63 protein-coding genes (2 of these 63 cut by a window edge) are annotated in these 57,671 nt (G+C 30.0%); 59 read left to right on the plus strand and 4 right to left on the minus strand.

Translation table 11 applies throughout. From position 1 onward, the window contains the following. From TY07_RS04115 to TY07_RS04310, 43 genes are all read left to right on the plus strand, one after another. A protein-coding gene (locus tag TY07_RS04115) for a DUF2800 domain-containing protein (protein ID WP_042395762.1) crosses the window boundary here: on the plus strand, positions 1–203 show its end. 931 nt of this gene lie to the left of the window's left edge; 203 of the gene's 1,134 nt are visible here — the last part of the coding sequence; its start codon lies beyond the left edge, outside the window; it ends in the stop codon at positions 201–203. Further along, positions 204–740 (plus strand): DUF2815 family protein, encoded by a 537-nt coding sequence (locus TY07_RS04120; protein ID WP_042395765.1) that lies wholly within the window; start codon positions 204–206, stop codon positions 738–740. 13 nt (positions 741–753) lie between these two features. Next, entirely contained in the window at positions 754–2,694 is a 1,941-nt protein-coding gene (locus tag TY07_RS04125) for a DNA polymerase (RefSeq protein ID WP_042395768.1), read from the plus strand. 6 nt (positions 2,695–2,700) lie between these two features. Further along, positions 2,701–2,877, plus strand: a complete 177-nt coding sequence (locus tag TY07_RS18305; RefSeq protein ID WP_198133974.1) for a hypothetical protein — start codon at positions 2,701–2,703, stop codon at positions 2,875–2,877. Further along, positions 2,858–5,224, plus strand: coding sequence for a virulence-associated E family protein (locus tag TY07_RS04130; RefSeq protein WP_042395771.1), 2,367 nt, complete (start codon positions 2,858–2,860; stop codon positions 5,222–5,224). Before TY07_RS18305 ends, TY07_RS04130 begins: the two co-directional genes overlap by 20 nt. 254 nt (positions 5,225–5,478) lie before the next feature. Further along, entirely contained in the window at positions 5,479–5,760 is a 282-nt protein-coding gene (locus TY07_RS04135; RefSeq protein ID WP_040418844.1) for a VRR-NUC domain-containing protein, read from the plus strand. Next, the gene (locus TY07_RS04140) at positions 5,741–7,099 is read left to right on the plus strand and encodes a DEAD/DEAH box helicase (protein WP_042395777.1); all 1,359 of its coding nucleotides are present in this window, start codon (positions 5,741–5,743) and stop codon (positions 7,097–7,099) included. The genes TY07_RS04135 and TY07_RS04140 overlap by 20 nt, the downstream gene beginning before the upstream one ends. Beyond that, positions 7,086–7,442, plus strand: coding sequence for a type II toxin-antitoxin system PemK/MazF family toxin (locus tag TY07_RS04145; protein WP_005211562.1), 357 nt, complete (start codon positions 7,086–7,088; stop codon positions 7,440–7,442). The genes TY07_RS04140 and TY07_RS04145 overlap by 14 nt, the downstream gene beginning before the upstream one ends. A 20-nt stretch (positions 7,443–7,462) precedes the next feature. Continuing rightward, positions 7,463–7,699 carry a hypothetical protein gene (locus tag TY07_RS04150; protein ID WP_005211561.1) on the plus strand — a complete coding sequence of 79 codons (237 nt, stop codon included), beginning with the start codon at positions 7,463–7,465 and terminating at the stop codon, positions 7,697–7,699. Beyond that, the gene (locus TY07_RS04155; protein WP_005211560.1) at positions 7,696–8,124 is read left to right on the plus strand and encodes a DUF1492 domain-containing protein; all 429 of its coding nucleotides are present in this window, start codon (positions 7,696–7,698) and stop codon (positions 8,122–8,124) included. The genes TY07_RS04150 and TY07_RS04155 overlap by 4 nt, the downstream gene beginning before the upstream one ends. A 124-nt stretch (positions 8,125–8,248) precedes the next feature. Beyond that, positions 8,249–9,130 (plus strand): Abi family protein, encoded by an 882-nt coding sequence (locus TY07_RS04160; RefSeq protein ID WP_005211559.1) that lies wholly within the window; start codon positions 8,249–8,251, stop codon positions 9,128–9,130. 248 nt (positions 9,131–9,378) lie between these two features. Beyond that, on the plus strand, positions 9,379–9,732 hold the full coding sequence (locus TY07_RS04165) for an HNH endonuclease (protein WP_040418842.1): 354 nt from the start codon (positions 9,379–9,381) through the stop codon (positions 9,730–9,732). A gap of 266 nt (positions 9,733–9,998) precedes the next feature. Beyond that, positions 9,999–10,454 (plus strand): RNA polymerase subunit sigma-70, encoded by a 456-nt coding sequence (locus TY07_RS04170; RefSeq protein ID WP_242833230.1) that lies wholly within the window; start codon positions 9,999–10,001, stop codon positions 10,452–10,454. Beyond that, positions 10,444–11,679 (plus strand): site-specific DNA-methyltransferase, encoded by a 1,236-nt coding sequence (locus tag TY07_RS04175; protein ID WP_042395786.1) that lies wholly within the window; start codon positions 10,444–10,446, stop codon positions 11,677–11,679. Before TY07_RS04170 ends, TY07_RS04175 begins: the two co-directional genes overlap by 11 nt. Positions 11,680–11,828: 149 nt before the next feature. Further along, the gene (locus TY07_RS04180) at positions 11,829–12,737 is read left to right on the plus strand and encodes an amidoligase family protein (protein ID WP_042395789.1); all 909 of its coding nucleotides are present in this window, start codon (positions 11,829–11,831) and stop codon (positions 12,735–12,737) included. A 62-nt stretch (positions 12,738–12,799) separates the two neighbouring features. After that, positions 12,800–13,252 (plus strand): gamma-glutamylcyclotransferase family protein, encoded by a 453-nt coding sequence (locus TY07_RS04185; RefSeq protein WP_042395792.1) that lies wholly within the window; start codon positions 12,800–12,802, stop codon positions 13,250–13,252. A gap of 76 nt (positions 13,253–13,328) precedes the next feature. After that, the gene (locus TY07_RS04190; RefSeq protein ID WP_042395797.1) at positions 13,329–13,805 is read left to right on the plus strand and encodes a phage terminase small subunit P27 family; all 477 of its coding nucleotides are present in this window, start codon (positions 13,329–13,331) and stop codon (positions 13,803–13,805) included. Beyond that, the gene (locus TY07_RS04195) at positions 13,805–15,352 is read left to right on the plus strand and encodes a terminase large subunit (RefSeq protein WP_042395800.1); all 1,548 of its coding nucleotides are present in this window, start codon (positions 13,805–13,807) and stop codon (positions 15,350–15,352) included. Before TY07_RS04190 ends, TY07_RS04195 begins: the two co-directional genes overlap by 1 nt. A gap of 67 nt (positions 15,353–15,419) precedes the next feature. Next, positions 15,420–16,034, plus strand: coding sequence for a type II toxin-antitoxin system PemK/MazF family toxin (locus TY07_RS04200; RefSeq protein WP_042395802.1), 615 nt, complete (start codon positions 15,420–15,422; stop codon positions 16,032–16,034). A 282-nt stretch (positions 16,035–16,316) separates the two neighbouring features. Continuing rightward, on the plus strand, positions 16,317–17,558 hold the full coding sequence (locus tag TY07_RS04205; RefSeq protein ID WP_423752208.1) for a phage portal protein: 1,242 nt from the start codon (positions 16,317–16,319) through the stop codon (positions 17,556–17,558). After that, positions 17,551–18,246 (plus strand): head maturation protease, ClpP-related, encoded by a 696-nt coding sequence (locus tag TY07_RS04210; protein ID WP_042395806.1) that lies wholly within the window; start codon positions 17,551–17,553, stop codon positions 18,244–18,246. Before TY07_RS04205 ends, TY07_RS04210 begins: the two co-directional genes overlap by 8 nt. Before the next feature lie 16 nt (positions 18,247–18,262). Then, positions 18,263–19,462 carry a phage major capsid protein gene (locus TY07_RS04215; protein ID WP_042395809.1) on the plus strand — a complete coding sequence of 400 codons (1,200 nt, stop codon included), beginning with the start codon at positions 18,263–18,265 and terminating at the stop codon, positions 19,460–19,462. 21 nt (positions 19,463–19,483) lie between these two features. Beyond that, positions 19,484–19,759, plus strand: coding sequence for a head-tail connector protein (locus tag TY07_RS04220; RefSeq protein WP_042395812.1), 276 nt, complete (start codon positions 19,484–19,486; stop codon positions 19,757–19,759). Next, the gene (locus TY07_RS04225; protein ID WP_078061289.1) at positions 19,759–20,094 is read left to right on the plus strand and encodes a phage head closure protein; all 336 of its coding nucleotides are present in this window, start codon (positions 19,759–19,761) and stop codon (positions 20,092–20,094) included. The genes TY07_RS04220 and TY07_RS04225 overlap by 1 nt, the downstream gene beginning before the upstream one ends. Then, the gene (locus tag TY07_RS04230) at positions 20,075–20,476 is read left to right on the plus strand and encodes an HK97-gp10 family putative phage morphogenesis protein (RefSeq protein ID WP_042395820.1); all 402 of its coding nucleotides are present in this window, start codon (positions 20,075–20,077) and stop codon (positions 20,474–20,476) included. Before TY07_RS04225 ends, TY07_RS04230 begins: the two co-directional genes overlap by 20 nt. Further along, positions 20,460–20,810 carry a hypothetical protein gene (locus tag TY07_RS04235; RefSeq protein ID WP_198133975.1) on the plus strand — a complete coding sequence of 117 codons (351 nt, stop codon included), beginning with the start codon at positions 20,460–20,462 and terminating at the stop codon, positions 20,808–20,810. Before TY07_RS04230 ends, TY07_RS04235 begins: the two co-directional genes overlap by 17 nt. Beyond that, positions 20,803–21,372, plus strand: coding sequence for a major tail protein (locus TY07_RS04240; RefSeq protein WP_042395823.1), 570 nt, complete (start codon positions 20,803–20,805; stop codon positions 21,370–21,372). The genes TY07_RS04235 and TY07_RS04240 overlap by 8 nt, the downstream gene beginning before the upstream one ends. A 56-nt stretch (positions 21,373–21,428) precedes the next feature. Continuing rightward, positions 21,429–22,532 carry a ParB/Srx family N-terminal domain-containing protein gene (locus tag TY07_RS04245; RefSeq protein ID WP_042395826.1) on the plus strand — a complete coding sequence of 368 codons (1,104 nt, stop codon included), beginning with the start codon at positions 21,429–21,431 and terminating at the stop codon, positions 22,530–22,532. A gap of 2 nt (positions 22,533–22,534) precedes the next feature. Further along, positions 22,535–23,251 (plus strand): restriction endonuclease, encoded by a 717-nt coding sequence (locus TY07_RS04250; RefSeq protein ID WP_042395829.1) that lies wholly within the window; start codon positions 22,535–22,537, stop codon positions 23,249–23,251. 79 nt (positions 23,252–23,330) lie between these two features. Next, entirely contained in the window at positions 23,331–23,654 is a 324-nt protein-coding gene (locus tag TY07_RS04255; RefSeq protein WP_042395833.1) for a hypothetical protein, read from the plus strand. 47 nt (positions 23,655–23,701) lie between these two features. Further along, positions 23,702–23,848, plus strand: a complete 147-nt coding sequence (locus TY07_RS17980) for a hypothetical protein (RefSeq protein WP_157029135.1) — start codon at positions 23,702–23,704, stop codon at positions 23,846–23,848. A gap of 18 nt (positions 23,849–23,866) precedes the next feature. Next, complete coding sequence (locus TY07_RS04260; RefSeq protein WP_042395836.1) at positions 23,867–26,776, plus strand: phage tail tape measure protein; 2,910 nt, start codon at positions 23,867–23,869, stop codon at positions 26,774–26,776. Continuing rightward, on the plus strand, positions 26,777–27,478 hold the full coding sequence (locus TY07_RS04265; protein ID WP_042395840.1) for a distal tail protein Dit: 702 nt from the start codon (positions 26,777–26,779) through the stop codon (positions 27,476–27,478). It abuts the gene before it with no gap. Beyond that, the gene (locus TY07_RS04270) at positions 27,479–29,143 is read left to right on the plus strand and encodes a phage tail spike protein (protein WP_042395843.1); all 1,665 of its coding nucleotides are present in this window, start codon (positions 27,479–27,481) and stop codon (positions 29,141–29,143) included. Between the two features lie 14 nt (positions 29,144–29,157). After that, positions 29,158–30,540, plus strand: a complete 1,383-nt coding sequence (locus tag TY07_RS04275) for a YncE family protein (RefSeq protein ID WP_042395846.1) — start codon at positions 29,158–29,160, stop codon at positions 30,538–30,540. A 26-nt stretch (positions 30,541–30,566) separates the two neighbouring features. Next, positions 30,567–30,977: a phage holin family protein gene (locus TY07_RS04280; protein WP_042395848.1), complete on the plus strand. Its 411-nt coding sequence runs from the start codon at positions 30,567–30,569 to the stop codon at positions 30,975–30,977. Then, positions 30,970–31,650 (plus strand): N-acetylmuramoyl-L-alanine amidase, encoded by a 681-nt coding sequence (locus tag TY07_RS04285; RefSeq protein ID WP_042395852.1) that lies wholly within the window; start codon positions 30,970–30,972, stop codon positions 31,648–31,650. The genes TY07_RS04280 and TY07_RS04285 overlap by 8 nt, the downstream gene beginning before the upstream one ends. 85 nt (positions 31,651–31,735) lie before the next feature. Continuing rightward, entirely contained in the window at positions 31,736–32,161 is a 426-nt protein-coding gene (locus TY07_RS04290) for a helix-turn-helix domain-containing protein (protein WP_042395854.1), read from the plus strand. Then, positions 32,154–32,309 carry an SHOCT domain-containing protein gene (locus tag TY07_RS18310; protein ID WP_198133976.1) on the plus strand — a complete coding sequence of 52 codons (156 nt, stop codon included), beginning with the start codon at positions 32,154–32,156 and terminating at the stop codon, positions 32,307–32,309. The genes TY07_RS04290 and TY07_RS18310 overlap by 8 nt, the downstream gene beginning before the upstream one ends. Positions 32,310–32,363: 54 nt before the next feature. Next, positions 32,364–33,584 (plus strand): recombinase family protein, encoded by a 1,221-nt coding sequence (locus TY07_RS04295; protein WP_042395857.1) that lies wholly within the window; start codon positions 32,364–32,366, stop codon positions 33,582–33,584. Then, complete coding sequence (locus tag TY07_RS04300) at positions 33,585–35,183, plus strand: recombinase family protein (protein ID WP_005211508.1); 1,599 nt, start codon at positions 33,585–33,587, stop codon at positions 35,181–35,183. 141 nt (positions 35,184–35,324) lie between these two features. After that, positions 35,325–36,221: an ATP-binding protein gene (locus tag TY07_RS04305; RefSeq protein WP_005211507.1), complete on the plus strand. Its 897-nt coding sequence runs from the start codon at positions 35,325–35,327 to the stop codon at positions 36,219–36,221. An 11-nt stretch (positions 36,222–36,232) separates the two neighbouring features. Then, the gene (locus TY07_RS04310) at positions 36,233–36,529 is read left to right on the plus strand and encodes an STAS-like domain-containing protein (protein ID WP_040418830.1); all 297 of its coding nucleotides are present in this window, start codon (positions 36,233–36,235) and stop codon (positions 36,527–36,529) included. A 110-nt stretch (positions 36,530–36,639) separates the two neighbouring features. On the opposite strand, the gene TY07_RS18805 is transcribed toward TY07_RS04310, so the two are convergent. Both TY07_RS18805 and TY07_RS18810 read right to left on the minus strand, forming a co-directional pair. Continuing rightward, a complete protein-coding gene (locus TY07_RS18805; RefSeq protein ID WP_316320599.1) occupies positions 36,640–36,888 on the minus strand; it encodes a hypothetical protein in 249 nt (82 codons plus the stop codon). After that, positions 36,866–37,054 carry a hypothetical protein gene (locus TY07_RS18810; protein ID WP_311776461.1) on the minus strand — a complete coding sequence of 63 codons (189 nt, stop codon included), beginning with the start codon at positions 37,052–37,054 and terminating at the stop codon, positions 36,866–36,868. The genes TY07_RS18805 and TY07_RS18810 overlap by 23 nt, the downstream gene beginning before the upstream one ends. 755 nt (positions 37,055–37,809) lie before the next feature. On the opposite strand from TY07_RS18810, the gene pflB reads away from it, so the two are divergent. The 7 genes from pflB to TY07_RS04350 all read left to right on the plus strand — a co-directional run bounded on the left by pflB (position 37,810) and on the right by TY07_RS04350 (position 48,208). After that, entirely contained in the window at positions 37,810–40,062 is a 2,253-nt protein-coding gene (pflB, locus tag TY07_RS04320; RefSeq protein WP_042395864.1) for a formate C-acetyltransferase, read from the plus strand. Beyond that, on the plus strand, positions 40,028–40,822 hold the full coding sequence (gene pflA, locus TY07_RS04325) for a pyruvate formate-lyase-activating protein (RefSeq protein WP_042395867.1): 795 nt from the start codon (positions 40,028–40,030) through the stop codon (positions 40,820–40,822). The genes pflB and pflA overlap by 35 nt, the downstream gene beginning before the upstream one ends. Positions 40,823–41,018: 196 nt before the next feature. Beyond that, on the plus strand, positions 41,019–41,972 hold the full coding sequence (locus TY07_RS04330) for a glycoside hydrolase family 53 protein (RefSeq protein WP_042395870.1): 954 nt from the start codon (positions 41,019–41,021) through the stop codon (positions 41,970–41,972). Between the two features lie 261 nt (positions 41,973–42,233). Beyond that, complete coding sequence (locus TY07_RS04335) at positions 42,234–43,214, plus strand: LacI family DNA-binding transcriptional regulator (RefSeq protein ID WP_042395873.1); 981 nt, start codon at positions 42,234–42,236, stop codon at positions 43,212–43,214. Between the two features lie 215 nt (positions 43,215–43,429). Continuing rightward, positions 43,430–44,887 carry a sucrose-specific PTS transporter subunit IIBC gene (locus TY07_RS04340; RefSeq protein ID WP_042395876.1) on the plus strand — a complete coding sequence of 486 codons (1,458 nt, stop codon included), beginning with the start codon at positions 43,430–43,432 and terminating at the stop codon, positions 44,885–44,887. A 96-nt stretch (positions 44,888–44,983) separates the two neighbouring features. Continuing rightward, entirely contained in the window at positions 44,984–46,465 is a 1,482-nt protein-coding gene (locus tag TY07_RS04345; protein WP_042395879.1) for a glycoside hydrolase family 32 protein, read from the plus strand. A 546-nt stretch (positions 46,466–47,011) separates the two neighbouring features. Beyond that, positions 47,012–48,208, plus strand: coding sequence for an MFS transporter (locus TY07_RS04350; RefSeq protein ID WP_042395881.1), 1,197 nt, complete (start codon positions 47,012–47,014; stop codon positions 48,206–48,208). A 157-nt stretch (positions 48,209–48,365) separates the two neighbouring features. Here the strand turns inward: TY07_RS04350 and TY07_RS04355 are convergent, their stop codons facing one another. Then, entirely contained in the window at positions 48,366–48,725 is a 360-nt protein-coding gene (locus TY07_RS04355) for a metal-dependent transcriptional regulator (RefSeq protein ID WP_042395883.1), read from the minus strand. Positions 48,726–48,743: 18 nt separating this feature from the next. Then, the gene (locus TY07_RS04360; protein ID WP_042395885.1) at positions 48,744–49,538 is read right to left on the minus strand and encodes an AraC family transcriptional regulator; all 795 of its coding nucleotides are present in this window, start codon (positions 49,536–49,538) and stop codon (positions 48,744–48,746) included. 199 nt (positions 49,539–49,737) lie between these two features. On the opposite strand from TY07_RS04360, the gene TY07_RS04365 reads away from it, so the two are divergent. From TY07_RS04365 to TY07_RS04405, 9 genes are all read left to right on the plus strand, one after another. After that, positions 49,738–50,832 (plus strand): FecCD family ABC transporter permease, encoded by a 1,095-nt coding sequence (locus TY07_RS04365; protein ID WP_042395888.1) that lies wholly within the window; start codon positions 49,738–49,740, stop codon positions 50,830–50,832. Positions 50,833–50,850: 18 nt separating this feature from the next. After that, positions 50,851–51,624: an ABC transporter ATP-binding protein gene (locus TY07_RS04370; RefSeq protein WP_042395891.1), complete on the plus strand. Its 774-nt coding sequence runs from the start codon at positions 50,851–50,853 to the stop codon at positions 51,622–51,624. A 25-nt stretch (positions 51,625–51,649) separates the two neighbouring features. Continuing rightward, entirely contained in the window at positions 51,650–52,678 is a 1,029-nt protein-coding gene (locus TY07_RS04375; RefSeq protein ID WP_042395894.1) for an ABC transporter substrate-binding protein, read from the plus strand. Positions 52,679–52,702: 24 nt separating this feature from the next. Further along, positions 52,703–53,440: an alpha/beta hydrolase gene (locus TY07_RS04380; RefSeq protein WP_052330610.1), complete on the plus strand. Its 738-nt coding sequence runs from the start codon at positions 52,703–52,705 to the stop codon at positions 53,438–53,440. A 255-nt stretch (positions 53,441–53,695) separates the two neighbouring features. After that, on the plus strand, positions 53,696–54,517 hold the full coding sequence (locus tag TY07_RS04385) for an N-acyl homoserine lactonase family protein (protein WP_042395898.1): 822 nt from the start codon (positions 53,696–53,698) through the stop codon (positions 54,515–54,517). Positions 54,518–54,546: 29 nt separating this feature from the next. Beyond that, on the plus strand, positions 54,547–54,939 hold the full coding sequence (locus TY07_RS04390; protein ID WP_042395901.1) for an ArsR/SmtB family transcription factor: 393 nt from the start codon (positions 54,547–54,549) through the stop codon (positions 54,937–54,939). A gap of 12 nt (positions 54,940–54,951) precedes the next feature. Beyond that, the gene (locus TY07_RS04395) at positions 54,952–55,632 is read left to right on the plus strand and encodes a nitroreductase family protein (RefSeq protein WP_042395903.1); all 681 of its coding nucleotides are present in this window, start codon (positions 54,952–54,954) and stop codon (positions 55,630–55,632) included. Between the two features lie 193 nt (positions 55,633–55,825). Then, a complete protein-coding gene (locus TY07_RS04400) occupies positions 55,826–57,136 on the plus strand; it encodes an MATE family efflux transporter (protein ID WP_042395906.1) in 1,311 nt (436 codons plus the stop codon). A gap of 17 nt (positions 57,137–57,153) precedes the next feature. Continuing rightward, positions 57,154–57,671, plus strand: partial view of a MerR family transcriptional regulator gene (locus TY07_RS04405; protein ID WP_042395909.1) — the 5' portion only. The gene runs 298 nt beyond the window's last position; 518 of the gene's 816 nt are visible here — the first part of the coding sequence; it begins with the start codon at positions 57,154–57,156; its stop codon lies beyond the right edge, outside the window.

Raw genomic sequence — 57,671 nt, forward strand, 5'->3', positions numbered from 1 at the left:
ATGGTATAAGTGATATTTATTCTAAGTCACTTTTGGGTATAACAGCCATGGAGAAGTTAATAGGCAAAAAGAAGTTTAATGAAATTCTAGGAACATTAATAGAAAGACCAGAAGGTAAGCCAACATTAGTTCCTAGTTCAGATAAAAGAAAAGAAATAAAAATAAATAATACAGCAGTAGCTGATTTTAAGGAGGAAATATAGATGGAAAACAATACGAAGGTTATAACAGGTAAGGTAAGATTCTCATATGCAAATGTGTGGGAGCCAAAATCAATTAATGGTGGAGATGAAAAGTATTCTGTTTCATTAATAATACCAAAGGCAGATACAAAGACAGTTAATGAAGTTAAAGCTGCTATAGAAGCTGCAAAGCAAGAAGGGAAAGCTAAGTTTGGTGGAAGAGTACCAGCTAATCTAAAAACACCATTACGTGATGGAGATGTTGATAGACCTGATGACGAAGCTTATAAGAACAGTTACTTTATAAATGCAAATAGTAAGGACAAGCCTCAAATAGTAGATAAAAATGTTAAACCTATTTTAGACCAAAGTGAAGTTTACAGTGGGTGTTATGGAAGAGCAAGTATAACTTTTTATGCATTTAATTCAAACGGTAATAAAGGAATTGCTTGTGGACTTGGAAATCTACAAAAGTTAGCTGATGGAGATGCATTAAGTGGACGTACTAAAGCAGAAAATGAGTTTTCAACTTTTGAAGATGAAGATTTCTTAAGCTAAGAAGGTATAGTGTATGAAGAGAACATTAGCTATAGATATAGAAACTTACTCGGATGTTGATTTAGTTAGAAGTGGTGTTTATGCATACACCACTTCACCTAAGTTTGAAATTTTATTATTTGCTTATTCGTTTGATGATGATGAAGTAAAGGTTATAGATTTAGCAACAGGGGAAACTTTACCTAATGAAATTATTTTAGCTCTTGAAGATGAAAAAATTATTAAAACTGCATTTAATGCAAATTTTGAAAGAGTATGTTTATCAAAATATCTTAATAAAAAATTATCTGCAAAGTCATGGAGATGTACAGCAGTTCAAGCTGCAAGCTTAGGATTACCTTTATCTTTAGATGGAGTTGCACAAGTTTTAGGATTGCAAAAGCAAAAAATGAAGGAAGGTAAAGAGTTAATTAAATATTTTTCAGTACCTTGTAAACCAACAAAATCTAATGGAGAAAGAAATAGAAATTATCCACATCATTCATTAGAAAGATGGGAAGTTTTCAAGAAATACTGTGCACAAGATGTTGAAGTTGAAAAGGCAATACGTAAAAGGCTTGAGAGGTATCCAATTATAACTAGTGAGCAAGAGATTTATGTTCTTGACCAAGAAATTAATGATAGAGGGATTCTTATAGATACTAAATTAGTGGAAAAATCTATAGAGTGTGAGAATATTCATAAAGAAGATATTTATGCAGAAGCACAAAAACTTACTGGACTTGAAAATCCAAATTCAGTGATACAGCTAAAACAATGGCTTTTAGAAAATGGAGTAGAAGTAGAATCATTATCTAAAAAGACAGTAGCAGATTTGGCTAAAGATGCAGAAGAAGATGTACAAAGATTACTTAATTTAAGATCTCAACTTTCAAAGACTTCTGTTAAAAAATATGAAGCTATAGAAAGAGTATTATGTGCAGATAAAAGAGTACGAGGGTTACTTCAATTCTACGGTGCTAATAGAACAGGGCGCTGGGCTGGTAGATTAGTACAGGTTCAGAACTTGCCACAAAATCATATTAAAGATTTAACTTTAGCTCGTGACTTGGTTAAGAATGGAGAATTCGAGACTTTAGATATGTTATTTGATAATGTATCGCAGGTTCTATCAGAGCTTATTAGAACAGCTTTTATACCTAAAGAAAACCATAGATTTATAGTAGCTGATTTTAGTGCTATTGAAGCTAGAGTTATTGCTTGGCTTGCAGAAGAGAAGTGGAGGCTTGATGTTTTTAATTCTCATGGAAAGATATATGAAGCTAGTGCAAGTCAGATGTTTAAAATACCTATTGAAGAAATAACTAAAACTTCACCGCTAAGACAGAAGGGTAAGATTTCAGAGTTAGCTTTAGGTTATGGTGGTTCAGTTGGGGCACTTGCAGCTATGGGAGCCTTAGATATGGGAGTTAAAGAAGAGGAGCTTCAGGGCTTAGTTAGTAAATGGAGACAAGCTAATCCTAATATCACAAAGTTATGGTGGGATATAGATAAAGCTGCAATTAAAGTTGTAAAGGAAAAGTCATTTGAAGTAGTAGGTAAAATTAAGATCTTCTATGAAAAAGGAATAATGTTTATTACTTTACCTTCAGGAAGAAATTTATCTTATATAAAACCAAGATTAGAAACTAATAAGTTTGGTAGGAAAGGAATTACTTATGAAGGGATAGGTGCAACTAAGAAGTGGGAGCGTATAGAAACTTATGGCCCAAAGTTAGTAGAGAATATAGTTCAAGCTACTGCAAGAGATTTATTAGCAGAAGCTATGATTAATGTAGATAAAAAAGGTTATGAAATAGTTATGCATGTGCATGATGAAATTATAGTAGAAACGCCAATAGGTAAAGGTTCACTAAAGGAAGTTTGTGATGTTATGGCTATAGCTCCAGAATGGGCAAAGGGGTTACCACTTAGAGCAGATGGATTTGAGTGTGAATATTACAGGAAGGATTGATGAGAGGTGCAGGTATTTATAAAAGAACTAGGAAAGTATAAAGGTTATTTACCTAGACAAATAATAAAAACATTAAGAGGTCAGGCGTTATCAGGAGATTTAGTTGGAGCAAAAAAGGGATTAGAGAAAATTAAATTAAGATTAGAGAGAGGTGATGGTAAGTATGAAAATTGCAGTAGCTAATTCAAGAAAAGATACAGTGTGGAAGAACATAGACATTACCTGGGATAAGTTTTTAGTAATGGTAAGTAGTACAAAGGTAACTACTGAAACTATGGAGGAGTTTAGAAAGTTACCTAAAAACAAGCAAGATGAAGTTAAAGATATAGGTGGATTTGTAGCGGGAGAATTACGGGATGGAAAACGTAAAAGAGGATTTGTAGAATACAGGTCAATGCTTACTTTAGATTTAGATTATGCAAGTCCTAATCTATGGGATGATATTACTATGTTTTATGGATTTAGATGTTGCATATATTCCACACATAAACACACTTCAGAAAAGCCACGACTTAGATTAATCATACCTTTATCTAGAAATGTAAGTTCAGATGAGTACACAGCAGTTTCGAGGTTAATAGCTTCAGATATTGGAATAGACCAATTTGATGATACTACTTATGAAGCTACAAGACTTATGTATTGGCCCTCAACTTCTTGTGATGGAGAGTTTGTGTTTGAACAGCAAGATGGAGAATTATTAGACCCAGACAAGGTGCTTTCAAGATATAAAAATTGGAGAGATAGTAGCGAATGGCCAGTATCTTCAAGACAACATAAAGTTATAAAAAACAATATTTCAAAGCAAGCAGATCCTTTGGGGAAGGAAGGTATGATAGGTGCTTTCTGTAGGACCTATACCATTGAAGCAGCTATTGATAAATTTTTAAGTGATGTTTATAAGCCAAGCTTAATAGATGGAAGATACGATTATATTCCAGCAGACTCATCAGCAGGAGTAGTTGTTTATGATAATAAATTTTCTTTTTCACATCATGCTAGTGATAAAGCTTGCAATAAATTATGTAATGCTTTTGACTTAGTTAGAATTCATAAGTTTAGCGATTTAGATGGCGAGTGTGAAGAAGGAACTACACCAAATAAACTTCCATCCTTTAAAGCTATGCAGGAGTTTTGCATGAAGGATGAAGAGGTTAAAAAACAATTAATAAATGAGAAAATGGAGAAGGCAAAATCAGAGTTTGATGTAGTAGAAGATGGGCAATGGCAACAAAAACTTACTGTAGACAAGAATGGAAATATAAAACCAGAGCTACAGAACCTAGTACTTATTATGAAAAATGATGAGATGTTAAAGGGTATAGCTTACAACCAGCATAGAGATGGGATTGATGTGAAAGAAGAGTTACCTTGGAAGCAAATTAAAGTAGGTTGGAATGATTCTGATATGGCAGCTTTAAAAGTATATTTTGATAGAAGTTATGGTATATGGTCACCTGCTAAATTAAAGGAAGCATTAATATCAGTTGCAGCTGAAAGAGCATATCATCCTGTAAAAGAATATCTAAATAATTTAGAAGAGTGGGATGGGATTAAAAGAGTAGATATGCTTTTAATAGAGTATTTAGGAGCAGATGATAATGAATACTCTAAAGCTGTTATTAGAAAAACTTTAGTGGCAGCTGTAGCTAGAATTTATGAGCCAGGTACTAAGTTTGATAGTGTATTAATTTTAAATGGACCACAAGGTATAGGGAAAAGTACTTTCTTTTCAAGGTTAGGTAAAGGGTGGTTTTCTGATAGTTTAACTTTAGGTGATATGCGTGATAAGGCAGCAGCAGAAAAGCTACAGGGTTATTGGCTTTTAGAGCTTGGAGAGCTTGCAGGTATAAAGAAAACTGATGTTGAAACAGTTAAATCTTTTGTTTCAAGAACAGATGATAAATATAGGGCAAGCTATGGAGTTAATGTGGAAAGTCATCCAAGGCAGTGTGTTATTGTAGGGACAACAAATAGTGAAACAGGATTCTTAAGAGATATCACAGGAAATAGAAGGTTCTGGCCCGTTAGAGTAAGCGGAGACAGTTCAAAGAAAGCATGGGATTTAACAGAGGTAGATCAAGTATGGGCAGAAGTATTATTTATATATAAGCAAGGCGAGGATTTATTCTTAAAAGGAGATGAAGCTCAAATTGCTATAGCACAGCAGGCAGATGCTATGGAAAGTGATGATAGAGAAGGATTAGTTAGAGAATATCTTGAAAAGTTATTACCAGATAATTGGGATACTATGAGTCTTTATGAAAGAAGAAATTTCTTAAGTGCTAATGACTTTGGTGCAGCTTTAGTAGGTACTAAAAAGAGAGAACTTGTTTGTAGTATGGAAATTTGGTGTGAATGTTTTGGTAAAGATTCTGCAAGTTTAAAGAAAGCAGATTCTTATGAAATAACATCAATAATGTCTAGATTAGAAAATTGGAAACCATACAACGGGACTAAAAGTGGCACTACAAGATTTCCTATTTATAATAAGCAAAGAGCTTTTATGAGAGTTGAAAATGGAAAATAAGAAATATTGTGTTCCAAAATTAAAAGGAACAGTGGGTATATGCGTTAGCTTGTACTAAGGTAGTGTTTCAGTAAAGAAGTTAGTATTTTAAAGGGTTAAGCAAGGGTATAGGAACAGTGGAACAAGAAAATCTCCTATGAGATAAATAATATATATATAAGTAATAATAGTACATGTTACGTATATATACACGCGTAAGGGTTTTTTAGACCATTGTTCCCTTAATTGTTCCACCTAATATGAAAGGGGTATTTATGAGAGAAAGGGAAGTTGAAAAAGCTTTAACTAAGGAAGTTAAGAAACGTGGAGGGATAGCATTTAAGTTTGTATCACCAGGAATGGCAGGTGTGCCAGATAGGCTAGTTTTAATGAAAGATGGAAAACTTGCTTTTGTAGAACTTAAAGCACCAGGAAAAGAAATGAGACCTTTTCAAATATTGAGAAAAAGACAATTAGAATCATTAGGATTTTTAGTGTATTGCATAGATAGTAAAGAAAAGATTGGAGGTGTACTTGATGAAATATGTACCTCATGAATATCAAAAGTATGCACAAGATTTTATTATAAATAATTCAGCATGTGCATTACTTCTTGATATGGGTTTAGGAAAAACAGTAATAACTTTAACGAGTCTATGGATTTTACTATTTGATTATTTTGAAGTAAGTAAAATATTAGTTATAGCTCCATTGAGAGTAGCTCAAGATACTTGGAGTAAAGAGTGTGAAAAATGGGATCATCTTAAAGGGCTTAAAATTTCAAAGGTTTTAGGTTCAGAAAAAGAAAGAAGAATGGCTCTATTTGATAAAGCTGATATCTACATAATAAATCGTGAAAATGTAGAATGGCTTTGTAATAATTATGACTTTGATTTTGACATGATAGTCATTGATGAACTTTCAAGTTTTAAATCCTATTCTTCAAAAAGATTTAAAGCTCTTAGAAAAATTAGATCAAAGGTAAAAAGAATAGTCGGCCTTACAGGAACTCCAGCACCAAATACTTTAATGGATTTATGGAGTCAAATAAACTTAATTGATATGGGGCAAAGGTTAGGAAGATTTATTAGTAATTATAGAAATGACTTTTTTATTCCTGATAAAAGAAATGCTCAAGTAATATTTAGTTATAAACCTAGAGAAGGTGCTGAAGAAGAAATTTATAAAAGAATAGCTGATATTTGTGTCAGTATGAAGGCTTGTGATTATTTAGATATGCCAGAAAGAATAGATAATGTAGTTCATGTGAAAATGTCAGAAGAGGAAAAGAAACTTTATAAAAGATTAGAAAAAGATATGATTTTACCGTTAGCTGATGGAGACATAGATGCAGTTAATGCAGCAGCACTATCTAATAAATTACTTCAAATGGCAAATGGAGCAGTTTATGATGAGCTGAAGGAAACAAAGATAATTCATAATAAAAAGTTAGAAGGTTTAGAAGATTTAATTGAGGCAGCTAATGGAAAACCAGTATTAGTATTTTATGCTTATAAACATGATAAAGAAAGAATATCTAAAAAATTTAAGGTTACAGAAATTTCAACTAGTAAAGATATATCAAAATGGAATGAAGGTAAAATTCAAATAGCGATAGCACATCCAGCAGCAACAGGACATGGGTTAAATCTTCAAGCTGGAGGTTCAACAATTATATGGTTTGGACTAACTTGGAGTTTAGAGCTTTACCAACAAGCTAATGCAAGACTATGGAGACAGGGACAGAAAGATACAGTAGTTATTCATCACATTGTTTCTAAAGGAACTATAGATGAAGAAGTAATGAAAGCTCTTCAAAGAAAACAATGTGGACAAGAAAATTTAATTAATGCCGTTAAAGCAAGAATCGGGGGTATAAAAGATGGAGATTTATAGAGATAGTATTATAATGGTGGACTTTGGCCAAAACCAAGGATGTGTTCAAAGTGGAAGAAGGCCAGCAGTGGTTATTCAAAATGATGTAGGTAATAAGTTTTCTACCACAACAATAGTAGTTCCTATAACAGGAAAACATAAAAAGGAACTTCCTACACATCATGAATTATATAAAAAAGATTATAGTTGCTTAAAATATGATAGCACAATATTAGCAGAGCAGGTTTTAACAATATGTAAGGGGCAAATATTAAATGTTATAGGTCAGCTTAAAGAAGAAGACAGTACAAAACTTAATGAAATACTTTCTGTAAGTATTAATTTAAATAAAAAAGTATGCTAAATTAAGTAGGTATAGAAGGTATGGAATTAAGAGATATATGTGTAAATAAAGTTAGAAAGAATAAATGCAAAAGATTAGTAGTTGATATTTGTTTAGGTGATGAATGTCCTTTTAAACAAACAAGTAAACAACAAGAAGAAGCTCAAAGAAGTGTATTTAAAAGATTAAGTAGTTTAGATGGACAATTACAACTTTATATATCAGATAAATATTATAATGGTTCAATGCCTTGGCAAAAAGGAGGTAGAAGGATATGACAACTAAAGAGTACTTAGCTCAAGCTTATAGAATAGATCAAAGAATAAATAGTAAGCTTGAACAAATAGTGTCTTTAAGAGAATTAGCAACTAAAGCAACATCTACATTAAGTGATACACCTCCAAGTGGAAGTCGTAATGTTCATTCTATGGAAGGAATAATAGTAAAGATGATGGAATTAGAGAATGAAATTAATGCTGATATAGATGTACTTGTAGATTTGAAGAAAGAAATAATGTCTATAATAAAAAAGATTAATAATCCAGAACAGCAAACATTGTTGGAGTTGAGATACCTTTGTTTTAAAACTTGGGAGCAAATAGCTGTTGATATGGGATATAGTATTCAAAATGCATATAAGGTGCATGATAGAGCTTTAGAAAATATAATTGTTCAAAATGATAAAATTTTAATAAAAAAGTAAATTAATTATTGAGAAGATAAAATTCTTGTGATATAATTTAATCAATCGATCCCACCAAGCCTATGTGATATTTTTTTTATATCACATGCGTAACATGGTGGGCCTTTTGTTTTAGGAGAAATTTATGGGAAAACCTTTTAAAAGTATAGAAGAACAAATAGAAATTTTGAAAGAGCGAGGTATGGTAATTAAAGATAATGACTATGCTTCTAGAGTTTTATCTCATGTTAATTATTACAGATTAAGTGGGTATACATTAACATTAAGGAGAGATAATGTTTTTTATAATAATGTAAAGTTAGAACAAGTAATGGAAATATATAATTTTGATGCAGAGTTAAGAGTTGCATTATTATATTTACTAGAATATATTGAGGTGGAGTTTAGAACTCATTTTGGATATTATCATTCAAAAGAATATGGGCCGTTAGGATATTTAGATAAAGAAAGCTTTGATGATGAGTGGAGATATGAAAAATTCATGAAAAACATAACTCAACTTATAGAAGAAAATGAAAAGAATGAAATATTCGTTAAACATCATAATGAAAAATATGATGGAGAGTTTCCATGTTGGGTAGTAGTAGAGTTAATGTCCTTTGGTTGTTTATCAAGAGGATTTAAAAATTTACATGCTGAAATTAAAGAAGAAATTTGTAAAGATCATTATGCATCTATACCATATAATTATATAGAAAACTGGTTGCAAGGTTTTGTTATACTTCGTAATATATGTGCTCATAGAGGAAGATTATATAACAGGTACATAACATTTGCACCTAAGCTGTCAAAAAAAGATAAGAATTTATTTAAAAATAATTCTTTAGATTTAAATAAAAATACAAAACAAGTATTTGCGTATATTTATATCATGAATAAATTAATAGATGATATTAATGTTAAAGAGAACTTTATTAATAGGTTAGAAACATTAATTAGTAAATACTCATTTGTTAATTTAAAGCATTATGGATTTCCAGAAACGTGGAGAGAAATTTTAAAATAAGTGTATTTAAAATTAAATTAAGAACATACTATATACTAATAGATCCTGCAAAGCCTATCAAAGAAGCGTAACAATGCAGGCCAGACCTTGGAGCAATCCAAGGTTAAAATTTATTAATAACTTAAAAAGTAGAGTAAAGTTGATAGAAGTAGAGTACAAACTTCTGATATTATTATAATAGAGAAAATAAATTAAGAGTCATTACAGCAAAAGTTGTAGTGGCTTTTTTCTTTAATGAGGTGATTTTAATGCCCAAGAAACCATTGAAACCGTGTAAATATTTGGGGTGTGCTAAGTTAACAGAAGATAATTATTGTGATGAACATAAAGATTTTAGGGTAAAAGAAAGAGCTACTGCTACTGAACGTGGTTATGATAGTAAGTGGAGAACTGCTAGGAATATATTCTTAAAAGTTAATCCTTTATGTGTTAGATGTAAAGAGGAAGGTAGATTAGTTAAAGCTACTGTAGTTGATCATATTAAACCTCATAGAGGAGATAAGAAGTTGTTCTGGGATGAAAGTAACTGGCAAGCTCTTTGTAAGAAGTGTCATGATAAGAAAACTATGACTGAAGATAGATACAAAGAGTATGAATATTAAAAGAGTAGAGTAAAGTTGATAGAAGTAGAGTATGAATTTCTGATATTATTATAATAGAGATAAAGAAATTGATTTAATGGTTGGGGTTAAGGTTGGGTAGGGGGATATCTAATCTTAAAAGAAGGACAAGCCAACGACCGCCGCCCCCTCTCACGTGAAATTTCGCATAATTACACAAGGGGGGTACTAAAAAATCGCAAAATAGAAAGTTGTAATTAAGTAACTGTAAGGGATAGCAGTTACTTTTTTTATTGCAAAAAAGTTTAATGAAAGGAGCAATTAACATGACCACCGAGGAAAAGGAAAGAATAAAAGAATTAAGATTAAAAGGTATGGGATATAAGGCTATTGCTAGCATTACAGGATTATCAAGAGATTCTGTAAGAGGGTTCTGTAGAAGAAATGGTCTTATTGGTGTTTCAGCTATAGTTGCTCTAAATTTAGAAGAAAAAATAAAGAAAAATGAACTTTGTATTTATTGTGAAAAACCTATTAAACAAAAACTGCAAGGTAGGGCCAGAAAGTTTTGTTCTGATGAATGTAGGTATAAATGGTGGAATGAAAACCTAGATAAAAGAAATAAAAGTGAAGATGCCACTTACAAATATACTTGCCCTTATTGCAATAAAAAATTTACTGCCTATGGAAATAAGAAAAGAAAATATTGTAGTCATGATTGTTATATAAAAGATAGATTCTGGAGGGAAGAGCATGGAGTTTAAAAAGTTAAAAATAGATTTATTAGTACCAGCTGATTATAATCCAAGAAAAAAGTTAAAACCTGGTGATGATGAATTTGAAAAAATAAAAAATAGTATTAATGAGTTTGGATATGTAGACCCTGTTATAGTAAATAAAGATTTAACTGTAATTGGAGGTCACCAAAGAATATCAGTTTTAAAAACTTTAGGGTATGAGGAGATAGATTGTGTAGTTGTTGAAGTTGATAAGATTAAAGAAAAAGCTTTAAATATAGCTCTTAATAAAATCACTGGTGAATGGAACAAAGAATTGTTGGCTGACTTAATTAAGGATTTACAAGACTTAGATTATGATACATCTTTTACAGGATTTGAACCACCAGAGATTGATGCATTATTTAATGAGCTGCATCCTAAAGGTGTAAAGGAAGATAACTTTGATGAAGCACCACCAGAAAACCCAATAACAAAAAGTGGAGATATTTGGTTACTGGGAAGGCATAGATTAATTTGTGGAGATAGTACTAAGATTGAAACTTATGGAAGGTTAATGGAGGGGAAGAAAGCTAATTTAACAGTAACAGATCCTCCTTACAATGTTGCTTATGAAGGGACAGCAGGAAAGATTCAAAATGATGATATGGATGATAAGAAGTTTTATGAGTTTTTATTAGCTGCGTATAAGGGAATGTATGAAAGTCTTGCTGATGGAGGTTCTATTTATGTATTCCATGCAGATAAGGAAACTGTTAATTTTAGAAGTGCATTTAAAGAGGCAGGTTTCTTTTGTCACCAAACTTGCATCTGGGTAAAGAACTCTCCTGTATTAGGAAGATGTGATTATCAATATAATCATGAACCTGTACTTGTTGGATGGAAGCCTACAGCAGGACATAAATTCTATGCAGATAGAAAGCAAAGAACTACTTGGAACTTTGATAGGCCCACAAAATCAAAATACCATCCAACAATGAAGCCAATAGCATTAGTTGCCTATCCAATTACTAATTCAAGTTTAACAAATTCTATTGTACTTGACCCATTTGGCGGAAGTGGTTCAACACTTATCGCTTGCGAGCAAACAGATAGAATTTGCTACACTATTGAATTAGATGAGAAGTATGCTGATGTTATTGTTAATAGATATATTGAGCAAGTTGGTAATGATGAAGGTGTGTATCTATTAAGAAATGGTGAAAATATTAAGTATAAAGATGTAGTTGAAAATATAGAAGAGGCACTTTAAATAGTGTCTTTTCTGTTGTCATTAATATATAAATAATGTCGTTAAAAACCTGTGTTTTTTCTTTAAATATAACTGGATAAGTACACCTGTCAGAGGTAATATGTACACTAATAAAAGGGTATTCAATACCGTTTAGGAGGTAAACAAAAATGAAAAACCAAACAATAGGTGTAGAAATTGAAATGACAGGAATAACAAAAGCAGAAGCAGCAGCGGTTGCAGTAAACTTTTTAGGCGGAAGAATTACAAGAGCATATGATGGATACGACACTTACAACATAATAGCACCAGACCAAAGGGTTTGGAAGATAATGAATGATGCAAGCATAAAGACAATGAAAAATACAAAGGGAAAACTTAAAGAGGTAAGCAACAAGGATTACAGTGTGGAGCTAGTAACACCGATTTTGAGATATGAGGACATTGAAACCTTACAAGAATTAATAAGAAGGTTAAGAAAAGCAGGAGCAGTTAGTGCTAGCGAACTACAATGTGGAATACACATACACATAGGAGCAAAGGACCACACACCAAACACTTTAAAGAACTTGGTAAACCTAATGGCTGCAAAAGAAGATTTGATTTACAAAAGTTTAGAAATAGACCCAGCAAGAGTAAGATGGTGCAAAAAAGTAAATGAAGATTTGATACAAGCCATAAATAAGAAAAAGCCAAAAACATTAGAACAACTTGCAGACCATTGGTACAGCGGATACGGATTTGAAAGTAGAGAAAGACATTACCATACAAGCAGATATCATGGATTAAACTTACATAGTACTTTTACAAAAGGAACTATTGAATTTAGACTTTTCAACGGAACATTACACGCAGGAAAAATAAGAAGCTACATTGTTTTCTGCCTAGCAATAAGCCACCAAGCATTAACACAAAAGAGTGCAAGTGCAAGAAGAACACATACAGATAATGAAAAGTACACCTTCAGATGTTGGCTTTTAAGACTAGGGCTTATCGGGGAAGAGTTCAAGAATTGCAGAATGCACCTTATGAAAGCGCTTGATGGAAACTCAGCATGGAGAAATCCAAATGCAGCATGAGAGTAAAATAAAGCAAGGGGAGTTAGTCCCCTTTGAAAAATTAAAAAAAGGAGAAATTAAGAATGAAAAGAAAAATATATGGAGCTTATGGTTCTAATATGAATCTAGAGCAAATGGCGCATAGATGTCCAAAAGCTAAGATTATAGGAAGTGGAATACTTCAAGATTATAAATTAACCTTTAGAGGTAGGTATAAAGGTGTTGCTAATATTGAACTTTGTAAAGAAAGAGAGGTACCGATAGTACTATGGGAAATAACAGATGAATGTGAAAAAGCATTAGATATATATGAAGGTTTTCCAAGTCTATATGTAAAAAAAGAAGTTGAAGTAACAGTAGATGATAATCTAGTAAAAACTATGGTTTATATAATGGCTAAGCAATATACAGATATGGTTGCAGCACCTACTGAATATTATTTCAATGTGATAGTGAGAGGATATTCAGATAATGCTTTAGATTTAAAGCCATTGCAAATTGCATATGAGGAATGTTTAGAGGAACTTAAAAAGTAAGAAAGTTTAGATTAGGGTCTATAGAAATATAGGCTCTTTTATTATATAAAATTTTAAAAGATTGGGGGTGAAACCTATGGCACAACGAGGAAGAAAACCTAAGCCAACAGCTGTTAAAGTGCTGGAAGGTAATCCAGGTAAAAGACAGCTAAATGAACTAGAACCTAAACCAGAAAAGAAAGCACCTAAATGTCCAGTGTGGCTAGATAAAGAAGCTAAAAAAGAATGGAGAAGAATATCTAAGCAATTAGAGGACCTTGGGATATTAACAGAAGTTGATATGGCAGCATTTGCTGGATATTGTGAAGCTTATTCTAGATGGAAGGAAGCAGAAGAGTTTATTTCAAAACATGGAACTATAGTAAAAACACCTAGTGGTTATTGGCAACAGGTGCCACAGGTATCAATTGCTCAAACGTATCTTAAGATTATGATTAAGTTTTGTGAACAGTTTGGCCTTACTCCATCTTCAAGAAGTAGAATTGTTGCAGATAAAGGTAATAATGATGTAGTAGATCCTATGGAATTGGTGTTAAGGGGTGAGCTTAAATAATGTTTGATGAAGCAAAAGCACAAAGAGCAGTAAACTTTATTAATTGTTTAAAGCACACCAAGGGCCAATGGAGAGGAGTTCCTTTTGATTTATTACCATGGCAGGATAAAATAATCAAAGATATATTTGGAACAGTTAAAGAAAATGGATATAGGCAATACAATACTGCATATGTTGAAATTCCAAAGAAAAATGGTAAGTCAGAACTTGCAGCTGCAATAGCATTACTTATGACTTGTGGAGATAGTGAATGGGGAGCAGAAGTTTATGGATGTGCTTCAGATAGGCAACAAGCTTCAATAGTTTTTGATGTTGCTGTAGAAATGGTGGAACAATGTCCAGCATTAAAGAAAAGAATTAAACCTATAATGTCTATGAAGAGATTAGTATATAGACCTACGAATAGTTTCTATCAAGTTTTATCTGCTGAAGCATATACAAAGCATGGACTTAATGTTCATTCAGTAATTTTTGATGAGCTTCATGCACAGCCTAATAGAGAGTTGTTTGATGTTATGACTAAAGGTTCAGGAGATGCTAGACTTCAACCATTATTCTTTTTAATAACTACAGCTGGAACAGATAGAAATTCTATATGTTTTGAACAACATCAAAAAGCAGTAGATATTATTCAAGGTAGAAAAATAGATAAAACTTTTTATCCTGTTATTTATGGTATTGAGGATAATGATGATTGGGGAGAAGAGAAGAACTGGTATAAAGCAAATCCATCACTTGGACATACTATAGATATTGAGAAGGTTAGAAATGCTTATAATAGTGCAAAAGAAAACCCAGCTGAAGAAAATATATTTAGACAGCTTAGATTAAATCAGTGGGTAAAACAATCCACACGTTGGATGCAGATGGATAGATGGGATGAATGTGATTTTAATATTGATATAGATTCATTAAGAGGTAGAGAATGTTATGGTGGCCTTGACCTTTCAAGCACTACAGATATTACTGCTTTTGTTTTAGTTTTTCCACCAAGAAATTCAGAAGAAAATTATATAGTGTTACCTTATTTCTGGATACCAGAAGATAATCTAAAACTTAGAGTAAGAAGAGACCATGTTCCTTATGATGTTTGGGAGAAGCAAGGATTTATAAAAACTACAGAAGGAAATGTTGTTCATTATGGATTTATTGAAACTTTTATTGAAGAATTAGGAACTAAATACAATATAAAAGAAATTGCATTTGATAGATGGGGAGCAGTACAAATGGTACAAAATCTTGATGGAATGGGCTTTACAGTAGTTGCATTTGGACAAGGATATAAGGATATGTCACCACCATCAAAAGAGTTAATGAAGATAACACTTGAAAAGAAAATAGCTCATGGAGGAAATCCTGTACTTAGATGGATGATGGATAATATATATGTTAAGACAGATCCAGCAGGAAATATTAAACCTGATAAAGAGAAAAGTACAGAAAAGATAGATGGAGCTGTTGCATTGATAATGGCTTTGGATAGAGCAATAAGAAATCAAGGAAGTTGTGGAAGTGTTTATGATGATAGAGGTATTTTAATTTTGTAAAAAACAATTACTATTGTATATGTAAATATTTTGATGTAAAATGTTGCTTTAGGGGAGGTGAGAGAAAATGAATATAGATTTAAATAAAGTTCAGATAATGTTAGAGTGGTTAAAAACTAAACTATACCTTGATACAATTGCAGCAAAAGCACAAAAAAGAGTGGTGAAAAGAGGACAAGTTTATAAATGTAATTTTGGATATGGTGTTGGTAGTGAAATGCAAAAGGAAAGACCATGTGTAGTAATACAAAATGATATAGGTAATATTAAATCATCTAATACAATAGTTGCACCAATAACTCACGATACATCAAAATTACCATGTATGGCATTAGTAACAACACAAACTGATTCTAAAGGAGATATAGTACTAGATGGTCAAGTAAATACATCTAATACTGTTTGTATAAGTAAAGCTAGATTAGGAGATTATATAACTGATTTATCAAAGGCTGATATGAAGTTAGTTGATGAGGCATTAGCAAAAACAATAGGTTTAATGGAGTATTATAGCGATTTACAGAAAAAAATGATAGATAAGTTAAATTATATAGAGCGTATTAAAAAAGATAGAAATGACGCACAAGATTTTATAGTTGAGCTACAAAAAGAACTAGGTGTTAATGACAAAAAAGGGTTAAAAGAAAAAATAAAAATACTTTCTAATAAAATTGACAGCTAATTTTAGATATGTTATTATTTAGTTACAAAGTAGTCCTTTTCCGGAGTGATAAGGATAATATTATTCTTTCAAAGGAAGGGAGCTATGGATTGGCTCCTTTTTATTTTTTGAAATTTGTGTATTTTTTTAAACTTTGTGCATAATATATAATACAAAGTAGCTTTAAATAGGAAATTTAAAGTTTTATATATGAGGGGGTAATTTTTTATTACTCATCTTTTTAAAAGCAACTATATAAAGTGTAGTTGCTTTTTTTATACCTATTTTTAGGAGGTAATTAAAATGAAAATACCAATAATATCAAAATTATGGGAGCCTAGAGCAGGCCCTAAGAATAGTTTAATAGGAAGTAGTTACAGCTTTTTATTTGGAGGGACTTCAAGTGGAAAGACTGTGAATGAAAGAACTGCTATGCAGACTACTGCTGTTTATTCTTGTGTTAGGATACTTGCAGAAACAGTAGCTTCATTACCACTTCATACTTTTAAGCATACTGAAGGTGGTAAAGAGAAAGCTACAGAACATTCAATATATCATTTGCTTGCAGATGAACCAAATCCAGAGATGACTTCATTTGTGTTTAGGGAAACACTTATGGGTCATCTTTTATTATGGGGAAATGCATATGCACAGATAATTAGAGATGGAAGAGGAAATATTATAGCCTTATACCCTCTTATGCCAGATAGAATGACTGTAGATAGAGCTGATAGTGGAGAGGTTTACTACCTTTATAACAAAGAAGGTAAGCAATATTATCTTAGAAATTATGAAGTATTGCATATACCTGGACTTGGTTTTGATGGATTAATAGGATATTCTCCAATAGCTATGGCTAAGAACGCTATAGGTATGGCAATAGCAACAGAAGAATATGGCGCTAGTTTCTTTGCTAATGGTGCAAATCCAGGAGGAGTTCTTGAACATCCAGGTGTAGTTAAGGACCCAGCAAGAGTAAGGGAAAGCTGGAATAGTGTTTATCAAGGCACTAAAAATGCGCATAGGGTTGCTGTATTAGAAGAGGGGATGAAGTTTCAAAGCATAGGTATTCCACCAGAACAAGCACAGTTCTTACAGACAAGAAAGTTTCAACTTAATGAGATAGCAAGGATATTTAGAATACCACCTCATATGATTGGAGATTTAGATAAATCAAGTTTTTCCAATATAGAGCAACAAAGTCTTGAGTTTGTTATGTACACTTTAGATCCATGGGTAGTTAGATGGGAGCAAGCTATTAAAAGAGCTTTGTTTTCAGAAAGTGAAAAGAAAGAGTATTTTGTTAAGTTTAATGTAGATGGATTATTAAGAGGAGATTATCAAAGTCGTATGAATGGTTATGCTGTTGGAAGACAAAATGGTTGGTTATCAGCTAATGACATAAGGGAACTAGAGAATTTGAATAGAATATCAGATGACTTAGGTGGAGATTTATATTTAGTGAATGGTAACATGACCAAGCTTTCAGAGGCAGGAGCATTTGCTAATAAAAATAGTACAAAATTGGAGGGCAATGATGAATAAGAAGTTTTGGAATTGGGTTAAAAATGAAGAAGGAAGAACTTTATATTTTGATGGCTATATAGCACAAGATAGCTGGTTTGATGATGATATTACACCAAAGCAGTTTAAATCAGAATTAACTAATTCTGAAGGAGATATTATAGTATGGTTAAACTCCCCAGGTGGAGATGTTTTTGCAGCAAGTCAAATTTATAATATGTTGAAGGAGTATGATGGAAAAGTAACTGTGAAAATTGATGGAATTGCAGCTAGTGCAGCTTCAGTTATTGCTATGGCAGGGAGTGAAATATTGATGTCACCAGTTGCAATGATGATGATTCATAATCCAGCTACAGTTATATTTGGAGAAGCTTCAGATTTACAAAGTGGAATTGAGATGTTATCCGAAGTTAAAGAAAGTATTATTAATGCTTATGAGCAAAAGACATCACTTCCAAGGAATAAGATATCAAAAATGATGGATGCAGAAACATGGTTTAGTGCACAAAAAGCAGTAGAGTTAGGGTTTGCAGATAAGGTTTTATATGAAGATAGTGGAGAAGTTACTGATGGATTTATTTTTGATAAAGTAACAGTTACTAATGCGTTGATGAGAAAGATACCAAAGATAAAAGAAACACAGGCTGTAGAGAATATAGGAACACCACATGATCAATTATTAAAAAGATTAGAGTTATTAAAATATTAAATTTGGAGGAATGTGTATGAATAAAATATTAGAATTAAGAGAAAAAAGAGCAAAGCTATGGGATAGTGCAAAATCATTTTTAGATAGTAGAAGAAATGATAAAGGTTTATTATCAGCAGAGGATACAGAAACTTATGAGAAGATGGAAGCTGATGTTGTTAACTTAGGAAAAGAAATTGATAGATTGGAGAGACAAGCAGCATTAGATTTAGAGTTATCAAAGGCTACGTCAAATGCCATAAGAAATAATCCTAAAGCAGGTATTCAAGGAGAAAAGACAGGAAGAGCAACAGATGAGTATAATAATGCTTTCTGGAATACTATGAGAAATAAAAATAGTTTTGAAATACAAAATGCACTTCAAGTTGGTACTGACAGTGAGGGAGGGGTTCTTGCACCAGATGAATTTGAAAGAACATTAATTGAAAGCTTAGAAGAACAAAATATATTTAGACAACTTGCTAATGTAATAAAGACTTCTTCAGGAGATAGAAAGATACCAGTTGTTTCAACTAAGGGAACAGCTTCATGGGTTGATGAAGAAGGTTTAATTCCAGAGTCAGATGATGCATTTGGGCAAGTATCAATAGGAGCATATAAGTTAGCCACTATCATTAAAGTTTCAGAAGAACTTCTTAATGATAGTGTTTTTAATTTAGAGCAATATATAGCAAAAGAATTTGCTAGAAGAATTGGTGCTAAAGAAGAGGAGGCATTCTTTGTTGGAGATGGAACAGGAAAACCTACAGGAATATTTGCAGCTACTGGTGGAGCAGAAGTTGGAGTTACAGCTGCAGGTGCAACAGCTATAACCTTAGATGAAATAATGGATTTATTCTATTCTTTAAAATCTCCATATAGAAAAAATGCAATATTCACAATGAATGATGCTACTGTAAAAGCTATTAGAAAGCTTAAAGATGGAAATGGACAATATATCTGGCAACCATCATTAACTGCGGGAACACCAGATACTATTTTAAATAGACCGGTTAAAACATCAGCATATATACCAACTTTAGCAGCAGGAGCAAAGTCTATTGCTTTTGGAGACTTTAAGTATTATTGGGTAGCTGATAGACAAGGTAGATCATTCCAAAGGTTGAATGAATTATATGCAGCGAATGGACAAGTAGGATTTAAAGCAACACAAAGAGTTGATGGTAAGTTAATATTACCTGAAGCTATAAAAGTAATGCAAATGAAAACATCATAATAATTTAGTGGAGGTGAGTGTATGGTAGTTTCCTTAGAAGAAATTAAATTATATTTAAGAGTTGATGGTGAGGAGGAAGATACACTCATTTCAACTTTTATTAATGTATCAGAAGATTTAGTTGAAGGTATTCTTAGATATCCTGTATCAGAGTTTGAAATATTACCAGAGATTATTAAACAAGCTGTAATGTATTCTGTAGCTAATATGTATGAAAAAAGAGAAGATTATGATGTTAAGGAAGTTATAGACATTATGACTAAGCTTTTATTTTCATATAGAAAGGATGAATGGTGATGATAGGAAGTTTAAAACATAGAATTATTTTTCAAATATTAGTTACAGTTATTAATGAAAATGGATTTGAAGTTAGTGAATGGCAAGATTATAAAACTGTATGGGCTAAGGTTTTAAATTTAAGTGGTAAAGAATACTTTGAAGCTGCAACTATAAACAAAGAAAAGACAGTTAAGTTTATTATAAGATTTATAAAGGATATAGATGAAAGTATGATAATTAATTTTGAAGGTAGAAAGTACAACATAACGGATATAAATAATATAAGATATGAAAATAAATATTGTGAAATAAAAGCTATGGAGGTGGACTCTAATGGCGAAGATTCAACTTGAAGGGATGGCTGAACTTATTGATAAGGTAAATAAGTTAGGTGAGAAGTCAGAAGAAATTAAAAAGAAAGCTTTAGATAAAGCTGGTGAACTTGTAAAAGATAGTATGGAAAAGAAAGCTCCAAGATCTAGTGATATAAAAAAGCATATGGCTGACAATATTAAAGTTTCAGAAATAAACAAAGATAATGGTGTAGATTTTGTAATGATAGGACCTAATAAAGGTGATAATTCGGAATTCTTTTATAGTAAGTTTACTGAATGGGGTACAAGCAAAATACCAGCTCAACATTGGGCAGAAAAATCAGTAATTGAAAATGAAAAAGAAATAAATAATGTAATAAAAAAAGAGCTTCAAAGGGGGCTTGATGAGTTTGATAAATAAATTAATTATTGATACTTTAAAGCCTTTAAAAATACCAGTGTCCTTTCAGAAGTATAGTGGAAAAGCCAAAGAATATATAACCTTTCATGAGTATTCAGCTAATGGAGAAGAATATGAAGATGATGTTGAAGCTATGACAGGGCATTATATACAAGTAGATATATGGACAAAGGGAGATTATACACAGCTAGTAAGTAAGGTTAAGGAGTTATTAATTAGTTTTGGATTTAAAAGACTTAATGAAGAAGATTTATATGAAAGTGATACAGAAATATACCATAAAGGAATTAGATTTTATTTTTTAGAAAAAAAGGGGGAATTATATAATGGCTAGACAAATGGGATTAAAAGATATTCATATAGCAATTTTAACTGAGGATATAGCTAGTGGAGCAACCTATGAAACACCAGAAAAATTAGAAAGAGCTATAAGTGCGAAGCTATCACCAAAATCAAATACTGAAAATATATATTCAGATGATTCAGTAGAAGATGTTATTGCTGCATTTGAAGGAGTAGATGTTGAAATTGAAGTAAATCAATTATCTTTAGCAAGTAGAGCAAAACTGCAAGGAGCAAAAGTTGTAAAAGGTGTACTTATAGAAAATAAAGATGATATACCACCAACAATAGCTCTTGGATTTAAATCTAAAAAGACTAATGGTAAGTATAGATATGTATGGTTGTTAAAGGGTAAGTTTGAACTTACAAGTGATGAATATGATACTGAAGCAGAAAAACCAAATCCTAAAAGTGCAAAACTAACAGGAAAGTTTTATGCTAGAGATTTTGATGGAAATTATAGATTTATAGTTGATGAAGATGGAACAGGAGTTGATGCTTCAATAGTTACTAGTTGGTTTATAGAACTTCCTGATGAGCCTAAAAAAAGTTGAATATAAAAAAGTGTATATGGTAAAATTATATATATAATGAAAGGGTTGGTAAAGAAATGGATGATGGAATATTATTAAAAAAATTAAAGCCAGAGGTAATAGAGATAGAAAAATTATTATTGGATGCTAATAATCCAAGATTTTCAGCTGTAAAAAATAGAGTAGCAAATAATAGGATGGATGATGAAAAAATTCAAGGCGGTACTCTTACTAATATTAGAAAATTTGGGGTTGATAAGTTGAAAGATTCTATAGAAAATGTAGGTTTTCTACCTATTGATAGAATTGTTGTCGTTAAGTTGACAGATGACTCAGAATTTTATGTTGTAATAGAAGGTAATAGAAGAATAGCAGCAGTAAAAAGTATTTTAGAAGATATTGAAGATGGAAAAGAGGTAAAAGAGGATATTTTAAATAGTCTTAAGCAAATTAATGTATTAACAATTTCTGATAAGACATATGAAACATCCTCAGATTTTCAATTATTGATTCAAGGGTTAAGACATATATCTGGAATCAAACAGTGGAAGCCATATCAACAAGCAAGAGCTTTAGTATCTTTAGTTGATGAATTGAATTATAATATCACTAAGGCTGCTGGGACTTTAGGACTAGGAAGAAATAATGCATCTTGGATGAGAAAAGCTTTTTACGCATTCGAGAATATGAGAAAACATGAGGAATTAGAGCTGCCAAAAGATGAAAAATTAGTCTCTTATTTTTCATATTTTGTGGAAGTATTAAAAGATGTAAATTTGAGACAATATTTTGGGTGGGATGATAGTATTAATGAATTTTCAAATAATGATGAAGTATTAAAATTATATAAATGGATAGGAATATATGATCCTAATAATGAAGATGAGGATAGAGATGAAACTCAAAAAAGGCAAATTCCAGGAGCACTAGACATAAGAAAGTTATATAAAGTGCTGATAGACGATGAAGCGAAGGGGATTTTAGAAGTTGGGGGTAATATAGATCTTGCTTATTCTAAAACTAATAGAAATGCAGTAGTTAAAGTAGACTATTCTAAAGTATTGAAAGATATGTATAAAACTTTAGACAATTTACCGAGTAGATTTGTTAAGAATATGAATGAAGAGGATAAAGAAATCTTAACGAGCATAATTGAAATAGCTGGAGAGCATTTACAATAATTATGGATTATATTCTTTTTTTTATCATAAATAGATTTAAGTTTACAGAAAAAACTATAAGTATTAAATTGTTAGCAGAAGCTTATTTAAGTGAGGTTATGTTACTAGATGATAACTGTATTGATTATTGTAGTAAGTTAAGAGAGATCGAAAATAAAATATATACGATAATAAAGAAGGAAAATGAAAAGTTTTCAAAAGATAATCTTTTAGAACCTTTTATTATTAGGGGATCTTCTGCAGATTTAGTTAAGAAATCAGAAACTTTTAATATTCTTCAAGAATCTATTAATGTAAGTCAAGAAAATTGTAATGAATTTGCAAATAGAATTGGTAGTGAATTGTTAAAGCGTATGGGATGTAATGATGATGATATAGTTATTACTCCAGATAGTAATGATGATGGTATTGATTATTGGGGAAAGTTAAAGTTTAACAATGTAATATCGGATAAAGATAGTTATGTTTTAATTATAGGGCAAGTAAAAAAATATAGTGGAAGTATTCCAGTTGAAGATTTGAGGGAGTTCGTAGGTGCGGTGTATACAGCATTAGAAAGTGGAGTATTTGGAGAAGATATTAATAGAAACACTCCATATTTACTTCAGTTTGTAACGACAGGAGAATTAAGTAAAGCGGGAGCAAAAGTTGCAGATGTTAATAAAATTAATATTATAACTAAAAGACATTTGAGTAAGATGGGACTATTGAATAGCTGATAGGGATTAAATATAAAGAGGATTTGTAGATTTACAGATCCTTTTTATATTATATTTATTAAGGTAAGGGAGTTATTATATGAAAGCATCAGAATTAAGAAATAAAGGTATTAAGTTTATTTTAGGAAATAAAGAATACGAACTAAAGTTTAATATGAATACATTTTGTGAATTGGAAGAGGTTTATGGTGATATTAATAAAGCCTTTGAAGATTTACAACTTATGAAAATTAAAGCTATAAGAGCTTTATTATATGCAGCAATTAAAGTTGAAGATGATACTGTAACTTTAAAATCTGTAGGAGATCTATTACAGCTTGGTGATTTAGAAAGATTAGGTACAGTAATTAATGAGGCGTTAAGCGAGTCAATGCCTGAAATAGAAGAAAATATGGGGGAATAGAAAGCCACACCGATTCAGATACATGGAATTGGGAGTGGCTTTATTATTTGGGTATAAATTTATTAGGGATGAGTGAAGAGCAGTTTTGGATAAGTACTCCTAAGAAATTAACTGCTCTTTTTAGCATTTATAAAAAAGTTAATGGAATAGAAGAAAAAGAAGAATTTGATTATATAGATAATGTTCTTTTCTAAGGGAGGTGAGATATAGATATGGCAAGTGGAGGTAATACAGTAGTTGCTAAAATTGGTATTGATGATAAAGGCTTTCAAGATGGGATAAGTAAAGTTCAAAGAAGTTTAAAACTTGTTCAAAGTGGGTTTGCTGCTGCAAGCACTAATATGGGGATCTATGGTAAAGCAACAGAAACCTTGAAACTAAAGCAAGATACATTAAGCAAGCAGATGGAACTTCAAAAGCAGAAGGTAGCAGCACTATCCAAAAGTTATCAAGAAAGTGCAGAGACAAAAGGTGAAGATGCAAAAGCTACTGAAAATTTAAAGATTAAATTAAATTATGCTCAAGCAGAGCTTAATAAAATGGAAAATGAACTTAGTAAAGTTAATCAGGAGCTTAAAGTTCAAAGTAGTGGCTGGACTCAAATGGGTAAAACCTTTGAGGGGGTTGGCAGCAAAATGAAAACTGTAGGTGAAGGGTTTTCTAGTGTAGGTAAAACACTTTCTATGTCTGTAACTGCACCAATAGTTGCAGCTGGTACAGGCCTATATAAATTAGCTACAGATTTTGAAAAAGCTAATAATACTATAAGAATTGGAACAGGTGCTACAGGAGAATCTCTTAAAGGATTAGAAAATGACTTCAAGGCAGTGTACACTACAGTGAATACTACAATGAGTGATGCTAGCCAAGTAATAGCAGATTTAAATACAAGAACAGGATTAAGTGGAGAATCACTACAAGAATTATCTACACAAATGTTAAGACTAGCTAAGATAACAGGTGAGGATATAAACACACTTATTCCAGCTGCAACAAGAATGTTCCAGGATGCAGGAATAAGTACAGAAGAATATGCTGATGCATTAGACTATACATTTAAGGTTAGCCAAAGTACAGGAATAGGGGTTTCAAGGCTTCAAGAGTTAATGACTAAGTTTGGTGGGCCACTTAGACAAATGGGTTTTGATTGGCAGACTTCGGCAGCTATGCTTGGTAAGTTTGAAAAGGAAGGCGTAAATATAGAACTTGTACTTGGAAGTTTAAGAATTGCACTTGGAAAAATGGCTAAGGAAGGAATAAGCGAACCTAATAAAGCACTTGCAGAAATGATAGAAAGAATTAAAGAAGCAGGTACAGCTGGTGAAGCAAATACTTTAGCTATGGAGATGTTTGGAGCAAAAGCAGGACCTGATATGGCAGCTGCTATTAGAGAAGGTAGATTAGACCTTGATGAATTAATAAGTAGTATAGAAAGCAGTCCAGAAACAATAGAAAAGGCTGCAAAAGATACGGAAACTATAAGTGATAAGTTTATAATATTAAAAAATCAAATGGCTGTAGCTTTAGAACCTTTAGGCAAAAAGTTAATTGAAGCTGTAGAAGGAGCTATGCCATCTATAGAAAGATTAATTCAAGCAGTTACAGGTATTATTGAAAAATTTACCTCACTAAGTCCGGCACAACAAGATTTAATAATAAAGTTTGCAATGATAGCTGCAGCTATAGGTCCAGTAGTAAGTATTATTGGAAAAGTTATTAGTGTTGGTGGTTCATTATTTACCGCTTTTGGATCAATATCCACAGCTATAGGATCGGCAAGTGGAGCAACAGGAGCTTTAGGAACTGTCCTTACAGCATTAACAGGGCCGGTAGGAATAGTTATTGGAATAATAGCAGGTCTTATTGCTATATTTGTTACTTTATATAATAGTAATGAAGAGTTTAGAAATATAGTTAATTCTACTTGGAATGAAGTTAAGAATATAATAGGTGGAATTATAGATGGATTAAAGGAGTTATTTAAAGCCTTTGTTGAATTTGCAAAACAAATATGGAGCCAGTGTGGAGATAGTATTGTAAGTGTAATAACCAGTGCTTTTACATTAATATCTACTGTTATAAAAAACACACTTGAAGTTATAAAAGGTGTTATTAACATAGCAGTGAATATTTTTAAAGGTGATTGGCAAGGTGCATGGGAAGCTATTAAAAATCTAACATCAACTGTATGGGAAAATATGAAGACAATAATATCTACTACACTAGATTTGATAAAAGGAATAATTAACACTACATTAGAACTAATAAAAGCAATAATATCAACAGTGTGGGAAGCTATTAAAGGGATAACCACAGCTGTGTGGAATAGCATAAAAGCTACAACATCAAGTGTTTGGGAATCTATAAAAAATAGTATTTCTACAATAATAGATTCAATGAAAAATACAATAACAACTGTATTTAATGCTATTAATTCAGTGGTAACTAGTATATGGAATAGAATTAAAACTATAACGACAAATACTTGGAATAGTATAAAGAGTACAACATCAACTATATGGGAAGGAATTAAAAGTGTAATTTCTAATGTTGTAAATGGAGTTAAAAATGTAATATCAACGGTGTTTAATTCTATTAGCTCAACTATATCTGGAATTTGGAATGGTATTAAAAATACAACAACAACCATATGGAATGCTATAAAGACAGCAATAACAACTCCAATTAATACAGCTAGGGATACTGTTAAAGGAGCTATAGATTCAATAGCTAGTTTCTTTAGAAATTTAAGATTACCAGAAATAAAAATACCTAAAATTAAATTACCTCACTTTAGTTTAAGTGGAGAGTTTAGCTTAGTGCCACCAAGTGTACCAAAACTATCAGTTAGTTGGTATGCAAAGGGAGGTATTTTTAATTCTCCAAGTGTTATAGGTGTTGGTGAGGCGGGAACAGAAGCAGTATTACCTATAGATAGATTAGATGATTTATTAGCTAAAGCATTGAAAAAAGTAAATGGAACTTCCAGTGAAAATAATAATAATGGAGTTACACTGCATATTGAAAACTTCATAAATAATACTGAAAAAGATATAGAACAATTAGCTTATGAGTTAGAGTTCTATAGGCAACGAATAACTATGGGGAGAGGAGGTAAATAGATGTTTAGTTTTAATTTTAGAGGTAAAAATAGTTTTTCAGATTATGGAGTGTACATTTCTAAAAGGCCATCTATACCGTCTCCTAAAAGAAGAATTACTAATATAATTATTCCAGGTAAAAGTTCAAGCTTGCGATTTGATGAGAATACTTATGAAGATATTACTATTGCTTTAGAGTGTTCAATTAAAGATGATATATTACCAAATAAGATAGATGAAATAAAAGAATGGCTATTGTCCTATGGAGAAAGCGATTTAGTTTTTAGTAATCAAGATAATAAAAAGCATATAGCTCAAGTAGTTAATGTAATAGATTTTACACAGGTACTAAAGTATATTTCAAAGTTTGTTATAGTTTTTAATTGCAGACCTTTTAAGTATGAAGTAGAAAGTGATGTTATTGAAATGATGGCAGAAGGAAGTGTAACAAATCCAGGAAGTATATATTCAGAGCCAATAATTAAGATATTTGGTAGTGCAGATATTAATTTAACTATTAATTCAGAAGTTATAAAGTTAAAAGAAGTTACAAATCATATCATTTTAGATAGCGTTCAGCAAAATTGCTATAACGAAGATACAGATAATTTGAATAATAAAATGACTGGGGAATTTCCTAAGTTTGAAATAGGAGAAAACAATATATCATGGACAGGTAGTGTTTCCAAGGTGGAGGTTATTCCAAATTGGAGGTGGCTGTAATTGTTATGCATATATGATAAAAAAACTATTAAAGGTAATTTTGATAATAATGGCCTTGGAGTTTTAAACGAACCAATATTAGCAGAAGTAACAGAAGAGTTAAATGGTCAATATTACTTAGAATTTGAGTATCCTGCAAATTCAAAGAAATCTTTATATTTTAAAGAGTTTAATATAATAAAAGCTGATAATCAATTGTTTAGAATTTATAAAGTAGAGAAAGTACAGGACACAGATAAAAGAGTTAAGGTATATGCAAATCATATTTTTTATGATATGGATTATTATTTTATTGAAGATAAGAGAGTTGAAAATGCGCCAATAAAAACAGCAATGGAAAAGGCTTTAGTAAATGATTTAGATAAAATATATACTGTTGACAGCGATGTAGTAAAAGCAGAAACTTTATATATGATAGAAATTAGTCCGGTTCAAGCTTTCTTTAAGATGATAGAGAGATGGGAACAGGGGGAATTACTTAGAGATAATTTTACTGTAAAAATATTAAGACAAGTGGGAAATGATTCAGGAGTATTAATAAAATACGGAAAGAATATACAGGGATTAAAGATAACTGTAGACACAGCAAATGTAGTAACTAAAATTTATCCAAAAGGTGCTAATGGAATAAAACTTTCAGAAAAATATATTAATGTTCCTAATTGGGATAGTGAGTTATATCCACCTTTTCCTATAATACGAAAAGTAGAATTTAAAGATGCTCAAGATGAGGTTACACTAAGGAGCTTAACTACAGAGTTAGCTACAACAATAGGATTAAGTACTATTAATATTCAAATAGATTTTATTGAATTAAGTAAAATAAGAGAATATGAAAATTATAAAAAATTAGAAATGGTTAATATAGGAGATATAGTTACTGTTAAACATAGCGACTTTGATATTGATGTAAAAGTAAAAGTTATAAAAATAAAAAAGGATATTTTAACAGGATTAAATACTAAGGTTGAATTAGGACAACCACTTGATGATTTTGTTACATCAATAGATCCAACTAAAATTATAAAAACTGTAACAGATGATTTAGGAAATCAAGTAGCTCAAGCCCTAACTTCTATGCTTTATTATGCAAATTCTCAATCTTTACAGATAAATACAACTTCTAAGCAATTTATTTATATTGGAGTAGGTGCAATTGCAAATACAAATTTAACTTTGTTATTAGCAATTTATGGTGTAGCTGAGGAAGAATGTACTATAACTATAAAGATACAATTAGATAATAACGATATAACTTTTACTCCAAAGGTAAAGTTGCAGCAAGGAGATAATACTATAGGAATACCCTTAGGAATACCACAGGTTTCAGAAGGGGCTCATTATATTGGTGTGTTTTTAAGTACAGATTCAGGAGTATTTAACATACCAATTTGGAATTTGCAATTGATGATTGACGGAAGAAATCTTCAAGGTGGATTAAGTGCAGAACCACCACATGCAGAAGTTAAGGAATACCAGTGTTATATCAATACAACACCATGGTTAGAAAAATCAAAAGACATGTTTATTAGCATTAATAGCAATGAAGAAATAATAAATAATAGTGTAATAGAAGTATTAAATTCAAATTACATTTTATCAAACATAGATAAGAGTAGTACAACCATAAAAGAGAATATAATTATAGATTTAGTGGAGATTTAATATGGAGGTTAATTATGAGGGAAACTATTAATTTTAGTCACGATTTAATTAGTGGAATCAGAAGTGAAAAAGTTAAATATAAAGAAGTAGTACCAGCTATAGGAAGGTTTAAAGTTGAACTTTTTGACGACTTAACAAAAAGAAAAATCTATGAAGCTGAAAGTGAAAATAGAATAACAGCAGCATTAGGAAATGTTGCTTATATGGAGATGATATATAATAGTATTTTAGATAATTTAAATCCAAGATATATTAGTAAAGTCTATAATAATGATTATAGTTATACGCCAAATAGAGTTATGGTATTATCAAATGCGGAAATAGAGGAGAATCAATATGATCCCTTTATATATGGAGAAGTAATTGGATATTCAGATTTATGGACAGCATACTCAGGAAGTAGTTCATTAAGAGGTACAATAAATTTAAGTGAAAGTCAAAGATATGATAATACTAAACACTTTGTTGTTGATTTTCCTACACATGCAGCTAATGGAACCTTTAATAGTATATATACTTTAGGATCTACAGGTTCATCATCTCCATATACACCAAGATTAAATAGTATTTATTATGATTATAATTTTATATCAAGTAAAGGTTCATGGGTTTTTGATAAGGTTAATATTTGTATAGATGAAGAAAAATTATATGTTTTAAAAGTTGATAATACAAAGATAGGAATTTTTAATAAAAAGGAATTAGCTTTTATTAAGGAAGTTACTATATCAAAAACTTGTAGAGCAATAACTTATGATAGGATAGGAAACTTATGGGGAGTAAGTACAAATGGAAAGAGTGTATATAAATTTTCTAAAGACGACTTTACGCTATTAGATACAATAAGTGTACCAGCTTCGGCATATTACACATATAGCAATATGGCAATTGATATATGTGCTAATGAAGGATTTATTTACATTACTCAACAAGGAAGAAATTCAAGTTCAGAATCAACAACATCAATGATTGTTAAGGTAGGAAAGGATGGTATCTATTTTAATAAACTTAATTTAGGAAGCGGTTATGATTATTATATGGCTAAGTTAAGAAGTGGAAGTGAAATCATGGTGGCTAGTAAATCTGAGAGAGTATATTGTTTAGATGAAAATTTAGAAATAATATATAATCATTCAGCGTCTTGGAGTAAGGTAATACAAGGAGATTATAGTTACGCTGATGATTTTACTTATGACTGGGAAAGTGGAGTAGTGTATTCGGGATATTATAGTGGTTCTTCTACAGGAAGTAATTATTTAAGAAGAGGATATTTTGTACCAGCATTAAGCCACACTTTATTGCCAGAGCCTATAATAAAAACACCAACTAATACTATGAAGATACAATATGATATTACTGTGGATAGAGTGGGAGTATTTGATATGCCTCCACATTAAATGATAAAAGGAGTGATTTTTTGTTTATGAGAGAGATTGTTAATGGGTTACAAGTTATTGTTACAGTTTTAGGTGCGTTTGTTGGTGGATTAATTGGAGGTCTTGATAGTTTAGCTTATGCTTTATTGTTATTTGTAGCAGTAGATTATATTACTGGAATTATGGCTGGAATAGTTGAAAAGAAAATTTCAAGTGAAGTTGGATTTAAGGGTATTTTTAGAAAAGTAGTGATTTTTATATTGGTATCAATAGCTCATATAATTGATTCAAAAATATTAGGTAACGGTAGTGCAATTCGTACAGCCGTTATTTTTTTCTACATTTCTAATGAAGGAATTAGTATTTTAGAAAATGCAGCAAGAATAGGACTACCTATTCCACAAAAACTTATGGAGGTATTACATCAATTAAATAGGGAGGATGGTATTAATGAGTAGATTATGTTTTGATTATGGTCATGGAGGAAATGATCCAGGAGCTTGTTATAATGGAAGGAAAGAAAGTAATGATGTTTTAGAAATAGGAAAAGCAGTAGCAAAGGAAATAAGAAGACATGGAGTAATTGTTGATGAGATAAGAACTACTGATACTACTTTAAGTTTGCAGGAAAGAAGTAATTATGAGAATAAAAATAATTATGATTACTTTATATCATTTCATAGAAATGCATTTAAACCTGAAGCTGCAACTGGTGTAGAAACTTATACCTATTTAAATCAAGATAGTAGATCTAAAGCTATGGCAGATAAAATACAAACAGCTGTTGTTAATATTGGATTTGTAAATAGAGGAGTTAAGAAAGCAAACTTTCATGTGCTAAGAGAAACAAAAGCGCCAGCAGTATTAATGGAATTAGGCTTTATAGATAATTCAAAAGATAATAGCTTATTTGATAGTAAGAAAAAGGAGATAATCAAAGCTCTTTCAAAAGCTATATTAGCTCAATTAGGAGTAACTTATAAAGAAGAATCTGTTAGTAATTCTAGTGATGGTAAAACATTATATAGAGTTATGGCAGGTTCTTTTTCTATTAGAGAAAATGCAGATAAACAAGTTCAAAAGCTTAAAGCAGCTGGAGTTGATGCAACTGTTATGATTTTTAATAAATAGAATTAATATGGATAATGTTGACTTATATAAATTTCAGAGTGATATGTAGTAATAAATTTATATAAGTCGATTTAGGAGGATTCATATGACTAATAATGAAAAAGAAAGAATAAAGGTTTTAAGGGAAAAAGGATATAGTTATTCTAAAATAGCAGCATCTTTAGAGATATCAGAGAATACGGTAAAGACTTTTTGTAGACGAAATAATTTAGGTGGAGTAAGGGCAAGTAGAGTTAATACTAAGATAGAGGAACATATTAAATGTAAGCAATGTGAAAAGGAATTAGAGCAAAGTGAGAAAGGTACAAGAAAAAAGTTCTGTTCTGATAAATGTAGGAGACAGTGGTGGAAAGAGCATGATTATTGTATTGATAGAAAAGCATATTATACATTAACTTGTTATGAGTGTGGTAATAAGTTTAAAAGCTATGGAAATAAAAATAGAAAGTATTGTAGTCATAATTGTTATATTAAGAAACGTTTTGGTAAAGGGGATAGGGAAAATGAATGAAGAACAATTTAATCGTGAAAAAAATTATAGAGTAGCAATAGCTATAGCAAAATCAATGTTAGTAAAAGAAATAATAGATAAAAAAGATTATAAGAAAATAAATAAGTTATTAGTTAACAAATATAATCCTGTAGTTGGGGCTTTATAACTTGATTTATATATTTTGTAGAGCTAACATTGACACCTGGAAGGAAGTGATTTAATGGAAAGAACTATTAAAGTGATACAAAAAGGAATTTCAAAAATTCCAAGTAAAAAACGTGTAGCTGCTTATGCAAGAGTATCTAGCGGTAAAGATGCAATGCTTCATTCACTTTCAGCACAGGTAAGTTATTATAGTAATCTTATTCAAAATAATAATGAATGGAGCTATGTGGGTGTTTATGCAGATGAAGCTGTAACTGGAACTAAGGACAATAGAGAAGAATTTAATAAGTTATTGGATGAATGCAGAAATAGAAAGGTAGATATGATTATAACAAAATCAATTTCTAGATTTGCAAGAAATACAGTAAAGATGTTGGAAACTGTAAGAGAATTAAAAGAGTTAAATGTAGATGTATTTTTTGAAAAAGAGAATATTCATAGTATGAGCGGGGATGGTGAGTTAATGCTTACTATCCTCGCTTCTTTTTCGCAAGAGGAAAGTAGATCAGTAAGTGAAAATTGTAAATGGAGAATAAGAAAAGGATTTGAGCAGGGAGAGCTTATAAACTTAAGATTTATTTATGGTTATAGGATAGACAAAGGGAAAATTGAGATTTATGAGGAAGAGGCTCAAATAGTTAGAATGATTTTTCAGGATTATTTAGATGGATATGGGTGTACAGTAATAGCTAAAAAGTTAAGAGAAATGAAGGTGAAAAAATTAAGGGGTGGAAAATGGAATTCTGAAAGGGTAGCAGACATTATTAAAAATGAAAAATATATAGGTAATGCGTTACTGCAAAAGAAATACGTTAAGGACCACTTGACTAAGAAGCTAATTAAAAATAAAGGAACAATACCACAGTATTATGCAGAAGAAACACATCCTGCAATTATAGATATTGAAACATTTAAAAGAGCTCAAGAAATAATGAAAGTTAATAGGATTAAATATAAATGTGAGCCAGGAAAGAAAAATTATATATTTACTTCTAAAATACAATGTGGAATTTGTGGTAAAAACTATAAGCATAAAGATAGAAATGGAAGAAGCACTTGGGTTTGTTCAAATCATCATAAGTATGGAGATGAAGGGTGTATAGCAAAGCCAATATGTGAAGAACAATTAATAAAGTTACTTAATGTAGTATTACAGATAAAAGAGTTTGATGAAGATATATTTAATGAGACTATAGAGAAAATAAAGATTGAAGAAAGCAGAACAGTAATTGTGATTTTAAAAAATGGAAAGGTAATAAAGAAAGGAATGGTTTAAATGACAACGGCAAGAAGGGTAACAATGATACCAGCAGTAGAAACTTTTGCTACAGTATCTAGTGAAGGTAGTTTAAGATTAAAAAGGGTAGCAGCTTATGCAAGAGTTTCTACTGATAATGAAGAGCAGCTTTCAAGTTATGAAGCACAGGTAGATCATTACACAGGATATATTCAAAGTAATAATCAATGGAAGTTTGTAGAGGTCTATGCTGATGAAGGTATATCAGCAACAAGCACCAAAAAGCGTGATGGATTTAATAGAATGATTAAAGATGCTTTAGCAGGAAAAATAGATTTAATAATAACTAAATCAGTATCAAGGTTTGCAAGAAATACAGTAGATACATTAACTACAGTTAGAAAGCTAAAGGATAAAGGGGTAGAGGTATATTTTGAAAAGGAGAATATCTACACATTAGATAGTAAAGGAGAATTGCTGATCACGATAATGTCCAGCTTGGCTCAAGAGGAAAGTAGGTCAATTTCAGAAAATGTTACATGGGGACAAAGAAAGAGATTTGCAGATGGAAAAGTAAGCTTACCCTATAAGCAATTCCTAGGATATGAAAAAGGTGAAGATGGATTACCTAAGATAGTAGAATCAGAAGCTAAGACAGTAAGATTAATATATAAAATGTTTTTAGAGGGAACAGCAGGAACAACAATAGCTAAGTACTTAAGTGAAAATAACATTCCATCACCAGCAGGAAAAAAAGTGTGGAGTGAAAGTACTATTAGAAGTATTCTTCATAATGAAAAATATAAGGGAGATGCAATTCTTCAAAAGAGCTTTACTGTAGATTTTCTTACTAAAAAGAAGAAAGTTAATGAGGGAGAAGTTCCACAGTACTATGTTGAGAATAGTCATCCAGCAATAATAAGTGCAGAAGTATTTGATTTAGCACAAGCTGAATTTGAAAGGCGAAGAAGTGATAGAGGATTGAGAAGAAGTAATTCTTGCTTTTCTGGGAAGATAATATGTGGTGAGTGTGGTGGATTTTATGGGAGTAAGACTTGGCACTCTAATAGTAAATATAGAAAGGTTGTATGGAGATGCAACCATAAGTATGATAACAATGAAAGGTGTAAAACACCACATATATATGAAGACAAGCTTAAAGAATTATTTGTTAAAGCTTTTAATGAGATGATAGAAAATAAAGATGAGATATTGAGAGATTATAAAGAAATAATTGATAGGTTAGGTGATACTTCAAAACTAGAAAAAGAGAAGTTGCAATTAGAAAATGAAGCTGAAATTTTGATAGAGTTACTTAAAAAACAAGTAGAAAGAAATGCACATGCAGCATTAAATCAAGAAGAGTATGAAGAAAAATATAATGAATTAGTTACTAAGTATGAGGAAGTAAAGAATAGAGTAGAAGAGGCAGAGAAAAATGTATTTAAGCAAAAGATTAAGTTTGAAAATATAAAAGAGTTTATAGGAAGATTAGAAAAGTGTAATGAGTTAATTACAGGGTTTGATGAAGGAATATGGAATAGTGTTATTAATAAAATTGAAGTAAATTCCAAAGATGAAATAGTATTTGAATTTAAGAATGGTAATGTATATTCTACAGGGGATGGCTTTATTTGAATATCTATAAAGGAATAAAAGCAATAGAATTGGGAACAATAAAGAAATGATAATAGGTTAATATTGTAATTTGTGATATAATTTACTTAAAATTTTAAATTAATAGAAAATTTTCAAGTAACTAGCTAGGAGGCACAGAGGATGATAGATATTACTATTAATATTACAGATTACATAACAATCGAGCAAATTACGAATGAATTTAACAAAATTAATAATAAAAGAGAAGAATACACGCTTAATTTAGTATTATATAAATTTGTACAACCCGAGACTTTAGCTGTTATAGTATCACTATACAAATATAAAATATCAGAAGAATACACAATTTCTATAATTATAAAAAATTCTAATAGTTATGCAGAAAGGCTAGATTTTTATAAGCATTTAAATAAAGAAACGGTAGTTAATAACTATAGATATAGTAGTGAGGGAAGATTTGTTGAGATTACAAACTTTGATAATACTAATAGTATAGAATTAGTTAATGAGGTAATGAAAATTTTTAGAAATAATCTTGAGTTAGAAGAATCAGTTTTTAAGATGTTAAATTATTGTTTTTTTGAAGTTGTAGATAATGTTCAAAATCATGCTGATTCTAATATTGGTGGATTTTTAGTTGCACAACGATATCCGACAGGACGTAAATTATGTATCTCAATAATTGATTGTGGTAAGGGAATATATAGAAGTTTAACAGAAAATGATAAAAGCGAGTATAGCAATCTAACAGAAGAAGAGGCTATTTCTTATTGTATAAGAGAATCGGTTACTAATGGAAAAGGTATGGGGAATGGGCTTTATCATACTACTAGGTTTATTGAGTTAAATGATGGGAAATTAATGATATACTCAGGAAATAAAAAGCTGATAATAGAAAATAATGAAAAGGAAATAAGGGATATACCATATTTTAATGGTACGATAGTATCACTTCAAATAGAGATGGATAATGAGGTTAGGCTAGAAGATATATTTGGAGAAAATATTCCAGTAAGTGTTGATGAAGCAGAAGACATGGTTTTTGATTTGTGGTAAAGGAGAATAATATGATTATAAGATTTTGTGAATTAGGAATTTCTTTAGGAACAAGAGATTTAGGAAATAAATTAAGAGAGAAAATTGAAGAGTCTATTGAGAATAATGACAAGGTTATTTTTGATCTAGATAATATTGAAATATTATCAAATTCATTTGCAGATGAATGTTTTGCTAAACTATTATTAAAGTTTGATTTCGATACAATAAAGAAAAATACGTCTTTTATTAATGGTAATAATAGTAATAATACTATTATTTTAAAAGCATTTAAAGATAGAATGAAAAAAATTAACAAAGAATCTTAGTTATACTTTTTAGCAGAATACAGTTTAGTGTAATTGTAAAAATAACATTAAAATGTATCCAAGCTTTAGTCATTAGACAAACAAAAACCGTACAAATTATTTGTACGGTTTTATTGCTTAATAGAAATAAATTCATTATAAAAATCAATCTTAGATTTAAGCATTTCTTCAGAATACCTACCATTTCTAGGGGTTACAGCCTTATATTTTAAAAGTATTAATTGAGCTCTACTCTTTTTAGTTGGAATAATTAGATAAGGATAAATATCTTCAAGTAATTTAATGGCATCATTACGTTTTACTATGTAACTATAGCAGTTTTGATGTCTTTTAGTATCATAATTTTTTTTTCTTAACAATAACACCTTTTCCAATAGTTTCTTTTATCCATTTTAATAATTCGAGTGTAGTTGAAGCTATTGATACACAAAGTGATGGGTATTCTTTTTTGTGAAATTTTTGAAGCATTATACTTCCTTCACTATCGATTATTCCAGCTATATAGGCTTTTTCTGTTTCTGTCATAATTTATAGTTCCTTACTTGGTTTTATAATTATAATCAAAGTATTACCTAATATTAAAAAAGTATGAACTAAAATGCTAACTAGAGTAAATGATAGTAAAACTATTATAATAGAGAAAATAGGGAAAAGAAGAAAGGATGATGAGTTCCCTTTAAAATAAGTTGTTTTAAAGAGAATTTTAGATTCTAGGTACCTTTAGTAAGTTTGAGTATTTGTATACCATTTAGTTAGATCTTCGTTAGTTAGTGTACATTTTTACTGGTTAATGAACTAATGAAAAAAGGAAAGCTTTTTATATTAAATTTCACATAATTGCTATTAAGCATAGGGTTTCATGAAAAATATATACAATGTAATCGGTATAAGAGTTAATATTAATAAAAAAATAGTAATATTTTTACAAAAAATGAAAATACACAACTTTTATCAAAAAATTGACAATAAATATATAATAAGGTAATATATTTATTGAAATCAATTTTCCAATCATATGTTGTATAGTTTTATGAAATGCATAGGCTACAATGTTAAAAAAATAACAAAGTGAATTTGTTTTATAGCGACTCTTTTGAATCATTTTGTAATAATATTTGTACAAGTATTTTTATATGGATAATCAATTAAGAATTATTTTTAAATACTAGAGCATTTTATAAAACAATCTACATAGATTATCAAAAATTTAAGTTTACATTATACCAAATTAATAGTTAAATTGTAAAAATATATGTATATACGTACAAGGAGGAATGAACATGTTGGAAAATGAACAATGGGCTGGTTTTGAGGGCAGAATATGGAAAGAAGAAATAAATGTTAGAGATTTCATTCAAAAAAATTATAAACCATATGATGGTGATGAAAGTTTCTTAGCAGATCCAACAGATGCTACAAATAAGCTATGGGGCAGATTGCAAGAATTACAAAAAGAGGAAAGAGCTAAAGGCGGAGTACTTGATATGGAAACAGAGGTTGTTGCTGGACTTACAGCTTATGGCCCTGGATATATTGATGAATCTTTAAAGGAATTTGAAAAAGTAGTAGGTCTTCAAACAGACAAGCCTCTTAAGAGAGCTTTCATGCCATATGGTGGTATTAAAATGGCTGAGCAATCTTGTGAAAACTATGGATATACACCAAATCCAGAATTACACAAGATATTTACTGAATACCATAAGACACATAATCAAGGAGTATTCGATGCTTATACACCAGAAATGAGAAAAGCTCGTAGCAGTCATATTATAACAGGACTTCCTGATACTTATGGACGTGGACGTATAGTAGGTGACTATAGAAGAGTTGCTCTTTATGGTATTGATTACCTTATGGAAGAAAAGGCAAAAGATCTTGCTAACTGTGGTGATGGAACTATGACAGATGAAGTTATCCGTCTAAGAGAAGAAATTACAGAACAACATAGAGCACTTGGAGAAATGAAAAAAATGGCTGCAAGCTATGGCTATGATATTTCAAAACCAGCAAAGGATGCAAGAGAAGCAGTTCAATGGTTATACTTTGGATATCTTTCAGCAATCAAGACACAAAATGGTGCAGCTATGTCAATAGGACGTGTATCTACTTTCCTTGATATCTATATACAAAGAGATATTGACAACGGAGTTCTTACTGAAGAAGAAGCTCAAGAGTTAATCGACCATTTAACAATGAAATGCAGAATGGTTAAATTTGCAAGAATAACTTCTTATAATGAGTTATTCTCAGGAGATCCTTCATGGGTTACTATTGCATTAGGTGGTATAGGTGTTGATGGACGTCATATGGTAACAAAGAACGACTATCGTTTCCTTCATACATTAGAAAATATGGGACCTTCACCAGAGCCAAATCTTACTGTACTTTACTCTTCTGCACTTCCTGAAAACTTCAAGAAGTATGCAGCAAAGATTTCAGTAGATACAAGCTCTATCCAATATGAAAATGATGATGCAATGAAACCAGAATGGGGCGATGATTATTCAATATGCTGCTGTGTATCTGCTACTCAAACAGGTAAAGAAATGCAGTTCTTTGGAGCTAGAGCTAATCTTGCTAAATGTTTACTTTACGCAATTAATGGTGGTATTGATGAAAAATCAGGTAAACAAGTTGGACCTGAATATAAAGGAATTACATCAGAATATCTTGATTATGATGAAGTAATTGAAAAATATGAAAGAATGAGTGACTGGTTAGCTGGTCTTTATGTAAATATATTAAACCTTATTCAATACATGCATGATAAATATTATTATGAAGCAGCAGAAATGGCTCTTATAGATACAGATGTAAGACGTACATTTGCAACAGGTATTGCAGGCTTCTCACATGTAATTGATTCACTTTCTGCAATTAAATATGCAAAAGTTAAAACAATCCGTAATGAAGAAGGTATTGTTACAGATTACGAAATTGAAGGAGACTTCCCAAGATACGGTAATGATGATGATAGAGCTGATGAAATTGGTATATATGTTCTTAAGTCATTCCTTGACAAAATTAAAAAGAGACACACATATAGAAACTCTGAACCTACTACATCATTACTTACTATTACATCAAATGTAGTATATGGTAAGTATACAGGTAATATGCCAGATGGACGTGAAGCTTGGACACCACTTGCGCCTGGAGCTAGCCCATCTTATGGAGCAGAAAAGAATGGATTACTTGCTTCATTAAACTCTGTAGCTAAGCTTCCTTATGAATGGGCTTTAGATGGTATTTCAAATACACAAACTATTAACCCAACTGCATTAGGACAAGATAAAGAAGAACAAGTTGATAAACTTGTACAAGTATTAGATGGTTACTTCGATCAAGGACCACATCATTTAAATGTTAATATATTTGGTATTGAGAAATTAAAAGATGCTATGGAACATCCTGAAAAAGAAGAATATGCTAATTTCACTATCCGTGTATCTGGTTATGCAGTTAAGTTTATAGATTTAACAAGAGAACAACAACTTGATGTTATTTCTAGAACATGCCATGCAGAAATCTAATTTAGATAAAAATATAGCAAGAATTCATTCAATAGAGAGTTTTGGATCTGTTGATGGACCAGGAATTCGTTTTGTTGCTTTTCTTAAGGGCTGCAATATGAGATGTCAGTTTTGTCATAATCCGGATACTTGGGATATGAATGGTGGTGAGGCAAAAACTTCAGATGAGCTTTTGTCTCAAGCATTAAAATATAAAAGTTATTGGAAGAAACAGGGGGGAATCACTGTAAGTGGTGGTGAACCTCTTCTTCAAATAGATTTTCTGATTGAATTCTTTAAAAAGGCTAAAGCAAAGGGCGTTCATGTTACACTTGATACGTCTGGAAGTATATTTACAAGAGAAGAACCTTTCTTTAGTAAATTTAATGAGCTTATGAAAGTAACAGATCTTGTAATGTTAGATATTAAACAGATAGATGAAGAGAAGCATAAAAAACTTACAGGATGGAGCAATTCAAATATTCTTGATATGGCAAGATATTTATCAGAAATAAATAAACCGGTATGGATTCGTCATGTACTTGTACCAGGTGGAAGTGATAATGATGAACAATTAAGAAAACTTAATGAGTTTATCAACACTTTGAATAATGTAGATCGTGTTCAGGTACTTCCATATCATAGTCTTGGAACTTTCAAATGGGAGCAACTTGGTATTGATTATCCTTTAAAAGGGGTTGAACCTCCTACTAAAGAGAGAATAGAAAATGCCCAAAAGCTTCTTCATATAAGTGAATATAATGGATATTTATCACGATAATTTTGTGATATGTAATTAAATTATATCCATACCAATCATGTTAAGTAAAACCCGTACAAATAATTTGTACGGGTTTATTGCTTTGATAGAAATATTAACAATATTTTGCTATAATCCAATAATATTACTTAAAAATTTTATTTATATAGATGTTATTATTTTAATAAAATAAAAAGTTTTATTAGGAGAGAATAGTATGTGTGGTTATAATAGAGAAATATGTTTTGCAAAAGGAGCTGATGTAGGTTGGCTTAAGCAAATGGAAGATGAAGGATATAAATTTTATAATGAGAATGGAAAAGAAGAAGATTGCCTTAAGATATTACAAAGCTATGGGATAAACTCTATAAGATTAAGAGTTTGGGTTAATCCAACAGATGGACGCTGTGGTAAAGATGAAGTGGTAGAAATGGCAGAACGAGCTATTAATATGGGCTTTAAATTAATGATAGATTTTCATTACAGTGATTATTGGGCAGATCCGGAAAAGCAATTTAAACCTAAAGCATGGGAAAGTCATAGTTTTAAAGAATTGGTTAATGATGTGAGTACTCATACTAAAGAAGTTTTAATTGCATTAAAAGAAAAAAATATATATCCAGAATGGGTACAAGTAGGTAATGAAATACCTAATGGAATGTTATGGCCAGAAGGAAAGATAGAAAACTTTGATAAACTTTCAAAACTTTTAAATAGTGGATATGATGCTGTTAAAGATGTATTACCAAGTTCAAAGGTAATAATACATTTAGACCAAGGTGATGATAGAAAAAGATTTATAGAATTTTTTGATAATCATACAGCTAATGGTGGCAAATATGATGTAATTGGAGTATCTTATTATCCATATTGGGTCAATAAAAACTACAAAGAGACAATAGATAATCTTATGAATAATTTAAATGAATATATAGATAGATATGAAAAAGAAGTTATGGTTTGTGAAATAGGTGGAGAAGATACAGAGGTAGAAGACACTTACAATATGTTAAAAGAAGTAATAGAAAGAGTAAGGGAAATTCCACAAGGAAAAGGATTGGGAGTTTTTTATTGGGAACCAGAAGGTGCATTTAGTTGGAGTAAATATAAATTAAGTGCATGGGGAAATGATGGAAAGCCTTCAAAGGCATTAGATGCATTTATAGACTAATATAGTTTATTAGAAATAAGAAGAGGGAATATATTATTTATAAGATAAAAATATGAAAAAAAGTTTATTATGAATTATTTTAGCCTAGGTTTTTATAGCCTAGGCTTTGTTAATATATAGAGAAGAGTCAAAATAAAAGTATATTTTAAGTATGTATTACGATTGAGGAAATTATTATAATTGTATATAATAAAACCAAGGATTTAAACAAAATTTAAAAAGAGAAGTTTATGATTAATAAATAGCTAAGGAGAAAAGTATATGGTAACAATTAAGGATGTTGCAAAAGAAGCTGGTGTATCCGTAGGAACAGTTTCAAATGTAATAAATAATGTACAAGTTAAACCAAGTACAAAAGAAAAAGTAGAGGAAGCTATTAAGAAATTAAATTATGAGCCTAATATATATGCAAGAGGTTTTAAGATTAATAGAACTAATACTGTTGCACTTATTTTACCTACTATATGGAATCCTTTCTTTAGTGAATTAGCATATAATATTGAGAAGAATCTTAGAAAAGCCGGAATGAAGATGATACTTTGTAATTCTAATAAAGAGGATAAGGCTGAAATAGAATATATATCTATGGCAAAGCAAAACAAAATGGATGGAGTTATAGCTATAACATATAGTGATATAGATGAATATGTTTCTGAAAAAATTCCATTTGTAAGTATTGATAGATATTTTTCAAAGGATATAACATATATATCAAGTGATAACTTTGAAGGAGGAAGGCTTGCTGCAGAAAAATTAGTTGAATTTGGCTGTAGAAAAATTGCATATATAGGTAGAGGTTCAAAGATAAACAATGCAACCAGAAAAAGAAAAGATGGTTTTATAAGTTACTGTAAAGAACATAATATAAATTATGAAATATGTGAAATATTAGGATCATCTAAGGAATTTGATAAGTTATTAAATGAATTTATAGCTAACAATTTTAAAGAAGATATAAAAATACAAGGAGTTTTTGTTGTAACTGATGAGCAAGCATTGGATTTTATACATAAGTTAGAAGAATGTAATATAGATGTTCCGAAGGATGTTCAGGTAATTGGATTTGATGGAAGTAAGTCATCGGTTAATGACATCATAAAAATATCAACAATAAGGCAACCAGTGGAACTTATAGCAAAAGAAGCTGTTAAGTCATTGATAAATATTATAGAAAATAATAAAGTTGAAAAAGAAATAATTTTGCCGATTAGTTTTATAAATGGATATACAACAAAGAGATAAATAGTATTTATAAAGTAAAATTTTAGGGTTTTGCATAAATGAAATTTAGGGGTTAAATAGTTTATCAAAAGTGTTCTAAAGTTCACAAAAGTAAAATCCTAATTTTTTTTATAAAAATATATTGACGAATACATGAAAACGTATTAGTATAATAAACATAGAAAATGAAACGTTTCAAAAGTGTAAAAATATAAAAACCGGGGGGTTGGACTAAAATGAGTAAGAATTATAAACAAATTAGTGAAAACATTTTACACAATATAGGTGGAAAAGAAAATGTTGTTAGTGCAGCACACTGTGCAACACGTTTAAGATTAGTACTTAAAGATGATGAGAAGATAAATGTTAAAGAAATCGAAGAAATGCCAGCGGTTAAGGGAAGCTTTAATACATCAGGTCAATTTCAAGTAATTTTAGGTTCAGGTGTTGTTGATGAAGTTTATAAAGAGTTTATAAACTTAGCTAATATTAAAGAAGGAAGTAAGGATGAACTAAAGAAAGAAGCAGATAAAAAACTAAATCCATTACAAAGATTATTAAAATCTTTAGCTGACGTTTTTGTTCCTATACTACCAATATTAGTTGCAGCAGGATTATTAATGGGAATAAATAATATATTAACATCTCAAGGATTATTTATTGAGGGACAATCTATAGTAGAAGCATATCCACAATTTAAGGATTTAGCAGAATTAATAAATACATTTGCTAATACAGGATTTGCATTTTTACCAATATTCTTAGGATTCTCAGCAGCAAAAGCTTTTGGAGGAAATCCGTATTTAGGTGCTTGTATTGGTGCACTTATGATACATTCAGATTTATTAAATGGTTATAGTTATGGTGCAGCCGTTGTAGAAGGAACTGTACCAGTATGGAATATATTTGGATTAACTATAGCTAAGGTTGGATACCAAGGAACTGTACTTCCAGTTTTAGCAGCAGCTTTCGTTTTAGCTAAGGTTGAAAAGACATTGCATAAGATTATACCTTCAGTACTAAATAATTTATTAACACCTTTATTTACAGTGTTTATTACTGGAATATTAACATTTGTTGTTATAGGACCTGTAATGAGAGGATTAGGTGATGGAATAACATCAGGATTACTATGGTTAATAAATACACTAGGACCAATAGGGGGAGCAATATTTGGATTCTTATATGCACCAATAGTTATTACAGGTATGCATCACAGCTTTGTAGCTATAGAAACTCAATTATTAGCAGATATAGCAACTACAGGTGGCTCATTTATATTTCCAGTTGCAGCAATGTCAAATGTAGCTCAAGGTGCAGCAGCATTATCAGTACTTCTTATTTTAAGAAAAGATAACAAGATGAAAGGAATAGCATCAGCATCAGGTATATCTGCTTTACTTGGAATAACTGAACCAGCAATATTTGGTGTTAACTTAAAGTTACGTTATCCATTCTTTGGAGCAATGATAGGATCAGCAGTTGGATCAGCTTATGTAATGCTTACAAAAGTTCTTGCAATATCTCCAGGGGCAGCTGGATTACCAGGAATTATATCAATTAGACCTACATCTATAGTAAACTATATAATTGCAATGATACTTTCAATGGTTGTAGCTGTTGTATCAACAATTGTTATAGCAAAGTTTATGAATAAAAAACAAGTGACAAATGATGAGCAAGTAGCTGCATAGAAGTGTTTTAAAAAATAGGAGGAATTAGTAGTATACTAATGCCTTCTATTTTGTAATTAATAAATAATTATAAGATATTAGACGAGGAGAAGTAATATGAAAGAGTGGACAAGAGAAGAGAGATATAGAACAATTTTAGATGTATCAAATGAAGAAATAATAGAGTTAAAAAAGGTAGTAGAGAGTTGTCCATATAGACAAAAGTTTCATATTCAGCCTACTACAGGACTGTTAAATGATCCTAATGGATTTTCTTATTATAATGGTGAATATCATTTGTTTTATCAATGGTTTCCATTAGGGCCTGTTCATGGGATAAAGCATTGGTATCATGTTTCTTCAAGGGATTTAGTTAATTGGAAAGATTGTGGAGTTGGAATAATTCCTACTGAACACTTTGAAAGTCACGGAGCATTTTCAGGAAGTGGTATAGTTGAAAATAATAAACTTCATTTATTTTATACAGGAAATACAAGAAATGAAGAATGGATAAGACATCCATATCAATGTTTAGCTATAATGGACAGTAATGGAGAAATAACAAAGAATAGTGAAGCTGTTATAAAGGATTTACCAAATGGATATACAGATAATTTTAGAGATCCTAAAGTGTTCAAAGATAATGACAAATATTATTGCTTAATTGGAGCTGAAAGAAAAGAAAATTTAGGAACTATAGTATATTATGAATCAAATAATTTATTAGATTGGAAGTTTAAAGGAGAAATAAAAACAGATTTCTTTGGTAATGGATTTATGTGGGAATGCCCAGATTATTTACGCTTTGATAATAAAGGAGTACTTATATTTTCTCCACAAGGCTTAGAGGTAGATGGAGATAAATATCAAAATATATTCCAAGCTGGTTATTTAATAGGTGATAAAATTGATTTTTCTAATGGTGAATTTAAGCATGGGGAGTTTAATGAGTTAGATAGAGGATTTGATTTTTATGCACCTCAAACTACTGAAGATGAAGAAGGAAGAAAAATATTAATAGGATGGATGGGATTACCAGAAATAGATTACCCTACTGATAAAAATGGATGGGCTCATTGCTTGACTATACCTAGAGAGTTAGAATTAAAAGGTGATAAGTTAATTCAAAAACCAGTAAAAGAATTAGAGCTTCTTAGAGGAGAAAAGATTGAGTGCTCATATAAATTGAGTAATGAGGAAAAAGATATAGTTGGATTCAATGAAAAAACATATGAATTAATTTGTAACTTTAATAATATTACTGGTAGATATGTGGGAATAAAATTAAGAAAAGGAATTGATAGTGAAACTGTATTTTATTACGATATAGAAAATAAAAAGTTAGTATTAGATAGAAGTAAATCAGGAGAAGTATTTGCAACGGAATATGGTACAGAAAGAAGATGCGAATATAATGAAAAGAGTTTAAAAGTGCGAATATTTGTAGATGTTTCTTCAGTTGAGATTTTTGTTAATGATGGAGAAGAAGTATTTACTTCAAGAATATTTACAAAGGATGCAAGTAATGGGGTTGCTGTATTTGCTGATGGACAAGCAAATGTAGATATTGATTTATGGAAGATTAATTACTTAAAATAATTAATATATAGGTACTAATACAATCCATTGATTGGCTAATAGATAATATTTAGTATATAAAAGAAAAGTAAGAGGTTATCGCAAGTATATTTTTTATCTACTAATGCGAAAACCTCTATTTTTAAAAGAATAATATTATTATCTTATAGTGTAAACATACATATGATACTTTGTTATACGCTTGTGTGGATTTCTTATAGGGCATTTTTAGATAATTTATTATTTGTTTTCAGATTTACTATACTTATGATTTATATTAACACGACAGTGTACTATTAATGTCAAGTCAGTAATAAGTGTATAAAGTCCGGCATTGAAGAGTCTATTATTAGTAAATATAATATTATAGGAATATTTAAGAAATATAGATAAAATTTATGAATTAAATACTATATTTATATTAGTTGAATGCTATAAATTTTGATATAATCTTATACATAACAATGTTAAAAAATAAACAAAGTTTGATTAAAATAATTCTGAGGTTGTAAATTAAATTAGTATATACAATTTTATGGATAATTTTGAGATAAGAGGAGTATGATTATGTTTAGAAGTAAATATTTTACAACTGGGCTAGGAATATACATGAGTTATTTTATGCTAGGTATGGCTCTTATTTTACTTTCATCAAATATGGAATTTGTAATAAATCAATTAAATACAGATGTAGCAGGGATTACTTTTTTAATTTCAATAGAAGGGTTAGTACGTTCAGCAACAGTATATATTAGTGGAAGATTATCAGATAAATTTGGGAGAAAGCGTATTTTGTGCTTATCTCCAATATTTGAAATAATTTTTTTATTTGGTATACCTTTTGTACATGACTATAGAATGGCTTTAGTACTATCAGTATTTGCAGGACTATCACATGCTTTTGTAGATTCTTCAAGTTATCCTTCCTTAATGGAATGTTTTCCAAAAACTCCAGGAACAGCAACTGTTGTAGTAAAGGCCTTCATAGCAATTGGTGGTATAATGTTACCAATAATAATAGCATTTTTTGTCAATAGAAATATGTTTTATGGAAATACATTTTTCTTAATTGGGATAATGTATCTTATAAATGGTTTATTTTTGTTTACTAGAAAATTTCCTAAGGCAAATCAAACAGAAGTATCTGAAGATGGAAAAATATTAAATAAAAAGAATTTTATTTCAGAACCAGTGTTAAAAAAAGAGGGAATAACTATTATAATAATAGGATTTACATCTAATGCTATATATACAGCATTTCAAATATGGATGCCTACTTATGGTCAAAATATTTTAGGGATGAGTCAAATAAATTCTTTAAAATTAATAACATATTATAGTATAGGATCTCTTATCTCAGTTTTTATATTAGCAAAACTTTTACAAAAGACAATAAAGCTGGTATTAGTACTGGTTATATATCCAATAATAGGAATAATTTCACTTGTGTTGGTATTATTAATAAGAATAGAAATAGTTACAAAAATAGGTTTTACTTTAATTGGATTATCGTCAGCCGGAGTGTTACAAATGGCTCAAACTACAATGGGTGAATTTTTTTTGGAAAATAAGGGTGCAACAATAGGGATGGTTTCTACAGCTGGAGGAATAGCATCAGCAGTTATTCCAGCATTAACAGGAATAATTCTAAAATATTATGATATCTTACATGTATTTTATTTTCTTATGATCATATTTGCAGTTGGAATATTTTGTGCTATTTTTACAAAAATAAGATATGATAAAGTTATTTCAAATAATTAAATATTATATATAAAGGAAGAAGATAATAAGATGTGTTTATAACATTTACTTATTATCTTTTGATTTTTTTATTCGATTATGGGTAAGAATATTAATTTAATTACTAGTTATAAAGAATGTAATAAATTAGCGGTTATTCAAGAATATATAAAGAAATTTATAAGTTTATAAATTTCTTTATAGCATTAAATAATTCATCACTAATTATATGTTCCATTTTACATGCATCTTTTTCAGCAATGTCATGAGGAAGTCCTAAAATTTTTACACAAAAAAGAGTAAGGACTTCATGTCTCTCATATATACTTTGAGCTTTTTTAAGACCAACTTCATTTAATATAATAGAGCCATCGTCTAGAACATCGAGGTAACCACTAGATTTTAATAGGCCTACGGCTCTACTAACACTAGGTTTACTAAAACCAAGTTCTTTAGCAATATCTATAGATCTTACTTTTCCATTTCGTTTATTTAATATAAAAATTGTTTCTAGATAATTTTCTCTTGATTCATGCATATTAAATCTCTCTTTTCACTAATAAGTTTTTGATTTGATGATCTGGCTTGGTGATAAACCAAAATGTTTTTTAAATAATCTACTAAAATAATATGGATCGTCGTAGCCAATATATGAAGCAACTTCATGAACCTTATAGCCACCTTTTAGCATCTCAAAAGATTTTTTTAGGCGACATTGGATAATATAGTCAATAGGCCTAATTCTCATATACTTATAAAAGAGATAAGAGAATTGTTCAGGACTTTTATTATATCTATCTGCTAGACTTTGTAATGTAATATGGTAACAGTAGTTTTCTTTAATATATTGAACAGAGTTTTCAATCATCTCTTTTTGTGAATTAATAGAATTGGGAGTAGAAAACATAGTAGAAATTAATGATTGAAAAACTACTTCTTTTTTTAATTGTTTCTTTAAATTAGAACTACTGCAAATTAGGTAAAATTCTTCTAGCAATGAAGTGAGTTGAATAAAGTTATCAATAAAAAATTCAAATGTAGAATTAGAATAATTACCTTTTTCAGAGTAGTTAGAATAATAAATATTTATATGATGAAAAGGATCATCTCCAATAACATTAAAGGATACCTTTTTATGTGGACATCCATGTATAATTTTACCAGGCTCTGCTATAAATTTTTGGTTAGAAAAGCAAATTTCAGATTTTCCACTAATGGGAATTATAAAAGCAGAACGCGTAGTTTCATAAGTCATGGTATCATTAGGTAACTTGATAAATTTACTTATATTAATATCATCAGAGGATAAAAATAAAAATTCTTTTGCTAATAAATGCTTATCATTAACCATCTTAAGTTCCCCTTTCTCTATATAGTTAGCATATGCTAACTATATTAGAATTATAGATAATGTAAAAATTTTTGTCAATAAATTTAATAATTGTCCATTATATTATAGAATTATGTATTCTTTTTTTAAAAGGGTAGATATATACTAATTTAAGGTTAGCGATTGCTAACTTAAGAAAATATGTTTTGAATTGGAGGTTATGATTATAGATTATTTATATGAAAATAGTTTAAAAGACTTGAAAGGTAATAAAAGAAGATATTATTTCATATTAATCATGCTTATTATTGCCTTAGTTGTATCTGTAGTATTTGCTGTTTCAATAGGAGCATTTAAGGTAGATATAAAAACAGCATATGAAATTTTATGTTATAAAATTTTGGGTATTGGGGCAGAAAATGCTGAAATATTAACTAAAGGTTCTGCATACAATGTAATTTGGTCTATACGTTTTCCAAGAGTAATTTTAGGGGCAGTAGTAGGAGCAGGTTTAGCACTATGTGGATGTATTATGCAAGCTTGTGTTCAAAATCCGTTAGCAGAACCATATATATTAGGTATATCATCTGGAGCATCATTAGGTGCCACTTTTTCAATTATGCTGGGGGTTAGGGCTTTTTCTTTATTTAATGTATCTGGTGTGGCATTTTGGTCCTTTTTAGGAGCTATGGTAGCATCATTTATGGTGTTAAGATTAGCATCAATTAATAAAAAAACATCTTCAACTAAGCTAATTTTGGCAGGTACAGTAATAAATGCCCTTTGTACAGCTTTTTCAAACTTTATAATATCTATTGCAAGTGATGCTGAAGGAATGCAAAGTGTAAAATTTTGGACTATGGGATCTTTAGCATCGGCTAAATGGGAGTCTATAACAACTCCGTTGATAATAACTATCATTTGCTGTGCATATTTTTTAACTCAGACAAGATTATTAAATACTATGCTAGTTGGTGATGATGCAGCTATTACTTTAGGAATGAATTTAAATAAAAAAAGAAAGATATACATGGTTTTAATTTCTATACTTACAGGAGTATTGGTTTCAGCTTGTGGTGTTATTGGATTTGTAGGATTAGTTATTCCTCATATTGTACGTTCATTAGTAGGAGCAGATCATAAAAAGTTATTGCCAATTTGTATTTTATCAGGAAGTATATTTTTAGTGATAGCTGATACTGTAGCAAGAATCATTATACCAAATTCGGAAATGTCTATTGGAATAATAACATCATTAGTTGGTGCACCATTTTTTGCTTATATATTAATTAAAAAAAGTAACAGTTTTAAATAACAAATAGAGGTTGAAATTATGAATTTATCTATTGAAAATGTAACAGTAAAAATTGATAAAGTAGAAATAGTAAAGTCATTATCATTACATGCTAAAAAGGGTGATTTTATAGGATTAATAGGACCAAATGGAAGTGGTAAATCTACTTTACTGAAATCAATATATGGGGTTTTAAAGTATGATAAAGGTTCTATTAAATTTGATGATAAAGATATAAAAACTATTAGCTTATCAGAGATAGCAAAGGAAATGGCTGTAGTGGGACAATTTAATACGATTAATTTTGAACTTAGTGTATTAGAAATTGTATTAATGGGAAGAAGTCCTCATTTAGGAGGTTGGGAAAGAGAAAAGGAAGAAGACTATAAAATTGCATTAGATGCAATAAGAAAAGTTGGAATGGAGAAATCCATTAATAGAAGTTTTTCAACATTATCTGGTGGAGAAAAACAAAGAGTAATTTTAGCAAGGGCATTAACTCAAGAACCACAAATACTTATTTTAGATGAACCTACAAACCATTTAGATATTAAATATCAAATTGAAATTTTATCACTAGTGAAAAGTTTAGATATATGTGTAGTTGCAGCATTACATGATTTAGCATTAGCAGCACAGTTCTGTAATGAAATATATCTAATTAAAAATGGAGAATTAAGGGCTTGTGGAAAACCAAAAGATATAATTACTACAGAGATGGTAAAAGAAATATATGAAATAGATTGTGATATTGTATATAACGAGAGGACAAGCACTATAATGATTAGCTATTATCCTTTGGAATATAAATAAAAAAATATAGTTAGGAGATTTAACAGTGAAAAGAAAGATTATACTTCCACTAATAGTGGCAACAACACTAGCATTAGCTTTAGCAGGATGCGCTAAAACAACAAATAAAATAGAAGAATCAGAGTCATCAACGACTGCTAATGAGCAAACAATAAATTATCCATTATCATTAGAGGTATATGATAATGAAGGGAATAAATATACAGAAACTTTTAATGAAGCACCATCGCATGTAATAACAAATAATCAATCATCATTAGAATTATTATTAAAGTTAGGATTACAAGATAGTATTATAGGAACTATAGCATTAGATAATGAAATTCCAGAAGAACTAGAAGAGGAGTTTTCAAATATTAATATAATAACTGAAAGTAAAACTGAACCGGCTAAAGAAGTAATTGTAGGTATGAGTCCAGATTTAGTTATTGGTAGAGCTGCTACATTTATAGATGATAGATATGGGACAATCGAAAGCTTAAATAGTATGAACATAAATGTTTATACACAATTAGCTAGTTTAATGAACGGAGAACAATCATTAGATAATATTTTTGAAGATATAAAAAATGTAGGAAAAATATTTAATGTAGAAGATAAAGCTAATACTTTAGCAACAGAATTATCAGAAAGCTTAAAGTCAGTAGAAGATAAAGTTTCAACATTAGAAGGAGAGCCTTTAAAAGTTTTAGTTATGACAGCTTATAATGATGGTTCGTATAATGTATTTGGAGCAAACTCTACGTTGCAAAATGAAATTTTAGAAGTTCTAGGTGGAACTAATGTAAATGAAAAAGGTGGGGCTCAATCATTAGAAAATTTAATGAGTCTTAATCCTGATGTTATATTATATGTTTATAATAATAAGAATTTAGAAACTGATTCAGTAGCAGTAGAATCATTATATAATAATAGTTTAATACAATCTGTACCAGCAATTGAAAATAAAAAGGTTTTTGAAGTTTCTTATACTGAGTTCATGGGCTATGGATATAGAACAATTGAATGTATAGAAAATCTTGCAAAGGAAATGTATCCAGAGTTATTTAAGTAAATATAAAATAGGAGATTTATATTGATGTTAGGAAGTATTAAGCATGAACATATATTAGGCAGAGAGATATTTATATATCTTCCTCCATCTTATAAAAATAATAACAAAAGATTTCCTGTATTATATGGTAATGATGGGGCAGAACTTTATAGGTATTCAGATAGACTAATTGAGAGTTTTGAAAAAGGATTTAAAGAAGGAAAGTTAAATGAATTTATTTGGATAGGAATTTATTCTGAAAAGAGAATTCATGAATATACACCGTGGCCAGCACCATCACTAGCACCTAAATTTGATGATTTTGGTGGACAAGGAAGAGAGTATATAGAGTTTGTTGTAAATGGAATAAAGCTATATATTGATAAGAATTATAACACTAAATATGATAAAAAAAATACTTGGATTATGGGATATTCATTAGGAGGATTAATTTCTGTATATTCATTATATGTAACTAATGTATTTGGTAAAATAGCTAGTGTTTGTGGATCTTTTTGGTATAAGGGTATGGTTAACTGGATTACAGAGAATAATATGTTGAATGAAGATTTTCAATTATATATTCATTATGGCAGAAAAGAAGGACAAGATAAAAAGACACTTCAACAAAATGCTGTTATTTGTACTGAAAGTATAATTGAAATTTTTAAAGATGAGCTAGGATATATAGAAGATATAGATGTATCCAGCGATGATGGTGGACATCATCAATATATGGAGCAGAGATATATTAATGCTATTTATTGGTTAGCTAAGAAATAATATTTAATATGCAAAGAATGGTAAGGTATTTACAGTAATAAGTACCTTACCATTTTTTAATTTAGGTGATTTTAAAAAGTTTATTATGATGTTTAATATTGTGTATTTAATACAATATAATGGTATCGATTTTCTTTACCATTAAACAATAAAAGAATATTAGTGATATAATTGTTTAAAAATATAAACAATTGAACCATAGAAAATATAAATAAGTGAGTAAATAAAAAAAAGATGTTATGAGGGAGTATAGGTATGAAAGAGAAAATAAAAATTAATATACTAAATTGTGGTGAGGTTGGAGTTGATCTTGCAGTGCCTTTTAGAGATGTATCTAAAAATCCCATAGCATATACAGGAATTGGCAGGAGTAAAAAGTTGCGAGTATGGTTGCCAGTTACTTCTTATTTAATAGAGCATCCAAAAGGAAATATATTAATAGATACTGGATGGCATACAGATGTTAGAAGTAAACCTATAAAACATTTGTCACCATTATTATATATAGCAAGTAAACCTAAATTGCCTAACGGAAAAGCTGTAAATGAGCAGCTTGAAAAATTAAATATACAAACTAAAGACTTAGACTATGTATTTCTTACTCATATGGATTGTGACCATGCAAGTGGATTAGAGTTAGTTAAAGATGCTAAAAGAATTATGATATCAAAAGAAGAGTTAGAGGCAATAATAAAAGGAAATGTTAGATATTCTAAAAGGTTTTGGAGTGGAATAAATATAGAAGGTTTTACAATGGAATACTCAGAGTATGGACCATTTAATAGAGGGTACGATGTTTTTGGCGATGGAACTGTAGTATTAATAGATACAAAAGGCCATACTGAAGGTAATGTTGTAGTTATGGTGAAAAATAATAATAAATTTATATTAATTACAGGTGATTGTGGGTATGCCAAGGATTCATGGGAGAATCTACGTATACCAGGGCCATTAGTTAATAAAGAGGATATGATAACATCTTTAAAATGGATTAGGAATATGGCTAATAAAAAAGAGTGTATGGGGGTATTTGCAACACATGATTTAAAGGTTAAAGAAGGAATAATAGTTTTATAGAAAATATCAAGAAAGGTAGAGGTAAACACATGAAAAAATGCCATGAAAGAAGATTGAAGCTTGCAGAAGAGTTAAAATCATGTCAAAAGGCTTTTATAGCTTTAGGGGATGAAACTAGACAGCAAATTATAATAACATTGCTTGAAAGTGAAGTTCATGGAATAAGAGTAGGAGAAATAACAGATAAAACCCATCTTTCAAGACCAGCAGTATCACATCATTTACGAATATTAAAAGAGGCTGGAATAGTAAGTATGTATAGAGAAGGTACTAGAAATTATTATTATGTAAGTGCAGAAGAAACTATATGGAAGCAGCTTGGAAATTTGTTTTCTAGAATAAATGAAATAGTTGATGAGATATCAGAAAAGGAATGTTCAAAAAGCCAAATAGAAATAGAATCCAATAAGGATTTTATATAAGAATATATATAAATGGGGAGGTTAATTAAGAATATTATTGAGGCAATTAATAATCGTCATTCAGTTCGTAGATATACTGATAAGAAGATTGATGAAAATATTAAAAGTGAGTTATTGGAAACTATTGATGAATGCAATAGGGAAGGAAATTTAAATATTCAGTTATGTATAGAAGAACCTAAAGCCTTTGATAGTTTTATGGCTCATTACGGCAAGTTTTGCAATGTTAGAAATTACATTGCTATAGTTGGAAAGAAAGGCAATGATTTTTATGAAAAGTGTGGATATTATGGTGAAAAGGTAGTTATTAAGGCAACTCAATTAGGTTTAAATACTTGCTGGGTGGCGCTTACGTTCAGTAAGGGTAATGCAATATGTAGGATTGAAGATGGGGAAAAGTTATGCTGTGTAATAGCTTTAGGATACGGGGAAACTCAAGGTGTTGCGCATAAAAGTAAACCTATAGAACAACTTTGCAGGGTAAAGGGAGATATGCCAGATTGGTTTAAAAGAGGAATGGAAGCGGTAGTTCTAGCCCCTACGGCTATGAATCAACAAAAGTTTCTTATTAGTTTAGATGGAAATAAAGTAAATGCTAAGGCGTTAACTGCATTTTATAGTAAGTTAGATTTAGGAATAGTTAAATATCACTTTGAAGTAGGCGCTGGAAAAGAAAACTTTGAATATATCTAAATAGGTGATATAACTACACTAGTATATATAAACACATACATTTTTAGTATGTGTTTTTTATAATTAAATTATAGATTTGGTTATGATTTATTTAATGATGCATACATTATAAACTCATATTATAAATAACTATTGACCCTATAGTTACTATAGACTTTATTATGGTTAGAGAAACAAAAATGGAGGTAAAATCATGATAAAAGAATTTTTAAAATATGCAGTTCCTTCAGCTTTAGCCATGTTTGTTTCATCTCTATATACAATAATTGATGGAATTTTTGTTGGACAAGGTGTTGGAGACTCTGCATTGGCAGCAGTTAATATAGTTATGCCATTTACTATAATGCTATTTGGAATAGCAACTATGTTCGCGGTAGGTGGTGGAGATCTAGTATCTAAAAATATAGGTGCTAATAATAAGGAAAAGGCTGTAAAAATATTTAGGCAAGTATTTAAGTTTTTGTTAATTATAAGTATAGTTATAAGTCTAGTTGCAGTTGTATTTTCAAAATATATAGTAAGAATATTAGGAGCTACAGATACATTGGTGCCTTTAGCATCAACTTATTTAAGGTATTATAGTTTATTTTGTATTCCAAATTTAGTTGGTATTGCATTAAATAGCTTTGTTAGAAATGATGGAAGACCAAAGCTTGCCATGATATCAACATTATTAGGGGCGGTAACTAATATAATTTTAGATTATACATTTATATTCCCATTAGGGTTTGGAATAAAAGGTGCTGCAATAGCTACTGGTCTTGGTCAAATAGTTACTATAGCGATATTATTACCTCATTTTATAATGAAGAGAGGTATATTAACTTTTGGAAATATAAAATTAGAAAGTAAAATAATAAAGGAATTTATTATTATAGGATTTCCATCTTTCTTTGCGGAAGTAAGTTTTTCCATAATAATATTCTTTATGAATTTAGCATTGGTTAAAACTGGTGGAGAAATAGCTTTATCATCTTTTGCAATAATTAATTATATAACAACAAATATTTATATGGTATTACTAGGTCTATCAATAGGAGTACAGCCATTATTAAGTTATAATTATGGTGCAAAAAATTCAAAAAAAATGTTAAAATTTTATTCTATAACAATGAAATCAGCATTTATAATAAATATAGTATTTATGACTGTATGCTTTGTATTTGGAAAAAATATGATAGCTATATTTACTTCAGATATTACAATAGCTAATTCAGCATATATAGGTTTAAATTTAATAAATATTGCATTTATTATGGTTGGGTTTAATTTAACAAGTACAGTTTATTATCAAGCAATAAATATGCCTGAAATTTCTAATATTTTTTGCATTTGCAGAAGTATAATATTACTTCCTATATCATTATTTATTTTATCTAAATTGTTTGGAATCAATGGTATATGGATTAGTTTATCTATATCAGAGTTGATAACATTTATAATATTAAGTTATTCTATTAATATTAAGACGTATACTACAAAGTCTATTGCTAAGGCTAGTTAACATAGGAGATTTTTTATATGGAAACTTATTTTTCAGTTGGAGAACTATCTAAATTAACTAATGTTCCAATTCAAACATTAAGGTATTATGATAAAATGGGACTACTTAAACCAGCTTATATAAATAAGCAAAATAATTATAGGTATTATTCAATAAATCAATTTATAAAGATTGATTTATTAAAGCAATGTAAGCTTATGGGACTATCATTAAAGGAAATAGAAGATTTATTAAAAGATGAAATAACTGCAGATTCTATGATAAAAATACTTGAACAGCAAAGAGTGGTCTTAGATAAAAAGATAAAGGAACTTGAAGCTGTTAAATCATATATTGACTTTTTAGATTTTAGAATAAAAGAAAGTAAGAAAGTAGAGAAAGCAGAAATCTTCATTAAAGAAAATGATGAAAGAGTAGTTGAGAGATATAATTGTAGAATGGAGAATGTAAAAGAAATTGAGCTTAATTTGAGAAAAGTTTTACTTGAGGCAGAAAAAGATGATTGTATGTTGAATTCTGAGTTAGCATTCGAAGC

The organism is Clostridium saudiense (genome assembly GCF_000577815.1).
Lineage (GTDB): Bacteria > Bacillota > Clostridia > Clostridiales > Clostridiaceae > Clostridium > Clostridium saudiense.

What these genes read in the sequence shown, in the direction of transcription:
- TY07_RS04255 (WP_042395833.1), top strand. Translation starts at nt 23,331, where the DNA reads ATGAAAGCATCAGAATTAAGAAATAAAGGTATTAAGTTTATTTTAGGA.
- TY07_RS18810 (WP_311776461.1), bottom strand. Translation starts at nt 37,054, where the DNA reads ATGACAGAAACAGAAAAAGCCTATATAGCTGGAATAATCGATAGTGAA.
- TY07_RS04360 (WP_042395885.1), bottom strand. Translation starts at nt 49,538, where the DNA reads ATGGTTAATGATAAGCATTTATTAGCAAAAGAATTTTTATTTTTATCC.
- TY07_RS04215 (WP_042395809.1), top strand. Translation starts at nt 18,263, where the DNA reads ATGAATAAAATATTAGAATTAAGAGAAAAAAGAGCAAAGCTATGGGAT.
- TY07_RS04355 (WP_042395883.1), bottom strand. Translation starts at nt 48,725, where the DNA reads ATGCATGAATCAAGAGAAAATTATCTAGAAACAATTTTTATATTAAAT.
- TY07_RS04335 (WP_042395873.1), top strand. Translation starts at nt 42,234, where the DNA reads ATGGTAACAATTAAGGATGTTGCAAAAGAAGCTGGTGTATCCGTAGGA.
- TY07_RS04395 (WP_042395903.1), top strand. Translation starts at nt 54,952, where the DNA reads ATGGGGAGGTTAATTAAGAATATTATTGAGGCAATTAATAATCGTCAT.
- TY07_RS04280 (WP_042395848.1), top strand. Translation starts at nt 30,567, where the DNA reads ATGAGAGAGATTGTTAATGGGTTACAAGTTATTGTTACAGTTTTAGGT.
- TY07_RS04140 (WP_042395777.1), top strand. Translation starts at nt 5,741, where the DNA reads ATGAAATATGTACCTCATGAATATCAAAAGTATGCACAAGATTTTATT.
- TY07_RS04190 (WP_042395797.1), top strand. Translation starts at nt 13,329, where the DNA reads ATGGCACAACGAGGAAGAAAACCTAAGCCAACAGCTGTTAAAGTGCTG.
- TY07_RS04370 (WP_042395891.1), top strand. Translation starts at nt 50,851, where the DNA reads ATGAATTTATCTATTGAAAATGTAACAGTAAAAATTGATAAAGTAGAA.
- TY07_RS04220 (WP_042395812.1), top strand. Translation starts at nt 19,484, where the DNA reads ATGGTAGTTTCCTTAGAAGAAATTAAATTATATTTAAGAGTTGATGGT.
- TY07_RS04180 (WP_042395789.1), top strand. Translation starts at nt 11,829, where the DNA reads ATGAAAAACCAAACAATAGGTGTAGAAATTGAAATGACAGGAATAACA.
- TY07_RS04210 (WP_042395806.1), top strand. Translation starts at nt 17,551, where the DNA reads ATGAATAAGAAGTTTTGGAATTGGGTTAAAAATGAAGAAGGAAGAACT.
- TY07_RS04305 (WP_005211507.1), top strand. Translation starts at nt 35,325, where the DNA reads ATGATAGATATTACTATTAATATTACAGATTACATAACAATCGAGCAA.
- TY07_RS04200 (WP_042395802.1), top strand. Translation starts at nt 15,420, where the DNA reads ATGAATATAGATTTAAATAAAGTTCAGATAATGTTAGAGTGGTTAAAA.
- TY07_RS04250 (WP_042395829.1), top strand. Translation starts at nt 22,535, where the DNA reads ATGGATTATATTCTTTTTTTTATCATAAATAGATTTAAGTTTACAGAA.
- TY07_RS04290 (WP_042395854.1), top strand. Translation starts at nt 31,736, where the DNA reads ATGACTAATAATGAAAAAGAAAGAATAAAGGTTTTAAGGGAAAAAGGA.
- TY07_RS04240 (WP_042395823.1), top strand. Translation starts at nt 20,803, where the DNA reads ATGGCTAGACAAATGGGATTAAAAGATATTCATATAGCAATTTTAACT.
- TY07_RS04170 (WP_242833230.1), top strand. Translation starts at nt 9,999, where the DNA reads ATGAAAGGAGCAATTAACATGACCACCGAGGAAAAGGAAAGAATAAAA.
- TY07_RS04125 (WP_042395768.1), top strand. Translation starts at nt 754, where the DNA reads ATGAAGAGAACATTAGCTATAGATATAGAAACTTACTCGGATGTTGAT.
- TY07_RS04275 (WP_042395846.1), top strand. Translation starts at nt 29,158, where the DNA reads ATGAGGGAAACTATTAATTTTAGTCACGATTTAATTAGTGGAATCAGA.
- TY07_RS04130 (WP_042395771.1), top strand. Translation starts at nt 2,858, where the DNA reads ATGAAAATTGCAGTAGCTAATTCAAGAAAAGATACAGTGTGGAAGAAC.
- TY07_RS18310 (WP_198133976.1), top strand. Translation starts at nt 32,154, where the DNA reads ATGAATGAAGAACAATTTAATCGTGAAAAAAATTATAGAGTAGCAATA.
- TY07_RS04300 (WP_005211508.1), top strand. Translation starts at nt 33,585, where the DNA reads ATGACAACGGCAAGAAGGGTAACAATGATACCAGCAGTAGAAACTTTT.
- TY07_RS04340 (WP_042395876.1), top strand. Translation starts at nt 43,430, where the DNA reads ATGAGTAAGAATTATAAACAAATTAGTGAAAACATTTTACACAATATA.
- TY07_RS04295 (WP_042395857.1), top strand. Translation starts at nt 32,364, where the DNA reads ATGGAAAGAACTATTAAAGTGATACAAAAAGGAATTTCAAAAATTCCA.
- TY07_RS04310 (WP_040418830.1), top strand. Translation starts at nt 36,233, where the DNA reads ATGATTATAAGATTTTGTGAATTAGGAATTTCTTTAGGAACAAGAGAT.
- TY07_RS04385 (WP_042395898.1), top strand. Translation starts at nt 53,696, where the DNA reads ATGAAAGAGAAAATAAAAATTAATATACTAAATTGTGGTGAGGTTGGA.
- TY07_RS04285 (WP_042395852.1), top strand. Translation starts at nt 30,970, where the DNA reads ATGAGTAGATTATGTTTTGATTATGGTCATGGAGGAAATGATCCAGGA.
- pflA (WP_042395867.1), top strand. Translation starts at nt 40,028, where the DNA reads ATGTTATTTCTAGAACATGCCATGCAGAAATCTAATTTAGATAAAAAT.
- TY07_RS04390 (WP_042395901.1), top strand. Translation starts at nt 54,547, where the DNA reads ATGAAAAAATGCCATGAAAGAAGATTGAAGCTTGCAGAAGAGTTAAAA.
- TY07_RS04380 (WP_052330610.1), top strand. Translation starts at nt 52,703, where the DNA reads ATGTTAGGAAGTATTAAGCATGAACATATATTAGGCAGAGAGATATTT.
- TY07_RS04265 (WP_042395840.1), top strand. Translation starts at nt 26,777, where the DNA reads ATGTTTAGTTTTAATTTTAGAGGTAAAAATAGTTTTTCAGATTATGGA.
- TY07_RS04150 (WP_005211561.1), top strand. Translation starts at nt 7,463, where the DNA reads ATGGAATTAAGAGATATATGTGTAAATAAAGTTAGAAAGAATAAATGC.
- TY07_RS04345 (WP_042395879.1), top strand. Translation starts at nt 44,984, where the DNA reads ATGAAAGAGTGGACAAGAGAAGAGAGATATAGAACAATTTTAGATGTA.
- TY07_RS04330 (WP_042395870.1), top strand. Translation starts at nt 41,019, where the DNA reads ATGTGTGGTTATAATAGAGAAATATGTTTTGCAAAAGGAGCTGATGTA.
- TY07_RS04145 (WP_005211562.1), top strand. Translation starts at nt 7,086, where the DNA reads ATGGAGATTTATAGAGATAGTATTATAATGGTGGACTTTGGCCAAAAC.
- TY07_RS04245 (WP_042395826.1), top strand. Translation starts at nt 21,429, where the DNA reads ATGGATGATGGAATATTATTAAAAAAATTAAAGCCAGAGGTAATAGAG.
- TY07_RS04185 (WP_042395792.1), top strand. Translation starts at nt 12,800, where the DNA reads ATGAAAAGAAAAATATATGGAGCTTATGGTTCTAATATGAATCTAGAG.
- pflB (WP_042395864.1), top strand. Translation starts at nt 37,810, where the DNA reads ATGTTGGAAAATGAACAATGGGCTGGTTTTGAGGGCAGAATATGGAAA.
- TY07_RS04175 (WP_042395786.1), top strand. Translation starts at nt 10,444, where the DNA reads ATGGAGTTTAAAAAGTTAAAAATAGATTTATTAGTACCAGCTGATTAT.
- TY07_RS04195 (WP_042395800.1), top strand. Translation starts at nt 13,805, where the DNA reads ATGTTTGATGAAGCAAAAGCACAAAGAGCAGTAAACTTTATTAATTGT.
- TY07_RS04225 (WP_078061289.1), top strand. Translation starts at nt 19,759, where the DNA reads ATGATAGGAAGTTTAAAACATAGAATTATTTTTCAAATATTAGTTACA.
- TY07_RS04205 (WP_423752208.1), top strand. Translation starts at nt 16,317, where the DNA reads ATGAAAATACCAATAATATCAAAATTATGGGAGCCTAGAGCAGGCCCT.
- TY07_RS04230 (WP_042395820.1), top strand. Translation starts at nt 20,075, where the DNA reads ATGGCGAAGATTCAACTTGAAGGGATGGCTGAACTTATTGATAAGGTA.
- TY07_RS04260 (WP_042395836.1), top strand. Translation starts at nt 23,867, where the DNA reads ATGGCAAGTGGAGGTAATACAGTAGTTGCTAAAATTGGTATTGATGAT.
- TY07_RS04160 (WP_005211559.1), top strand. Translation starts at nt 8,249, where the DNA reads ATGGGAAAACCTTTTAAAAGTATAGAAGAACAAATAGAAATTTTGAAA.
- TY07_RS04400 (WP_042395906.1), top strand. Translation starts at nt 55,826, where the DNA reads ATGATAAAAGAATTTTTAAAATATGCAGTTCCTTCAGCTTTAGCCATG.
- TY07_RS04135 (WP_040418844.1), top strand. Translation starts at nt 5,479, where the DNA reads ATGAGAGAAAGGGAAGTTGAAAAAGCTTTAACTAAGGAAGTTAAGAAA.
- TY07_RS04365 (WP_042395888.1), top strand. Translation starts at nt 49,738, where the DNA reads ATGATTATAGATTATTTATATGAAAATAGTTTAAAAGACTTGAAAGGT.
- TY07_RS04120 (WP_042395765.1), top strand. Translation starts at nt 204, where the DNA reads ATGGAAAACAATACGAAGGTTATAACAGGTAAGGTAAGATTCTCATAT.
- TY07_RS04350 (WP_042395881.1), top strand. Translation starts at nt 47,012, where the DNA reads ATGTTTAGAAGTAAATATTTTACAACTGGGCTAGGAATATACATGAGT.
- TY07_RS04235 (WP_198133975.1), top strand. Translation starts at nt 20,460, where the DNA reads ATGAGTTTGATAAATAAATTAATTATTGATACTTTAAAGCCTTTAAAA.
- TY07_RS04165 (WP_040418842.1), top strand. Translation starts at nt 9,379, where the DNA reads ATGCCCAAGAAACCATTGAAACCGTGTAAATATTTGGGGTGTGCTAAG.
- TY07_RS04155 (WP_005211560.1), top strand. Translation starts at nt 7,696, where the DNA reads ATGACAACTAAAGAGTACTTAGCTCAAGCTTATAGAATAGATCAAAGA.